60 protein-coding genes, 1 pseudogene and 1 riboswitch (2 of these 62 running past the window's edge) are annotated in these 56526 nt (G+C 54.1%); of the genes and pseudogenes, 42 read left to right on the forward strand and 19 right to left on the reverse strand.

Annotated elements, in window-relative coordinates; all coding sequences use genetic code 11:
• Positions 1-954, reverse strand: partial view of a GGDEF domain-containing protein gene (locus tag KB235_RS05440; protein ID WP_211780666.1) — the 5' portion only. 177 nt of this gene lie to the left of the window's left edge; only the first 954 of its 1131 coding nucleotides appear in the window; it begins with the start codon at positions 952-954; its stop codon lies beyond the left edge, outside the window.
• Between the two features lie 214 nt (positions 955-1168).
• On the opposite strand from KB235_RS05440, the gene pulA reads away from it, so the two are divergent.
• From pulA to KB235_RS05465, 5 genes are all read left to right on the forward strand, one after another.
• On the forward strand, positions 1169-4090 hold the full coding sequence (gene pulA, locus KB235_RS05445; RefSeq protein WP_211780667.1) for a type I pullulanase: 2922 nt from the start codon (positions 1169-1171) through the stop codon (positions 4088-4090).
• 135 nt (positions 4091-4225) lie between these two features.
• Positions 4226-5296 (forward strand): nitric oxide synthase oxygenase, encoded by a 1071-nt coding sequence (locus KB235_RS05450; protein ID WP_246514359.1) that lies wholly within the window; start codon positions 4226-4228, stop codon positions 5294-5296.
• An 18-nt stretch (positions 5297-5314) separates the two neighbouring features.
• A complete protein-coding gene (locus tag KB235_RS05455; RefSeq protein ID WP_245175551.1) occupies positions 5315-5731 on the forward strand; it encodes an RDD family protein in 417 nt (138 codons plus the stop codon).
• A 111-nt stretch (positions 5732-5842) separates the two neighbouring features.
• Positions 5843-6694, forward strand: coding sequence for a DegV family protein (locus KB235_RS05460; protein ID WP_211780669.1), 852 nt, complete (start codon positions 5843-5845; stop codon positions 6692-6694).
• A 17-nt stretch (positions 6695-6711) separates the two neighbouring features.
• Positions 6712-7035, forward strand: a complete 324-nt coding sequence (locus tag KB235_RS05465) for a thioredoxin family protein (protein ID WP_034817881.1) — start codon at positions 6712-6714, stop codon at positions 7033-7035.
• A gap of 199 nt (positions 7036-7234) precedes the next feature.
• Here the strand turns inward: KB235_RS05465 and tnpB are convergent, their stop codons facing one another.
• Entirely contained in the window at positions 7235-8326 is a 1092-nt protein-coding gene (gene tnpB, locus KB235_RS05470) for an IS200/IS605 family element RNA-guided endonuclease TnpB (RefSeq protein WP_211780670.1), read from the reverse strand.
• A 5-nt stretch (positions 8327-8331) separates the two neighbouring features.
• Positions 8332-8730 (reverse strand): IS200/IS605 family transposase, encoded by a 399-nt coding sequence (gene tnpA, locus KB235_RS05475; protein WP_211780671.1) that lies wholly within the window; start codon positions 8728-8730, stop codon positions 8332-8334.
• Between the two features lie 54 nt (positions 8731-8784).
• Here tnpA and KB235_RS05480 point away from each other — a divergent pair, with 54 nt between their 5' ends.
• Positions 8785-9786, forward strand: a complete 1002-nt coding sequence (locus KB235_RS05480) for a DUF5996 family protein (protein ID WP_211780672.1) — start codon at positions 8785-8787, stop codon at positions 9784-9786.
• On the opposite strand, the gene KB235_RS05485 is transcribed toward KB235_RS05480, so the two are convergent.
• From KB235_RS05485 to KB235_RS05500, 4 genes are all read right to left on the reverse strand, one after another.
• Positions 9707-10981 carry an RNA-binding domain-containing protein gene (locus tag KB235_RS05485; protein ID WP_211780673.1) on the reverse strand — a complete coding sequence of 425 codons (1275 nt, stop codon included), beginning with the start codon at positions 10979-10981 and terminating at the stop codon, positions 9707-9709. The genes KB235_RS05480 and KB235_RS05485 overlap by 80 nt on opposite strands.
• Before the next feature lie 105 nt (positions 10982-11086).
• Positions 11087-11815 carry a hypothetical protein gene (locus KB235_RS05490; RefSeq protein WP_235193367.1) on the reverse strand — a complete coding sequence of 243 codons (729 nt, stop codon included), beginning with the start codon at positions 11813-11815 and terminating at the stop codon, positions 11087-11089.
• Between the two features lie 85 nt (positions 11816-11900).
• Complete coding sequence (locus tag KB235_RS05495; protein WP_211780674.1) at positions 11901-14222, reverse strand: ABC transporter permease; 2322 nt, start codon at positions 14220-14222, stop codon at positions 11901-11903.
• 5 nt (positions 14223-14227) lie between these two features.
• Positions 14228-14926: an ABC transporter ATP-binding protein gene (locus KB235_RS05500; protein WP_211780675.1), complete on the reverse strand. Its 699-nt coding sequence runs from the start codon at positions 14924-14926 to the stop codon at positions 14228-14230.
• Positions 14927-15100: 174 nt separating this feature from the next.
• Here KB235_RS05500 and KB235_RS05505 point away from each other — a divergent pair, with 174 nt between their 5' ends.
• A complete protein-coding gene (locus KB235_RS05505; protein ID WP_211780676.1) occupies positions 15101-15922 on the forward strand; it encodes a DegV family protein in 822 nt (273 codons plus the stop codon).
• Between the two features lie 121 nt (positions 15923-16043).
• Complete coding sequence (locus tag KB235_RS05510; protein WP_211780677.1) at positions 16044-17726, forward strand: GGDEF domain-containing protein; 1683 nt, start codon at positions 16044-16046, stop codon at positions 17724-17726.
• Between the two features lie 47 nt (positions 17727-17773).
• On the opposite strand, the gene KB235_RS05515 is transcribed toward KB235_RS05510, so the two are convergent.
• Positions 17774-18415 (reverse strand): homing endonuclease associated repeat-containing protein, encoded by a 642-nt coding sequence (locus KB235_RS05515; RefSeq protein ID WP_235193366.1) that lies wholly within the window; start codon positions 18413-18415, stop codon positions 17774-17776.
• Positions 18416-18868: 453 nt separating this feature from the next.
• Between KB235_RS05515 and KB235_RS05520 the strand changes: the two genes are divergently transcribed.
• The 6 genes and pseudogenes from KB235_RS05520 (at position 18869) to KB235_RS05545 (ending at position 24349) form a co-directional block, all read left to right on the forward strand.
• The gene (locus tag KB235_RS05520; protein WP_211780678.1) at positions 18869-19681 is read left to right on the forward strand and encodes an undecaprenyl-diphosphate phosphatase; all 813 of its coding nucleotides are present in this window, start codon (positions 18869-18871) and stop codon (positions 19679-19681) included.
• A 92-nt stretch (positions 19682-19773) separates the two neighbouring features.
• Positions 19774-19916: riboswitch (FMN riboswitch) on the forward strand.
• Positions 19917-20068: 152 nt separating this feature from the next.
• Positions 20069-21151 carry a bifunctional diaminohydroxyphosphoribosylaminopyrimidine deaminase/5-amino-6-(5-phosphoribosylamino)uracil reductase RibD gene (gene ribD / locus KB235_RS05525; protein ID WP_211780679.1) on the forward strand — a complete coding sequence of 361 codons (1083 nt, stop codon included), beginning with the start codon at positions 20069-20071 and terminating at the stop codon, positions 21149-21151.
• Positions 21132-21773, forward strand: coding sequence for a riboflavin synthase (ribE, locus tag KB235_RS05530; protein ID WP_034817888.1), 642 nt, complete (start codon positions 21132-21134; stop codon positions 21771-21773). Before ribD ends, ribE begins: the two co-directional genes overlap by 20 nt.
• Positions 21773-22954, forward strand: a complete 1182-nt coding sequence (gene ribB, locus KB235_RS05535) for a 3,4-dihydroxy-2-butanone-4-phosphate synthase (protein ID WP_211780680.1) — start codon at positions 21773-21775, stop codon at positions 22952-22954. Before ribE ends, ribB begins: the two co-directional genes overlap by 1 nt.
• Positions 22954-23418 (forward strand): 6,7-dimethyl-8-ribityllumazine synthase, encoded by a 465-nt coding sequence (gene ribH / locus KB235_RS05540; protein WP_276514424.1) that lies wholly within the window; start codon positions 22954-22956, stop codon positions 23416-23418. The genes ribB and ribH overlap by 1 nt, the downstream gene beginning before the upstream one ends.
• A 129-nt stretch (positions 23419-23547) precedes the next feature.
• Positions 23548-24349: pseudogene (locus tag KB235_RS05545) on the forward strand (ZIP family metal transporter).
• Between the two features lie 41 nt (positions 24350-24390).
• Here the strand turns inward: KB235_RS05545 and KB235_RS05550 are convergent.
• Together KB235_RS05550 and pruA are read right to left on the reverse strand one after the other, a co-directional pair.
• Positions 24391-24759: an iron chaperone gene (locus KB235_RS05550; RefSeq protein ID WP_211780681.1), complete on the reverse strand. Its 369-nt coding sequence runs from the start codon at positions 24757-24759 to the stop codon at positions 24391-24393.
• Between the two features lie 53 nt (positions 24760-24812).
• Positions 24813-26357 (reverse strand): L-glutamate gamma-semialdehyde dehydrogenase, encoded by a 1545-nt coding sequence (gene pruA / locus KB235_RS05555; protein ID WP_211780682.1) that lies wholly within the window; start codon positions 26355-26357, stop codon positions 24813-24815.
• A gap of 170 nt (positions 26358-26527) precedes the next feature.
• On the opposite strand from pruA, the gene KB235_RS05560 reads away from it, so the two are divergent.
• The 3 genes from KB235_RS05560 (at position 26528) to KB235_RS05570 (ending at position 29369) form a co-directional block, all read left to right on the forward strand.
• Positions 26528-27331 (forward strand): nuclear transport factor 2 family protein, encoded by an 804-nt coding sequence (locus KB235_RS05560; protein WP_211780683.1) that lies wholly within the window; start codon positions 26528-26530, stop codon positions 27329-27331.
• A 13-nt stretch (positions 27332-27344) separates the two neighbouring features.
• On the forward strand, positions 27345-27782 hold the full coding sequence (gene bcp / locus KB235_RS05565; RefSeq protein ID WP_081825801.1) for a thioredoxin-dependent thiol peroxidase: 438 nt from the start codon (positions 27345-27347) through the stop codon (positions 27780-27782).
• A 225-nt stretch (positions 27783-28007) separates the two neighbouring features.
• Complete coding sequence (locus tag KB235_RS05570; RefSeq protein WP_211780684.1) at positions 28008-29369, forward strand: alanine/glycine:cation symporter family protein; 1362 nt, start codon at positions 28008-28010, stop codon at positions 29367-29369.
• 38 nt (positions 29370-29407) lie between these two features.
• On the opposite strand, the gene KB235_RS05575 is transcribed toward KB235_RS05570, so the two are convergent.
• A complete protein-coding gene (locus KB235_RS05575; RefSeq protein ID WP_211780685.1) occupies positions 29408-31111 on the reverse strand; it encodes a methyl-accepting chemotaxis protein in 1704 nt (567 codons plus the stop codon).
• A 217-nt stretch (positions 31112-31328) separates the two neighbouring features.
• Between KB235_RS05575 and gatC the strand changes: the two genes are divergently transcribed.
• The 5 genes from gatC (at position 31329) to rlmD (ending at position 37029) form a co-directional block, all read left to right on the forward strand.
• A complete protein-coding gene (gene gatC / locus KB235_RS05580) occupies positions 31329-31619 on the forward strand; it encodes an Asp-tRNA(Asn)/Glu-tRNA(Gln) amidotransferase subunit GatC (protein WP_024370560.1) in 291 nt (96 codons plus the stop codon).
• Between the two features lie 10 nt (positions 31620-31629).
• Positions 31630-33072, forward strand: a complete 1443-nt coding sequence (gene gatA / locus KB235_RS05585; protein ID WP_211780686.1) for an Asp-tRNA(Asn)/Glu-tRNA(Gln) amidotransferase subunit GatA — start codon at positions 31630-31632, stop codon at positions 33070-33072.
• Between the two features lie 12 nt (positions 33073-33084).
• Entirely contained in the window at positions 33085-34515 is a 1431-nt protein-coding gene (gene gatB / locus KB235_RS05590; protein ID WP_211780687.1) for an Asp-tRNA(Asn)/Glu-tRNA(Gln) amidotransferase subunit GatB, read from the forward strand.
• Positions 34512-35576 (forward strand): diacylglycerol kinase, encoded by a 1065-nt coding sequence (locus KB235_RS05595; RefSeq protein ID WP_338032660.1) that lies wholly within the window; start codon positions 34512-34514, stop codon positions 35574-35576. The genes gatB and KB235_RS05595 overlap by 4 nt, the downstream gene beginning before the upstream one ends.
• A gap of 94 nt (positions 35577-35670) precedes the next feature.
• Positions 35671-37029, forward strand: a complete 1359-nt coding sequence (gene rlmD, locus KB235_RS05600) for a 23S rRNA (uracil(1939)-C(5))-methyltransferase RlmD (RefSeq protein ID WP_034817896.1) — start codon at positions 35671-35673, stop codon at positions 37027-37029.
• Positions 37030-37125: 96 nt separating this feature from the next.
• On the opposite strand, the gene KB235_RS05605 is transcribed toward rlmD, so the two are convergent.
• Positions 37126-37845 (reverse strand): Fic/DOC family protein, encoded by a 720-nt coding sequence (locus KB235_RS05605; RefSeq protein ID WP_211780688.1) that lies wholly within the window; start codon positions 37843-37845, stop codon positions 37126-37128.
• Positions 37845-38033: an antitoxin VbhA family protein gene (locus tag KB235_RS05610; RefSeq protein WP_024370554.1), complete on the reverse strand. Its 189-nt coding sequence runs from the start codon at positions 38031-38033 to the stop codon at positions 37845-37847. Before KB235_RS05610 ends, KB235_RS05605 begins: the two co-directional genes overlap by 1 nt.
• Before the next feature lie 264 nt (positions 38034-38297).
• Between KB235_RS05610 and KB235_RS05615 the strand changes: the two genes are divergently transcribed.
• Both KB235_RS05615 and KB235_RS05620 read left to right on the forward strand, forming a co-directional pair.
• Complete coding sequence (locus tag KB235_RS05615; RefSeq protein ID WP_211780689.1) at positions 38298-38771, forward strand: DUF7000 family protein; 474 nt, start codon at positions 38298-38300, stop codon at positions 38769-38771.
• A 230-nt stretch (positions 38772-39001) separates the two neighbouring features.
• Complete coding sequence (locus KB235_RS05620) at positions 39002-39376, forward strand: iron chaperone (protein ID WP_211780915.1); 375 nt, start codon at positions 39002-39004, stop codon at positions 39374-39376.
• 107 nt (positions 39377-39483) lie between these two features.
• Here KB235_RS05620 and KB235_RS05625 read toward each other — a convergent pair whose 3' ends face one another.
• On the reverse strand, positions 39484-40443 hold the full coding sequence (locus KB235_RS05625; protein WP_211780690.1) for a DUF5692 family protein: 960 nt from the start codon (positions 40441-40443) through the stop codon (positions 39484-39486).
• A gap of 201 nt (positions 40444-40644) precedes the next feature.
• Here KB235_RS05625 and KB235_RS05630 point away from each other — a divergent pair, with 201 nt between their 5' ends.
• The 4 genes from KB235_RS05630 to KB235_RS05645 all read left to right on the forward strand — a co-directional run bounded on the left by KB235_RS05630 (position 40645) and on the right by KB235_RS05645 (position 43236).
• Positions 40645-41247, forward strand: coding sequence for a TetR/AcrR family transcriptional regulator (locus KB235_RS05630; protein WP_211780691.1), 603 nt, complete (start codon positions 40645-40647; stop codon positions 41245-41247).
• 96 nt (positions 41248-41343) lie between these two features.
• Positions 41344-42351 carry a tRNA dihydrouridine synthase gene (locus KB235_RS05635; protein WP_211780692.1) on the forward strand — a complete coding sequence of 336 codons (1008 nt, stop codon included), beginning with the start codon at positions 41344-41346 and terminating at the stop codon, positions 42349-42351.
• Positions 42352-42421: 70 nt separating this feature from the next.
• On the forward strand, positions 42422-42931 hold the full coding sequence (locus KB235_RS05640; protein WP_211780693.1) for a hypothetical protein: 510 nt from the start codon (positions 42422-42424) through the stop codon (positions 42929-42931).
• A 134-nt stretch (positions 42932-43065) separates the two neighbouring features.
• On the forward strand, positions 43066-43236 hold the full coding sequence (locus KB235_RS05645) for a hypothetical protein (protein ID WP_211780694.1): 171 nt from the start codon (positions 43066-43068) through the stop codon (positions 43234-43236).
• A gap of 43 nt (positions 43237-43279) precedes the next feature.
• Here the strand turns inward: KB235_RS05645 and KB235_RS15815 are convergent, their stop codons facing one another.
• The gene (locus KB235_RS15815; RefSeq protein WP_420842160.1) at positions 43280-43333 is read right to left on the reverse strand and encodes an excalibur calcium-binding domain-containing protein; all 54 of its coding nucleotides are present in this window, start codon (positions 43331-43333) and stop codon (positions 43280-43282) included.
• 146 nt (positions 43334-43479) lie between these two features.
• Here KB235_RS15815 and KB235_RS05655 point away from each other — a divergent pair, with 146 nt between their 5' ends.
• From KB235_RS05655 to KB235_RS05690, 8 genes are all read left to right on the forward strand, one after another.
• Positions 43480-44130 carry an SIMPL domain-containing protein gene (locus KB235_RS05655; RefSeq protein ID WP_211780695.1) on the forward strand — a complete coding sequence of 217 codons (651 nt, stop codon included), beginning with the start codon at positions 43480-43482 and terminating at the stop codon, positions 44128-44130.
• Positions 44127-44549, forward strand: coding sequence for a hypothetical protein (locus KB235_RS05660; protein WP_211780696.1), 423 nt, complete (start codon positions 44127-44129; stop codon positions 44547-44549). The genes KB235_RS05655 and KB235_RS05660 overlap by 4 nt, the downstream gene beginning before the upstream one ends.
• A gap of 89 nt (positions 44550-44638) precedes the next feature.
• Positions 44639-45109, forward strand: a complete 471-nt coding sequence (locus KB235_RS05665; RefSeq protein ID WP_211780697.1) for a flavodoxin family protein — start codon at positions 44639-44641, stop codon at positions 45107-45109.
• A 108-nt stretch (positions 45110-45217) separates the two neighbouring features.
• Positions 45218-45619 (forward strand): hypothetical protein, encoded by a 402-nt coding sequence (locus KB235_RS05670; RefSeq protein WP_034817909.1) that lies wholly within the window; start codon positions 45218-45220, stop codon positions 45617-45619.
• Positions 45620-45696: 77 nt separating this feature from the next.
• Positions 45697-46809: a M14 family metallopeptidase gene (locus tag KB235_RS05675; protein ID WP_211780698.1), complete on the forward strand. Its 1113-nt coding sequence runs from the start codon at positions 45697-45699 to the stop codon at positions 46807-46809.
• A complete protein-coding gene (locus KB235_RS05680) occupies positions 46794-47558 on the forward strand; it encodes an alpha/beta fold hydrolase (protein ID WP_211780699.1) in 765 nt (254 codons plus the stop codon). The genes KB235_RS05675 and KB235_RS05680 overlap by 16 nt, the downstream gene beginning before the upstream one ends.
• A gap of 250 nt (positions 47559-47808) precedes the next feature.
• Positions 47809-48237, forward strand: a complete 429-nt coding sequence (locus KB235_RS05685) for a CBS domain-containing protein (protein WP_021066516.1) — start codon at positions 47809-47811, stop codon at positions 48235-48237.
• Between the two features lie 63 nt (positions 48238-48300).
• Complete coding sequence (locus KB235_RS05690) at positions 48301-48696, forward strand: DUF2251 domain-containing protein (protein WP_211780700.1); 396 nt, start codon at positions 48301-48303, stop codon at positions 48694-48696.
• A 424-nt stretch (positions 48697-49120) separates the two neighbouring features.
• Here the strand turns inward: KB235_RS05690 and KB235_RS05695 are convergent, their stop codons facing one another.
• On the reverse strand, positions 49121-50323 hold the full coding sequence (locus KB235_RS05695; RefSeq protein WP_211780701.1) for an MFS transporter: 1203 nt from the start codon (positions 50321-50323) through the stop codon (positions 49121-49123).
• A gap of 255 nt (positions 50324-50578) precedes the next feature.
• Here KB235_RS05695 and KB235_RS05700 point away from each other — a divergent pair, with 255 nt between their 5' ends.
• The 3 genes from KB235_RS05700 to KB235_RS05710 all read left to right on the forward strand — a co-directional run bounded on the left by KB235_RS05700 (position 50579) and on the right by KB235_RS05710 (position 52379).
• Entirely contained in the window at positions 50579-50908 is a 330-nt protein-coding gene (locus tag KB235_RS05700; protein ID WP_200881502.1) for a winged helix-turn-helix transcriptional regulator, read from the forward strand.
• 80 nt (positions 50909-50988) lie between these two features.
• Positions 50989-51492 (forward strand): cupin domain-containing protein, encoded by a 504-nt coding sequence (locus tag KB235_RS05705; RefSeq protein WP_211780702.1) that lies wholly within the window; start codon positions 50989-50991, stop codon positions 51490-51492.
• Positions 51489-52379, forward strand: a complete 891-nt coding sequence (locus KB235_RS05710; RefSeq protein ID WP_211780703.1) for an aldo/keto reductase — start codon at positions 51489-51491, stop codon at positions 52377-52379. Before KB235_RS05705 ends, KB235_RS05710 begins: the two co-directional genes overlap by 4 nt.
• Positions 52380-52429: 50 nt before the next feature.
• Here KB235_RS05710 and KB235_RS05715 read toward each other — a convergent pair whose 3' ends face one another.
• On the reverse strand, positions 52430-54124 hold the full coding sequence (locus KB235_RS05715; RefSeq protein ID WP_211780704.1) for a M3 family oligoendopeptidase: 1695 nt from the start codon (positions 54122-54124) through the stop codon (positions 52430-52432).
• Positions 54125-54330: 206 nt separating this feature from the next.
• On the opposite strand from KB235_RS05715, the gene KB235_RS05720 reads away from it, so the two are divergent.
• The 3 genes from KB235_RS05720 to KB235_RS05730 all read left to right on the forward strand — a co-directional run bounded on the left by KB235_RS05720 (position 54331) and on the right by KB235_RS05730 (position 55773).
• On the forward strand, positions 54331-54831 hold the full coding sequence (locus tag KB235_RS05720) for a PTS sugar transporter subunit IIA (RefSeq protein ID WP_211780705.1): 501 nt from the start codon (positions 54331-54333) through the stop codon (positions 54829-54831).
• An 85-nt stretch (positions 54832-54916) separates the two neighbouring features.
• Positions 54917-55516 (forward strand): helix-turn-helix domain-containing protein, encoded by a 600-nt coding sequence (locus KB235_RS05725; protein ID WP_034817918.1) that lies wholly within the window; start codon positions 54917-54919, stop codon positions 55514-55516.
• Positions 55517-55569: 53 nt separating this feature from the next.
• Positions 55570-55773: a hypothetical protein gene (locus tag KB235_RS05730; protein ID WP_034817919.1), complete on the forward strand. Its 204-nt coding sequence runs from the start codon at positions 55570-55572 to the stop codon at positions 55771-55773.
• Positions 55774-55819: 46 nt separating this feature from the next.
• Here the strand turns inward: KB235_RS05730 and KB235_RS05735 are convergent, their stop codons facing one another.
• Together KB235_RS05735 and KB235_RS05740 are read right to left on the reverse strand one after the other, a co-directional pair.
• On the reverse strand, positions 55820-56245 hold the full coding sequence (locus KB235_RS05735; protein ID WP_034817920.1) for a hypothetical protein: 426 nt from the start codon (positions 56243-56245) through the stop codon (positions 55820-55822).
• 63 nt (positions 56246-56308) lie between these two features.
• On the reverse strand, positions 56309-56526 hold the 3' end of the coding sequence (locus KB235_RS05740) for an ABC transporter permease (protein ID WP_211780706.1). 976 nt of this gene lie beyond the right edge of the window; only the last 218 of its 1194 coding nucleotides appear in the window; the start codon falls outside the window, past its right edge; it ends in the stop codon at positions 56309-56311.

Here is a 56526-nt window from a genome sequence, read left to right on the forward strand (position 1 = left end):
GAACGGGGTTTCGGCGATTTGACGCAAGTAGCGTTTGCCGATGACGAAGCCTTGGGACAGGTTACAATCAGATAAGAGCACGGTAAATTCTTCCCCGCCGTTCCGGCAGACGACGTCGTCACTGCGCGCCGAGTCGTTCAAGCGTTTAGCAAGTTCGACTAAAATGACGTCCCCCGCGTCATGGCCGTATGTATCGTTGATTGACTTGAAGTGGTCGATGTCGAGTAAGAGCAAGGCAACGTCTTGCGTCCCGGTGAACACTTCTTCGTCGACGCGCTTCATCTCTTCTTCGAAACGACGGCGGTTGCCGATGCCTGTAAGCGCGTCTGTGAACGCCGCTTCCTTGTATTGGGAGATGAGCCGCTCCGACCGTTGCATCTTATGGATGCCGCCGTAAACGATATGAAGGACGAATCCGGCAGCGTACCCGATTGTGAGGAAGGCGAGGAACGTCCAAACGTATGTCTCGGCCTGATCATACGTGTAAAAATTTAGCAGGGAAAAGAGCGTGATGAACCCCAGACTGATGCCGTTGACGATGCGGATATCTCGGGACGGGATGATGCGTTCACGAAAATGCAGGAACGCGACAGAAACAAGGGCCGCGAGCGAATAATTCAAAAATGCGATCAACAAGAGCGTCTCCGATAAGATGAACGGCAAGACGAGAATACTCGCGACATACGTGATCCGCACGCCTGATAGGCCAAAGTAAAGAGCGGCGATCATGATGGGCACGAAGCCGTATTGAAAGTCGGCTTGGGCGTTCCACAACACGCCGTGTAGCGTGATGAGGACGGAAAGGCCGGCTAGTAAAAATGAGATGGTGACTTGACGCCGGAGCGGGAGCTTCGTCGTGAAACCGAGGCGCGTGAGCCGGGAAATGATGTAAAGACCAGCGAGCAATAGGCTCGCATTGGCGACCAAATTATTGATGAGCTGTGTCAGTGACATATGGTGAACCATCCTCCTCTCCTTTCTATATACAGTCCATTCCTCCCAAATTGCAATCGTTTTTCAATTGGTAAATCGAGGTGGTTTGCCAACCGTTGGCGCGAAGTGGCAGAGCTTAGGTGCTTGATTAGAAAAACATTGAATTCAAGGAAGGAAACGTTTACAATTTTTGTGTAAGCGTTTTCTCAAATTTATGCTACAAGGAGGGACCCTCATGGTCTACAAACAATGGAAACCCGTATGGGCAGTTGTGCTAACGTTTGCACTGATTCTGTCAATGTTTCCGATGTCAGCATCGGCCCTTGATAAAGGCAAGTCGACGTTAGTCGTCGTCCACTATCAAGAAGCACCTGGCAACCAGACGGATTGGAACTTATGGCTTTGGGCAAATGGCCCAGATTACTTCCCGAACAAAGGCTTCGCCTTCAACGGTGAAGACGACTTCGGCAAGGTGGCGGCCTACGAATTCCCGGTCGATTCACCGGAACGACTCGGTCTCATCGTCCGCACGGACAATTGGGATAAAGACAAAGGGTCTGAGAACGACCGCTTCATCACGAGCGACATGATTAAAGACGGTGTCGCCGAAGTGTGGATCAAGTCGGGGGACTCGAAGATTTATACGTCGAACCCGGACGGGGACACGGCGAAGACAGAAGTCGACATGAAAGTACACTATTTCCGCTATGACAATACATACACGGACTGGGGCCTTTGGACTTGGCCGGACGGCGGAGACGGCCAGAGCATCGCGTTCGACGAGACGGACGAGTTCGGCGCCGTGGCGAACGTGAAGTTCGCGAATCCGGACGCGAAGAAACTGATCGGCCTCATCACGAAAAAAGGTGAGTGGGCCGAGAAAGACGGCGAAGACCGCTTCGCCCTCAGCACGGCGAAAGAGATTTGGCTCGTCGAAGGCGAGTCAACGATTTACTATTCGGAGCCTGAAATCGATCGCTCCCCGAAAATCGTAGGATTCGAGGCGACGACGTTCCGCACGGCGAAGCTCACGCTCAACCGCGCGATCGATGCATCGTTCGCGAACGAACTGAAGATTAACGGGGCGAACGTGAAATCAGTCGAGGTGACAGGTGACAAATCGGTCACGGTCCACTTCAACGAGGACATCGATTTGACGAAAGTCATCACGGCAACGCACCCGACGTTCGGGGAACGCGTGCTCCAAGCGGGCGACGTGCTCCGTTCACCGGAGTTCGACGCGAAGTATGCGTATGACGGCAAGCTCGGCATCACGTACCAAAAGTCGAAGACGAACTTCGTCTTGTGGGCACCGACGGCCCAAGACGTCAAACTCGAACTTTGGAACATGCCGAAAGACCGACCGGCAAACGATCAAGACATCAAGAAGACGATTCAAATGAAGCGTGGGGAACGCGGCACGTGGATTGCGGAAGTGCGCGGTGACCTCGACGGCATCGGCTACACGTATAACGTCAAGCACGCCTCGGGCAGCATCCGTGCGGTCGACCCGTATGCGACAGCAGTCGGCGTGAACGGCGACCAAGGGGTCATCGTCGACTTGAAAGAGACGAACCCGAAACGCTGGAACAACATGAAACCACAGTTGAAGCAATCGACGGACGCGATCATTTACGAGACGCACGTCCGGGACTTCTCAATCTTCGACGTGACGTCGAACACGTACGACTCAGGCATTCGCCATAAGGGCAAATACCTCGGTGTCGTCCAACCCGGCACTCGCTTGATTGAGAATGGCAAGAAAACGGATACGAAGACAGGGCTCGACCACGTCAAAGATTTAGGCGTGACGCACGTCCAGTTTATCCCGGTGTACGACTATAACACGGCATCGGTCGATGAGACGAACCCGGACGCGAAATACAACTGGGGTTACGATCCGAAAAACTATAACGCGCCGGAAGGGTCGTATTCGACGAACCCGTATGACGCGAAAGTTCGCATCACGCAATTGAAAGAGATGATTCAAGGGCTCCACGACCATAACTTGCGCGCGGTCATGGACGTCGTCTACAACCATATGTTCGATGCCCAGGCGTCGAACCTTCACAAAATCGTTCCTGGCTATTACTATCGTTATACGGCAGGCGGCGATTTCGCGAACGGGACTGGCGTCGGGAACGACACGGCCTCGGAGCGGAAGATGATGCAAAAGCTCATCGTCGACTCGACGGTGTACTGGGCAACCGAGTATAAGTGGGACGGGTTCCGCTTCGACCTCATGGGGATCCATGACGTCGACACGATGAACAAAGTCCGCCAAGCGCTTGACAAGGTCGACAAGTCGATCCTCGTCTTCGGCGAAGGTTGGGACCTCGGCACACCGCTCGACCCGGCATTGAAAGCGAACCAAAAGAACGCCTACAAGATGCCAGGCGTCGCGCACTTTAACGACAACATCCGTGACGGCTTGAAAGGCAGTGTCTTCATCGACACGGACAACGGCTTCATCAACGGCAAAGACGGCCTCGAGAACCGCATCAAGACCGGCATCGTCGGGGAAATCGATTACAACTCGGACATCAAAGGCTTCACGAAGCAACCGACGCAAGCGATCACGTACGTCGAAGCGCACGACAACCACACGCTTTGGGACAAGCTCGAGCTCACGAACCCAGAGACGTCGGAAGCGGACCGGACGAAGATGCACCGTCTCGCCTCGAGCATCCTCTTGACGAGCCAAGGGACGACGTTCATCCACGCCGGCCAAGAGTTCATGCGGACGAAAGAAGGCGACCACAACTCGTACAAGTCGCCGGACCGAATCAACCAGATGGACTGGAAACGCGCCGCCGACCGGAAGGCGGACGTCCAGTACATGAAAGGTTTAATCGAGATGCGTAAAGCCAACCCAGGCCTTCGCATGACGGACGCGAAAGACGTCAAGAAAAACGTCAAGTTCTACCGTTCTGAGCCGAACGTCATCACGTACTTGATTGACGACAAGGCACCAGGCCAGAAGAAAGATTTGTTCATCACACATAACGCCAACGCGAAAACGGTCAAAGTGAAACTCCCGACTGGGCAGTGGAACGTGATCGTCGACGGGAAGCAGGCAGGCACGAAGACGATTAAACGCGTCTCGGGCTATGTCGAGGTGCCGGCATACGCGACGGTCGTTGTGAAACAACCATAACCTCTAGACCACGGTTTTCCGTGGTCTTTAGTCATGGTTCAAAAAATTAACATATCCACCTAAACAATTCAGTTGATGCACATCTCCCAAGTTCTATAAGATGAGAAGGACAGATATGAAGAGGAGATAGACATGATGGAACAGGCAGCACGAGACTTTTTATCACAATTGAAAGGAGATCAGACGGAACGGTTGATGGAAGTGGAAGCGGAAATCGAGCGGACGGGCACGTATACGCTGACGACCGAGGAGTTGACGGAAGGGGCGAAGCTCGCCTGGCGCAACTCGAACCGCTGCATCGGCCGACTGTTCTGGCAGACGCTCCACGTGCGTGACGCCCGGGACGTGACGACGTTTGACGAGGTGTTCGACGCGCTCGTCGCGCATCTCCGTTTCGCCACGAACGGCGGCAAAATCCGCTCGACGATGACCGTTCTCCCAAACGAATTTCGTCTTTTGAACAGCCAGCTCGTCCGCTACGCCGGCTATGAGACGGCGGAAGGGATCATCGGCGACCCGTTGTCGCTCAATATGACGAGACAAGCCGAACGACTCGGATGGCGCGGTGCCGGGACGGCGTTTGACGTGTTGCCACTCCTAATTACGGACGGGCAAGACGTACGGTTGTACGAATTGGCGGACGATGCGGTGCTCGAGGTCGAGATTCGCCATGACGACTACGACTTGTTTGACGGGCGGACCATCAAGTGGCATGCGGTCCCGGCCATCGCCGATATGGAACTAGAAATCGGAGGACTCCGTTTCACGTCGGTGCCGTTCAACGGCTGGTACATGGAAACCGAGATTGGGGCGCGCAACTTGGCCGACGCCGACCGTTATAACTTGTTGCCACTCGTCGGTGCGTCGCTCGGGCTCGACACCACGAAAGAGCGGACGCTTTGGCGCGACCGCGCGCTCGTCGAGCTGAACGTCGCCGTCTTGCAGTCGTTCGAGCGGTCCGGCGTGACGATCGTCGACCATCATACGGCGGCCAAACAGTTCAAGCGGTTTGAGAAGAACGAGACGGACGCGGGACGTGACGTCACGGGGCAGTGGAGCTGGCTCATCCCGCCGCTCTCACCGGCCGCGACGCACGTGTTCCATCAACATTATGAAGACCGGGTCGTGACACCGAACTTGTTCGCCCGTTCCGGCTGCCCGTTTTCCGCGTTTCAAGCGAAGCCAAAAGAGGAATTGAAAGGCTAGAACCGAAACGAAAGGATGATGAACGTGGCAGTCCCAATCTGGAAGCGTGCCGTCGCCAGTCAAATCGACCAACTCATTTTTCAGACACCGGCCAAACTGATTGAAAAATCGATTCGCAAAGCAATTTGGCCTAAAAAAGAAGTGAAGCGTTATTACTTACCGACTCTCGTCACAATCACCGGAGAAGTATACTTCCTCTTGAATCGGAACGGCCAGACGATCGGTGACCAGGTCGTCGGCATCAAAGTCGTCAGCCAAGACGGCCGTCCGCTCTCGCTCGAACAAGTCGTGAAACGGACGCTCTATAAGGACGTCGTCTACCCGGCGACGCTCGGGCTCCCACTCCTCCGGGCGCTCCAACAGATGAAGTCGAACAAGGACGTCGAACTCCCGCACGACGAGTTCGCCCACACGAAACTGATTTCGACAAAATGACTCGGGCAGGGCGATGCGAATCGTCCTGCTTTTTTCATCAGGCAAGTGGCGCCTGAAATCATGTATAATGAGAGAAGACAAATTAGAACGACCACTGGAGGACTTGTACTTATGACAAAAATCGCATGGATCACAGATAGTATGGCCAACTTCTCGAAAGAGGAGGCGGCGACGCTCGGCGTCGAGATCGTCCCGATTCAATTGATCGTCGACGGCAGCGGCTATAGCGAGACGGACTTGTCGCTTGAAGACTTGCACCGCTACATGATTGAACAAAAGAAAGAGGCGAAGACGTCACAACCGATCTTCGGTGACTTCATCGCCCGCTATGAGCGGTTGAAAGAAGACGGCTACGACTGCGCCATCGCCGTCCACTGCTCGAACGGGTTGAGCTCGACGGTGAAAAATTCGAGCGCAGCGGCCGAAGCGGCCGGTTTCAAGGTGTTCACGGTCGACTCGCACGCCGCGCTCGAGGCACAACAAGAGCTCGTCCGTCTCGGACGCGCGGCCGAGGCGGAAGGGAAGTCTCCAGAAGAGATTGTCGCCTTGCTCGAGGCGTGGCGCGACAAGAAGAACTTCTTCATGATTATCGGCAACATGGAGACGATGCGCCGTGGCGGCCGTGTCTCGTCAGGCGAGCTCTTCCTCGCCAACATCTTGAACATCAAGCCGATCATCACGGTCGATGAGACGGGGAAGGTCATCCCGTTCAAAAAGGCACGCTCGCTCAAGAAAGCGTACGCCGAGATGGTGACCGAGCTCGAACGCCGTCACGCCGCGAACGGGGTGAAGGACAACCGTGTCTTCGTCCAGACGGCGCTCGCTCCGTCGATGCAAGACGACCTCGTCGCGCTCATCGAATCGAAACTGCCGATACTTGATGTCGTGCGCACGCGCTTCTGCCCGTCGATCGCGGTCCATGCCGGCTTCGAGACGGTCGGTGTGCTCTGGCTCGACGCGTAACGGAAGGAGGGATGGATATGGAAAGCGTGACGACCCTTGACGCCTTGAACGAACGGATCGCAGAAGCGGACCAGCTCCTCGTCTACGTCTCGCACCCGGGATGTAGCGTCTGCCATGCGCTCAAGCCGCAAGTCGAAGACATGCTGACCGCGTTCCCGCAAATCGCATCCGTCGCGGTCGATTCGGACGAAGTGCCCGACATCGCCGGCGCGTACTCGATTTTCACCGTGCCTGTCGTCTTATACTTCATGAACGGAAAAGAGATGCTCCGCCGGGCCCGGTTCGTGCCAATCGGCGAGTTGACGCACCAACTCGAACGAATTCAAGACATGCGTAAGTAATCCGCAGGCAGACGCCTGTGGATTTTTTTGATTGTCGCACCACCTCATCGGGAATCGGTAAGAGAGTCACGTCGGACGGTGAACTACTCGCCACTTATTTGCTTCGCAAATTGAAGTGGGAGCTTCTTGGGAAGAACGTACTTTTATTAGCTACGTTTATTTACCAAGCTCGTCGGGTGGTTCCCACCCTGAAGAGCCGTTAGTCAGCTAACATCAGAAGATTGATGCTCGCGTTGATGTCACGGTCATGATGCGCGCCACAGGCACACGTCCATTCTCGGATGTCCATGGTCTTCATCTCGCCTTTTTCGCCGCAAGAAGAGCAGATTTGAGTAGAAGCAAACCATTGATCTGCCTTGATGAGCGTCCGTCCGTAGAACTTACACTTGTATTCTAGCTGTCGAACAAACTCGTACCAACTGACGTCGGCGATCGATTTGGCGACCTTGTGGTTCTTCATCATGTTCTTCGATTTTAATGTCTCCACGACGATGACTTGGTTCTCGTCAACGATACGTTTTGACAACTTATGAAGAAAATCTTTGCGTTGATTTGCGATCTTCTCGTGTTTCTTGGCGAGGATTAGCTTGGCCTTCTCTCGATTTTTACTCCCAACCTTCTTGCGAGACAAAGCGCGCTGCGCCTTCTTGACCTTTTCTTCTGACTTGCGAAGAAAGCGAGGGTTGTCGATCTTCTTAGACACCATCTCGTCATTTGTCATGATGACGAAGTGTTCCAACCCGAGATCGATACCCACTTTGTTTTTAGCAGGAATCCATTCTTCTTCCTTTTGGTCTACAAGAATAGAGACGAAGAACTTGCCTGTCTTCGTCATCGAGATTGTCGCGGACTTGATGATTCCCTCGAAAGAACGATGTTGTTTGAACTTCACGAATCCGATCTTAGGAAGTTTCACCTTCCCGTCCTCGATCCGGACGCTCCCGTTCTGATTGTTGGTCGTATAGGAGGCGCGGTCGCCGTGCTTCGATTTGAACTTCGGGAACCCGACAGACTTGTCGCGGAAGAAGTTGGCATACGCCTTGTTCAAGTCCATCTGGGCATTCGCCAGAGACAAGCTATCGACCTCTTTCAAGAAAGGGAATTCGGGCTTATACTTCGCCGGGGTCGGGAGCTTCTGCTTCGCGTCGGGATTCAACTTCGACTCTTCGTACAGTCGGATACGTTCTTCGAGCATCTTATTGTAGACGAAACGTACACACCCGAATGTTTTCATGAAATATTCTTGTTGTGGCTTTGTCGGGGACAATCGAAACTTATATGCCTTCAGCAAAGTGATCACTCCTCTCCTTGTTTTTCGATGTATTGCCTGATGACGTCGATCGTCGCACCGACGGTCGTCACGAGGCAGTAGCTCCGGGACCAGAACATTTCTTTCCACAGTTGCTTCTTGACGTGCGGAAAGTCTCGTTTGATCAGTCGGCTGCTCGCGCTCTTGTAGGCGTTCAGAAACTTCGACATCTCTGTGTTCGGATGGGCTTTGAACAACACATGGATAAGGTCGCCGTCATGATTCCACTCGGTCAGTGTGATATGGTACGACGCGCCGATCCGTTCGAACGTCTGTCTCGCGAACCCCGAGATGGCGTCATCGATCACCTTGCGTCTATATTTGACCACCAGGACGAGGTGGTAGTTCAGGAGGAAGACTGAATGTTTGTTTGTATCCATTTTCATTGATAGTTCAGTCCTTTTGATTGGTTACATCCATTATACCAAGCGCATACAATCTTGCTAACACAGGCGATTCATCTCCCACCTACGCTGGGCTTCGCCCCGAGACGCTTAGAGGAGGGAGAATTCTCGCATAATTTAGTTAAACTCGGACTAGCCCCGCAACAGCCGCAATGGGCCCACGTCACGTTACCGCTCACCGTGAGCGGCTTCTCGACCGGACCGCTCTATGGCGGGGGCAGGTGGTTCGAGATTGAAGTCAATGTCCTGATCTCAGAAATCACCGTGCACGTCGAGGGTAGTCGAGCGGTCATCCTGCTTGCCGACGGGACGTCCATCAAATCGTATTACGACGCCATCGTCTGGGCGCTCGAGTCGTCTGGCGTCACGGTCAGGATCAATCCGAAATCGCAAGAGATGGCCGAGACGTGGTGGCTCGACCGAAACGAGACGCCGCTCGCCTATGACGCCGATGCGGCGCAAAAAGGACTCCAGTTGTTCCGTGATGCGGCAAGGGAACAAGCAATGTTCCTCGCCCCGCTCCGGTGCCGGAAAGTGATGCCGGCCTTGTTCTGGGGCACGTTCGACGTCTCGTCACTCATCGTCTATAACGCACACGAACCGTTCCCGAAAGATTTGGTCATCGAGCAGGCGGCGTTTGACGAGCCGATGATTGAGTTCGGCTTTTGGCTCGGGGATGCGTCCGTCGACGTGCCGACATTTTTCATTTTGCCGTATCCGTTCCAATATAAGGAACTCCCGTCGGAGCGGCTACAACCGGCGGACGCCTACTATGACGCCGCGATGAGCGAATGTTTCTTGTCACTCGAACATACAGCAGACGGGGACGTCCAAGATTTCTTCCGTACGTCGTTCGATTTGTTGAGCGAGCGGAAGGATGCGACCATTATTTTTTACCGCTCAAGATGCCCGCGCAGTCGCAACAAGAGCCCACGGACGAAAGTCCGTGAGCTCTTGTTTAGTTTAATGTGCGATAGCGCGTCGTTCGACCGTTTCCGACGCGGGTCACTTTTCGTTCGGCAATCAACTGTTCGATGAGTTTTCGGACAGTCCCTTTACTTTTATTTAAATAAGCTTCGAGTTCTTTTGTCGTGAATTCAGACCGTTGACTGAGCCAGTGTTCGAGTTCGTTTTCGTCAGCGTCTGGTGTCGTTCGTTTTTGTTTAGGCAACGTCATGACAAAAGCGTTCGGACTCGTAGTCCAGTATGGTCGTTCGAGACTTTCTTTGTAACTTTCTTTGATTCGTTGTAACCCGGTGCCGTAACTTTCAATCCATTTCAGTCGATACAATACATTGGCCAACATTGGATTTCGGCTTTGGGAAATACCTAAATCAATATCTTCGAGCGTTAAGCCTTTTACGAGTCCGCCTACCGAGACGATTTCGATTCGGTTTTGGAATAAATGAATCAACGTACTGCCACTAAAACTATAATCGCGATGTGTGACGGCGTTTACAAGAGCTTCTCGCAAAGCAGGGCTCGGATAACTCTCGGTCTCGATTCGATTTAACCCGACAAAGCGTGCTGACGTTGCATTGTTTAGGCTGAGGTACTCATAGACGGATTCGACTTGTGCAAGAATGGAGCCGCTAAATTCTTTGCGATCTTGAAATTCTAGTTTGTCATTTCCTAGGTAGCGAGCACACTTGATTGAGTGTTCACATTGGTCAGAAAGAAGAAGTCCTAAATTTGTGTAATAATCATCATCGGTCAAGAGACCGAGTGTACGCTGTTGCTCCGCGCCAAACTTGACTTTGGCTTGATTGAAAACGTGAGAAGCTTCCTCAAAAGTCAAATCTTGTTTTAGGCTACGCATCGTTTCAAAGTTCGTTCCATCCGACTCGATAATCATTTGACGAATGTTTTCTTCCGATGCATTAGTCACAGATGTACCGTACCGGATGAAGACACCCGACGATTTCATGCCTTTCTTTTTCAAATGATATGGGCGTCTTGTCCCTCGGGACACAGCTATTTTTATGACCTCTTTTTCGTCTAGTTCTATAACTTCTAGATATAAGTGGACAAGAATATCTGGTTGAATGTTGTCATGCAGTTTGTTTGAAACTGCTTCGAGTGTTTTATGCGCGTCAGGGACACCGGTTACTGTCCCATCATCTTCAATCCCGATATAAAGGACGCCGCCCTGCGTATTGGCAAACGCAATTACTTCATGAACGACAGCGTCAGTAAGTTCTCGTTTGAACTCAACCGTAGGCGATTCTTTCATAGGATTCACCTCTAATCTATTATTTGTATAGATAAATTATAATCGATTATAATCGATTAATCAAAAAAGATTGATTTGGATGGAAGTCCAAATCAATCATCTAAATTAGCCTTCTGTTGTCTGCGGTACGAGGTAAATCAAGCCGAACGGGTTGTGGAGCAAGTTGTCAATCGACGTGCGCTCGTCTTCACCCATCTCGACCGTGAACGTTCTGCCATCATCGAAGGCGAAGCTGTCGCCGTCGCCGAACATCGAGCCACCTGAAATCAAGTGGAAGTTGAACGAATGGATGACGTGAATCGCATCTTCGACGTCAAGCGTCGACGGGACGGCGACGTCGGCTTGACCGAACGCTTTCATGCCCCACGACATGTAGGCTGTCTCTTCTTCGGTGATAGCTGTAAGGAGCGAGTAGTCGAGGGCGAGGTCTTCTTCTTTCGACTCTTGCCACTCCTCTTTCGAGTAGGCGACGCCTGCCGTCTCGACCATGACACCGAGGCCGCCCGCGTTCAAGAGCGCGTTCGCCGCACGACGGGCCGCCGCGATGTCCGACACGTCGTTCACATCGACGATCAAGTAGACGATGTGCGTGTGACGAGCGAGCCCTTTCGCGATTTTTGGCGTGAAGCCGCTCGTGCTCGCGTGAATCATCGCCTCGGCGAGCGCCGGGTCGCGTTCGATGACCTCGACCGTGAACGCTTTACCGGTCTCGTCTTCAAGTAGCAATAGACCTGCCATCGTGTAGCCTTCGCTATGTAAACTGATTTGTTCGTTGACTGCCTCCGCCGATGACCAGTTTCCTGGGATGGCGAGCAACACTTGTGTACGGTTCATATGAATCATCCTTTTCTGCAAATAGTCAGGCCCCTCATGCGAGAGGCCCGGTCTCTTCTCTTATTATGCCCTATTTCGGGACAAATTATTCTTGATACGTCTTCAATACTTCTTGGAGCGGGATATTGTCGATTTTGCGGCGGCTGATGAACGTGCTCGCGAAGAAGAGGAGCGTCACCGCGCCGAGCGTATACACCAGGTACATCCATTCGAACTCGAGCGGCAGGACGAGTCCGTAATCTTGTGCGAACAAGACGATGATGAGCCGAAGGACGAGGAGCGCGATCGGGATACTGAGGAGCGCCGAGACGAGCGCATAGACGAAATAGCTGTTGAGAATCATCGATCGGACCTCACGTCGGTCGTAACCCATCACTTTCAAGAGCGAGATGACGTAATAGTTTTTTTCGACCGTGAGCGCGGTCAGGACGAACAGGATGCTGAACGCGATTAACGCGGAGCCGCCGATCATGACGTTCATCATGAAGTTCATGTATTCGTTAATCGATTTGGACTGGTCGATCAAGCTGTCACGCGACAAAATCGTCGGATAGTCGGTCTCGTCCGGTCGTTCGGTCGCATAAATACCGTTGAACAAGTCGCGTGACGTCCCGTCCGACAACTGTTCGCTGAGCGCTGTGCGGGCCAAGTAGACGATGTCACCCGCGTACTCGTCGGCGATGCCGCGAACCGGATACGACAACGTCTCGTTGTCAAGGGCGACCTCGAGCGTGTCCCCGGCCTCGAGACCGAGCTTCAAGGCGAGCGAAGCGCTCACGATGACCTCGTCTGAGGCGGGCGTCAAGTCGTTCCCGTCTCGGTCCGTCAGTCGATAGAGCGTGGCCGTGTCGTCGAGTCCTTTCAGCGTGACGAGCTTGTCTTCGACGAACGCGAACGGATAGGTGAGGAACGGCTCTTCCCCGTCGCGAAGCGTAGGTTGCGTCGTCGTGTACGCCTCGTACGCGTAGTCGGCCTCGTTCAACTCGCCGACCGTCATCCGATCGACCGCCCCGTTCATCATGAGGGCGAAGACGATGAGGAGCGTCGAGAAGAGAATGCCGAAAAAGAAGATGATGAAGCTGCCCGTGCTCTTGACGGCGTATAAATATTTGAACTTCGTCTTACCACGTGCGTTTCGAAGCAGACGGCTGACGATGCGGCTGAGACGGTTGAGCGACACGTTGTCGCGAGGTGAGAGGAGCGCGAGCGCGCTCTCACCCATCAATTTATAAATGACGGCCCCGGCGACGAGCGTGAAGAAGAGGAGCGGGGCGAAGACGGCCGTGAGAAAGACGAGCGGGCTTTGGGCGATGGTGATGGACGGCAATAGATAAAAATCGAGATATAGGTCTTTGAGCGGGTCGGCGAAATAGAGGCCGAGGAAATAGCCGACGACGAGCATGACGGTCGCGAACAGCAAGATGAGCACCAAATACGGTAGGGCGATTTGGCGTCGACTGTAACCGATCGCTTTCAACAGGCCGATTTGACCGCGCTCGGCCTCGAGCATGTTCGAGATCAAGATGGCGACGATGATGACGGCGATGGAGACGATGAAGAGGCTCAAGCCGAGCGCCATCGCTTTACCGGACGAGATCTCACTATAGATGGCGCCACTACGCATAATGTTTTCCGTCTCCATGACCGAGATGACGAACGGGAGGTCGACGTCCGTTTGGACCGTCTCGTCCGTGACGCCCGCGAGACGGAACGATTCCGTCCCGCTCAGCGTTTCGTAAGCCGAATCCGTCATGAGCAGGAGCGTCTGCGTGCCCGGGTCCAGGTTGAAGAAGTTGTCGTCAAAGAGCGGCAACGTATAGTCCGGGAACAAGACGAACCCGGTCACCGTGAACGGTGACCCGAGGTCGATCGTGTCGCCGATGTCGATCCCGTTCTTTTCGGCTGACTTCGTATTGATGGCGACCTCGTCGTCCGCGCTCGGAGGTCGACCGGCCTCGAGGTAGGACAGGTTGATCGTGTCCGCGTCTTTTAAGACGAGCCCACGATGCTCCTTGTCGTCGAACGTGTAGTTGAACAACTTCGAGGAACGGAGTTCGAGCGTCACGTCGCCCATCTCACGCGCGACGGCATCGATGCGGGAATCGATTAGCGCTTCGAAGGCCGCCTCGTCGTCACGTTTCAAGTCGGCGAGCGTGTACCGGCCAGCGGCGATGAAATCAGCGAGCGCCAGTGTGGCCGCCTCCTCCTCGGTGACGCGGTTGAGCATCTCGACGGCGAAGTCTTCCTGATTCGACGAGGTGAGATATTCCTCGGTCGGAACTTCGATGCCGCTGATGCCATAGAACATCATCGTGTACGTGAGCGAGCTCATGACGATGATGACGGCGATGGCGAGGAGTTGCATCCATTTGCCGGCGAGCGTCTTCCATACGTTTTTATACAGCATCTGTCTCACCCCCAGTGGATGTCACGAGCGGCTTGTTTGACCGGGTTGTGCGTCAGTTCGACGATGCGGCCCGAGTTCATCTTGATGACGTCGTCGGCCATCGCCCCGATGCCGGTGTTGTGCGTGATGACGACGACCGTCTTGCGGTATTTCTCGTTCAAGCGTTCGAGCAGCTCGAGCACTTTCTTCGAATTGTCCTCGTCGAGCGAGCCCGTCGGTTCGTCGCAAAAGACGATGGACGGGTTTTTCGCAAGGCTCCGGGCGACGGAGACGCGCTGTTGCTCCCCGCCGGACAGTTGATACGGATATTTATCGCGAGCGCCTTTCAGTCCCACTTGGTCGAGTAACTCGTCAATCGGGAGCGGGTCGTCCGTCAAGTCGGCGCCGATTTGAATGTTCTCATAGACGGTCAAGTTTTGGAGCAGATTATACTGTTGGAAGATGAAGCCGAGATGGTTACGTCGGAACGCCGTCATCTGTTCCGGGGTGAGGTCGGTCAGGACGATGTCGTCGAACGTGATCGTACCGAATGTGACCGTGTCGAGACCACTGATGACGTTTAAGAGCGTGCTCTTGCCGCTCCCGCTCGGTCCTAAAATGACGACGAACGCCCCGTCCTGAATCGTCACATCGACGTCTTTCAACGCAGTCGTCTCGACGTCGCCTGTCTTATAGATTTTCGATACGTGCTCGAGTCGAATCATCAGAAACCCCCCTTTGTCCGTTACAGGTTATGTACCCGCTTTCAAAGAAGTGGCGTCGAATCCGTTTGAACATTTCACGAAAACGGGTACATTTTTCAAAAAATAGTGAAACCGCTTCAACTGTGATAAAATAATATTACCAGGTACTAATTTTTGTTTGGAGGAGAAACTACTATGAAGATTGCTTACATCACGGACAGCACGGTCGTCTTACCGGATTCGATTAAACACCACCCGGACATCCACATCGTCCCGCTTTATGTCGTCAAAGGGGACACGCCATATAAAGACGGCATCGAGGTCGACGCGGAGACGGTCTATGAATGGATCGACGCGGGCGAGCGCGTCTCGACGAGCCAGCCGGCGATCGGGGATTTCGTCACGATTTATGAAGAGTTGAAACAGACGTACGACATGGGCATTGCCATCCACTTGTCATCCGATTTGAGCGGGACGTACTCGGCATCGGTCCAAGGGGCGGAAATCGCCGAGTTCAAACTGCTCGCGATTGACTCACGCGCCGGCATCTATACGATGGGACTTTTGCTTGCGGAGCTGATCGAGCGCGGCGATGCGCTCGAAGACGTCGAGGCGTATATGAACGAGCGTGTCAAGGACGTGCGCATCGAGTTGACGATTCAAAACTTGACGCAGATGCAAAAGGGCGGACGTATCTCGAAATCGAAAGCGCTCATCGGCAACATGCTCCAATTGAAGCCGGTGCTCCGTTTCGAGGACGGGTTGATCGTGCCGTATCAGACGGTGCGGACGTACAAGAAGGCGCAGGCCCATCTGTTCGAGGTCATCCGCGCCGCCATCGAGTCTGGCGAGTGCACGGACGTCTCCATCTTCCACGGAAACGTGCCAGAGTTGGCCGAATCATGGAAGCAACAACTCGGGGACGACGTGCCGATTCGAATCGATACGCTCGCACCGCTCCTCGGCGCCCATACCGGGTCGGGCTCGATTGGCATCTCGTACTTGAAAGCGAAATAACGAGCGAACCGTGGCCGAGGCCACGGTTTTTTATTGTCACAACTTTCAAACTTCGGTTGGAATCTTCCACCAAAACCCTTCATACTGTAAACGAATGCTAAGTTGAAAGGGAGGAAAGACGATGCGATTTCGCAAATATCTCGTTCGCAGTTGGTTGTCGTGGTCGCTCGTCTTTGCCGGGATCGCTTACGCCACGTGGCAGAACATGGGGGCGTTTGACTGGACGCTCTTCGGTTTCATATACACGCTCGGTGCCTTATTCGTCATGAACCCGCTCAAACGGCGCCATCTTCACTTCACGTTCCACGAGATGTTCGTCTTTATGACGTTTTTCTTGTATGGGCTCGTGCCGGCGCTCGTCATGGGTCAATTGTTGTTACTTACGTTCCAGGCACGCTCGTTCACGAAGAAGGTCGGCCGGCGTCGCTTCCTGCATTTTTATCCGCTCAATACGCTGATTGAGGCGATGATTTTGCTCGTGCCGGGGCTCGTCTACTTGCGACTCGGCGGCGAGATTGGCGCATCGGTCCATCTGCTCGAGCAAGGGGTGGCGCTCCTCGCGTTCTTCGCGACGCTCTATCTCGTCCTCGGTTTCAGTTTCGTCTTGTCCCGTTTCTTGATTGGGGAGCGAATCCCGCTGCCGATCATGTGGCGGCTGCTCCGCTTCGACTGGCTCGTCGTCTCGCTCGAACTACTGTTCACGATGGTCGCCATCGAGGCGTATCAGCTGTTCGGCTATGTCGGCTTGATGGGGACGTTCTTCGTCTTGTCGCTCTTGAAGATGAGTCTTTCGAAGGCGACGGAGACGGAAGAGACGCAGACGAAGATCGATCAAATCGAACGGTTGAAGGAACAGTTGTACCGCGTCGACAGCGAACCGCTCCTCATCGAGAAGTTTTGGAACGGGATTCGCGAGATCATCGAGGTCGAGCGTGGCTGGATTCAAGTGAACCGGGAAGGGGTGCGCACGTTCTACGATATGACCGGGCGCGTCGACCACGGCATCCCGGACGCCTATACGCTCGAACGGCATCGGGACGCCTCCGAACCGTACTTCCTCTACGACTCGCTCCATGAATGGCACCCCGAGCTGTTGGCCCATCAGAGCGAGCTCCATCACTCGGCGCTTGGCATCCAGCCGGTGTATAGCCCGACGAACGCCGTCAGCTTCATGGTCTCGACGACGGCGAACGGGGCGTATGAAGAAGCGCTCGCCGTCGAGCTGCATCGTCTGTTGAAGACGCTGTCGTGGTCGCTCGAACGCATTGACGAGCGCGACCGGCTGCAACATGAGAGCCTGACCGACCCGCTCACCGGTCTTCCGAACCAACGGGCACTAAGGCGCTGGACGAAAGAACGGATGAACGATGTCGCCTCGTATCCGTTGTCGGTCTTCTTGATCGACCTCGACCATTTCAAATCGGTCAACGACACGTATGGACACGCGTTCGGCGACGAGGTGTTAATCGAAGCGGGGGCGCTGTTCACACGACTCGTCCGTGGCGGCGACCTCGTCACACGATATGGCGGGGAAGAGTTTGTCTTCGTGTTTCCGCGGATGAACGAGATGTCGGCCTTGTTGACGGCAGAAAAGATCCGTCAAGCGCTCAAGGCTCATCCGTTCGGCACGGATGGGGTCCGGCTTCAAGTGACGGCGAGTATCGGCATCGAGACGATTCACGAGTTCGACGAGCTCGACACCGTCCTCCGAAACGCCGACCGGGCGATGTATGTTGGGGCGAAGTTCAACGGACGCGACCGGGTCGCCCATTATCGGGACACGTCGACGGAACGAATTCAATAAGAAAAGGAGAATCCGCGATGGATTCTCCTTTTTGCATGAATGATGGATTATAATTTCGAACTAAATATTTCAGATTCGACCGCGTGGATGGCAGCCGACCAAGAACCGTAACGGTGTAAAATGGCTTTCGTCGAAGGTTTGTTGTTTCGTTTCGCCCATTCGCGATACGCCTCGAAGGAGAGGGAGAAACCCATCTCGTGAATCGCTTCCCGGAGCGCGCCGGACAGTTCCGACTTCGAATAGGTGACACTCGCCTCAAGACCGGCTTCGGCGCAGGCATCGTGCCATGACCCGAACGTCTTGACGATGTGGTAATGGCTCGGAGCCTTCGGATGAAGTTTCCGCCATTCCTGATACTTTTTCAATGTGATGATCGAGCCCATGTCACGCGAATAGAGCGCGAGCGTCTCGATGATGTCATCACGCGTATACTTCGGCATCTTATCCGGAAGATCGACGGTCGTCTCCCCGTGCCATTCGTAACCGGCGATGGCGAGCGCCTCGGCCCATGAGCCGAACTGACGGATAATCGACTCGGGGGACGGCCAGTTTTGTTCCATCGCGAAGCGGCGATAGACGGAGCGGCGCGGACGTTCCTTCAGCAAGTCCCCGAGGAGGCGAATGCAGTGGATCATCCTCTGCTGTTCGGTGGACAGGTGATGGGATTTAGTGGATAGCGATTGACTCAATGATGGTTCCTCCTTCCATGGACTCATATCTGAACCGACAATGATGACGAAAAATGCTTCTACAATCATACTATCGGACAGTTTTTCGAAATCATAAGTGGATTTCGTAATTTCTTTGTAACGTTTTAACAGAAGACTAGGTCTAAAGTCAGGTTCAGAATTCGAAAAAAGGGTAACAGTTCTATTACAAATTTAATAACAAATGGTTTCAATTGTAAACAAAAAGTTTTATATATGGGTAAAATGTAATAATTTGTACAAAAAAGTACCCAACTGGTCAATGGGGTCATCGCCTTTGCACCAGTTGAGTACCTTTCTATAATAAATTTAATTTTCAGACTAATCAATAAAAGTTTTTAAAATATATGATTTTTTTTCAAAGAGTGGTCAGTGTAAGATAGAGTCTGCTAAAATAGCCGCATTGAGTGAAAAAAGAAAAGAGGAACATTTAATATGACAATCTGGTTATTTTACTTATTGCTCGGTGTGATTCAAGGTTTCACCGAACCGATTCCCATCTCGTCGAGTGGGCACTTGGTCATCTTCCAAGAGCTGCTCAACATTCAGTTGCCGGGGCTGTCGTTCGAGATTTTCGTTAACTTCGCCTCGCTCCTCGCCGTGTTGACGATTTATCGGAAAGACGTCGTCCGCCTCGTCGTCAGTCTTTGGACGTTCTTGTTTAAAAAAGATCGTAGCGACGACACGATGGTTGACGTCAAGTTCATCGGGCTGTTGCTCGTGGCGACGGTGCCGGCCGGCGTGCTCGGTGTCGTTTTCGGCGATTGGATTGGCGAGACGCTAAGCGGTGTCGCGACGGTCGGGTATACGTTGATTCTCACAGGTCTCGCGCTCTGGTTCATCCGCAACATGCGTGGGAGCAAAGGCGACGGCGGCATCACGCTCCGTGACGCCATCTTGATCGGGCTCGCCCAGGCGGCCGCGCTCATCCCAGGGATTAGCCGGTCGGGCGCGACGATCGTCATGGCGCTCCTCCTCGGTATCAAACAAGAGACGGCGCTCCGTTTCTCGTTCTTCATGTTCATCCCGGTCAGTCTCGGCACAATCGTGTTGGACGGACCGGAACTGTTCACGAACCCGGAGACGCGCGAGCTGTTCGGGCCGCTCATCGTGGCGTTCATCGCCTCATACATCTTGACGGCCGTGTCGCTGAAATGGTTCCAACACATCATGGCCAAGGGCGAGCTCAAGTACTTCTCGTTCTATTGCTGGGCGGTCGGGATTCTCGTCGTCCTCTTCTTGGCTTGATTTGAAGCGCTGCTCCTCGGAGTGGCGCTTTTTTTGCACTTTCCTCTTTGCTTTCCGTTCTTTTTTGCGCTAAAGTAAGGGCGTACAAACAAATATTCCTTCGGGGTCGGGTGAAAGTCCCAACCGGCGGTGATAGGCGAACGCCTTAAGTCCGTGACCCGGGCGCACGTGTGCGAACGGTGGATCTAGTGAGACTCTAGAGCCGACAGTATAGTCTGGATGGGAGAAGGAAAATCGACAGGTCCGCGCGACCTGTAGTTCGTCGTACGCTTTTCTGTAAAGAAAACGTTTATTTGGCTTGCCCAAATACGGCTGACACCTCCCACCGAGACCTTGAGGACATGTCCTTCAGGTCTTTTTTGTTTGTACGAAACAAGGAGGGAGATTATGAAACAGTACATGCAACATGCCATCCAATTGGCCAAGTGCGCCGACGGACAGACCGGGGTCAACCCGCTCGTCGGCGCCGTCGTCGTCAAAGACGACCGGGTCGTCGGATTCGGCGCCCATTTGAAGGCGGGCGAACCGCATGCCGAGGTGCACGCCATCCGGATGGCCGGCGCGTCCGCGTTCGGTTCGACCGTGTACGTCACGCTCGAGCCGTGCTCGCATCACGGGAAGACACCGCCATGCGCCGATCTCTTGATCGAATCCGGCGTCCGCCGGGTCGTCATCGCGATGGAAGATCCGAATCCGCTCGTCGCGGGACGCGGCATCAAGCGTTTGAAAGCGGCCGGAATCGAGGTCGAGGTCGGTCTACTCGAAAGTGAGGCCCGAGCGCTCAATCCTGCGTTCCTACGCTCGCTCGAGACGAAGCGTCCGTACGTCATCTTGAAGACGGCGACGAGCCTCGACGGGAAAGTCGCACTCGATACCGGCGAGAGTAAATGGGTGACCGGGACGGAAGCCCGGCTCGACGTCCATGCGTTACGGGCGAACGTCGACGCGGTGTTGACCGGAATCGGGACCGTCATCGCGGACGACCCGGCGCTCACGGCGCGACTCGAGCGGCCGACCGAACAACCGCTGCGTGTCGTGTTAGACCGAGAGTTGAACGTGCCGCACGCGAGCCAGCTCGTCCGCACGGCGAACGAACTACCAGTGCTCGTCTATACGACGTCCGATGATGTGTCGAGACGTGAGGCACTCGAGTCGCGTGGTGTCGAACTGGCGGACTATACGACGCTCGAACGGGTGCTCGAGGAACTGTACGCCCGCGGCATCGGCCGTCTCCTCGTCGAGGCCGGTCCGACGCTCGTGACGTCGCTCTTAGACGGGGGATACATCGACGAGTGGGTCATGTATCAGTCCCCACGCGTCTTCGGTGGCAAGGCCGGGTTCTATCGCTCGAATCATGACGGACCGCTCGAGGCAATCGAACAATTTGACGTTCGTTCTGTCGAGACGATCGGCAACGATATCAAACTCGTCATGCGAAAGGGGGAGTCCGATGTTCACAGGAATCGTTGAAGAAATCGGTAGCGTCAAAGCGGTGAAACGGAACGGGCCATCGCTTAGGCTCACGCTCACGGGTGACATCGTCTTGCAGGACGTGAAACTTGGGGACAGCATCTCGGTCAACGGGATCTGTCTCACGGTGACGACGTTCGACGAGCGGACGTTCGCAGTCGACGTCATGCCCGAGACGCTCAAAGCGTCGAGCCTTGACGGCGTCCGCCCGGGGACACGTGTGAACTTAGAGCGGGCGATGCCGGCGAACGGACGATTCGGCGGACACTTCGTCTCCGGTCACGTCGACGGGGTCGGGCGCATCGTCAAGAAACGTCCGCTCGCGAACGCGGTGTACGTCGACATCAGCTGCGAGCCGTCGCTTCTCCGGTATATCGTCCCGAAAGGTTCGATCTCGGTCGATGGGACGAGTTTGACGGTGTTCGATGTGACGGAACGCGGCTTCACGCTCTCGCTCATCCCGCACACGTACAGTGAGACGGTGCTCGGGATGAAACAAGCCGGGGACACGGTCAATTTGGAATGTGACATGTTGGCAAAATATATGGAGAAGTTAGTGAATCAAAAACCGATGACGCTCGAATCGTTGGCGTCACAAGGATACGGAAAGGCGGGATGGTGATGTTTGACACGATTGAAGCAGCGATTGAAGACTTGAAGCAAGGTCGCCCAATTATCGTCGTCGATGATGAGGACCGAGAGAACGAGGGGGACTTCGTCGTCCTTGCCGACAAGATGACGGCCGAGACGATGAACTTCCTCATCACGGAAGGGAAAGGGCTCGTCTGCGCCGCGCTCGCTGAAGAAGTCGCCGTCCGGCTCGACTTAAAGCCGATGGTCGAAAACAGCACCGACCCGCATGGGACCGCCTTCACCGTCAGCGTCGACCACGTCGACTCGACGACGGGCATCTCGGCGAGTGAACGGGCCCATACGGTGCGCGAGCTCGCTAACGTCAACGCCCGGCCCGTTGATTTCCAACGACCGGGACACATCTTCCCGCTCATCGCGAAAAAAGGCGGCGTCTCGGTACGGCGCGGACATACGGAGGCGTCGGTCGACTTGGCCCGCCTCGCCGGTAGTGAACCGGTCGCCGTCATCTGCGAAATCATCCGTGAAGACGGGGAGATGGCCCGGGTGCCGGACCTTGAACTTGTGGCAAAAGCCCATGACTTGAAGTTCATCACGATTGAGGCGCTCGTCCGCTATATGGAGACCGATCTCGTCACGCGCGAGGCGGACGTCACCCTCCCGACGGCCAAGGGCGGGTTTCGCTTGCTCGGGTATCGGAACGTCCTCGACCGAGAAGAACACGTCGCGCTCGTGAAAGACGGACTGAGCGACGTTCCGCTCGTGCGTATCCATTCGGAATGTCTGACCGGTGACGTGTTCGGGTCATACCGCTGCGACTGCGGACCGCAACTCGACACGGCACTCGCGCGAATCGAGGCCGAAGGCGGTGTCGTCTTATACATGCGCCAAGAAGGGCGCGGGATTGGGCTGTTGAATAAGCTAAAGGCGTATGAACTGCAAGAGCAAGGGCTTGATACAGTCGATGCGAACGTCGCGCTCGGCTTACACGCCGATTTACGCGATTACCGGGTGAGCGCGGCGATGCTCCGCGACCTCGGCGTCACGACCGTCCGGCTCATGACGAACAACCCGGAGAAAGTCGACGCGCTCGAAGCGTGTGGCATCACCGTCATGGAACGGGTGCCAATCATCGTTGGGGAACATGCGGCGAACGAGAAGTATCGGCTGACGAAACAACAAAAAATGAACCACTTTGGAGGAGAACAATGATGATGCATACATTTGAAGGAAACTTGGTTGGAAAAGGCTTGAAAGTCGGAATCGTCGTCGGACGGTTCAACGATCTGATCACGATGCGTCTCTTAGACGGGGCGAAAGATGCGCTCAAGCGCCACGGCGTCGAACAAGAGGACGTCGAGCTCGCCTTCGTACCGGGGGCGTTCGAGCTCCCGCTCGTCGCCAAGAAGATGGCGATGAGTAAGAAGTATGACGCGGTCATCACGCTCGGTGCCGTCATCCGTGGGGCGACGCCACACTTCGATTACGTCTGTAACGAGGCGGCGAAAGGAATCGCCCAGGCGAGCTATCAGTCGGAAGTGCCGGTCATCTTCGGCGTCTTGACGACCGAGACGATCGAGCAGGCGATTGAGCGGGCCGGAACGAAAGCCGGAAACAAAGGTTGGGAAGCGGCGACGTCGGCCATCGAGATGGCCAACTTGATGCGCGCCTTCTGAGGAAGGTTTAGGGAGGAAGAAAAAGGGGGGCGTCTCGCTCTCCTTTTTTGGTGGTGACGGGTTACGTTCGATCGAAGCGGTGGAAAAGGACAAGGAGCACACATGACGGAGGATACGGAGGCGGCAGCGATGGTCGAACGGTTCGTGTCTTTGAGCCCGGCGATGCAGGCATTAATCGGCACGTTATTCACATGGGGAATGACCGCGCTCGGGGCGGCGGTTGTCTTCACGACGAAGTCGATCAACCAGCGGCTGATGGACGGCATGCTCGGTTTTGCCGGTGGGGTGATGATTGCGGCTAGTTTCTGGTCGCTCCTGTCGCCTGCGATCGAGATGGCGGGCGAGGGTGCCTGGCCGTCCTGGTTCCCGGCCACAGTCGGTTTCTTGTTAGGAGGACTCTTTTTGTGGGGTGTCGACAAGTTGCTGCCGCACCTACATCCGACGTCCTCGATGGATGAGGCGGAAGGGATCGAGCCAGAAAAACGGAAGCGCAGCACATTGCTCGTCTTGGCGATCACCCTTCACAACATCCCGGAAGGATTAGCGATTGGGGTCGCGTTCGGCGCGGTCGCGGCTGACTTTCCTTCCGCTTCGTTGACCGGGGCCATCGCGCTCGCCATCGGGATTGGTATTCAAAACTTTCCAGAAGGGACAGCCGTCTCGTTGCCGTTACGGCGGGAAGGAATGTCACGGCGGAAAAGCTTCTTTTACGGACAGTTGTCGGGTCGCCGCCTTGATTGGGGTATGGGCCGTCTACATGATGGAGCCGCTCTTGCCGTTCGCCTTGAGTTTTGCCGCTGGGGCGATGATTTTCGTCGTCGTCGAAGAAGTCGTCCCGGGGTCGCAAGAGAACGGGCATAAGGATTTGGCGGCGATGGCGTTGATGCTCGGGTTCGCCATCATGATGATACTAGACGTGGCGTTAGGATGAAAAAAGGCACGACGGTCGACGCCGTCGTGCCTGATCTTCGTTCACCGCCAAAATGAGGTGTGATCCGCCTTATCTTTTATGTTGAAGGCGATGATGTCGTGCAACAGCTCCTGATCGACGGCTTGGTCCCACTTGATGCGGAACAGCTGTTTCGTCTGCGTGTAGCCAGATTCCTTGATCCGGTCGGCGAACTGTTCGAGTGCGACCGCTTCCGGGGCGACCGCGAAATGGGCTTTGGCGACGCTGAACGCGATGATGAACGTCCCGTGGTCGGTGAACATCGGTTGGTTCCAGGCGATGCGCTCCTCGAGATGGGGGAACGTCTGGCGTATCCAGTCGAACACGTCGTCTAGCTTGGCGCGTCGCTCCGGGTCGTCAATCGTTGTTAAAAAGTCATCGAACGTTTCCATGAATAATCCTCCTTATAAAACAAGCCCGGCTCACGTTGAGCCGGACTTGAAGATTAAAACGTCTCAGACGTCGTTTTCGCTTGCATGTGGAGCTGGATGTAATCCGGTCCGCCTGCTTTCGAGTCTGTCCCTGACATGTTGAACCCGCCGAACGGCTGGTAGCCGACGATGGCGCCTGTGCAGCCACGGTTGAAGTACAAGTTCCCGACGTGGAAGTTTTGACGCGCATACTCTTGGTTCGAGCGGTCACGTGTGAGGACGGCACCTGTCAAGCCGTACTCTGTGTTGTTGGCGATGTCGATCGCTTCTTTGAAGTCGCTCGCTTTCGTGAACGCAACGATCGGTCCGAAGATCTCTTCTTGCATGAGACGCGCTTTCGGCGCGACGTCCGCGACGACTGTCGGCTCGATGAAGTAGCCTGTCGAGTCATCGGCTTTCCCACCGGCGACGATGCGTCCTTCTTCTTTCGCGACGTCGAAGTACGACGTGATCTTCTTGAACGCGGCCGCATCGATGACCGGCCCCATGAAGTGTTCGTTCTTCTCTGTGTTTCCGACCGAGAGTTCGTTCGTCAACTCGACGACGCGGTCGAGAACCGTGTCATACACGCTGTCGACGATGACGGCACGTGAACAAGCCGAACATTTTTGTCCTGAGAAGCCGAACGCCGATTTGACGATTGACTGTGCTGCGAGCTCAAGGTCCGCTGACTCGTCGACGACGATCGTGTCTTTCCCGCCCATCTCGGCGATGACACGCTTGAGCCAGATTTGCCCGTCGTTCAATTTCGAGGCGCGCTCGTTGATGCGGAGGCCGACGTCGCGTGAACCTGTGAAGCTGATGAAGCGCGTCTTCGGATGGTCGACGAGATAGTCACCGACTTCAGCGCCCGGCCCTGGGATGAAGTTGAGGACACCTTTCGGCAGACCTGCCTCTTCCATGACCTCGACGAATTTCGCTGCGACGATCGGTGTCGTCGAAGCTGGCTTCAAGAGGATCGTGTTCCCGGCAACGATGGCCGCGACGGCCGTCCCTGCCATGATTGCGAACGGGAAGTTCCAAGGGCTGATGACGATCCCGACCCCGAGTGGGATGTAGTCATAGCGGTTGTATTCGCCCGGACGGCTCTCGACTTTTTTACCTGGTTTGAGTTCGAGCATTTGGCGCGCATAGTACTCCATGAAGTCAATCGCTTCCGCTGTGTCCGCGTCCGCCTCGTTCCATGGCTTGCCCGCTTCTTTCACGAGGTATGCCGAGAATTCATGTTTCCGTTTACGGACGATGTTCGCCGCTTTGAACAAGATGTCGGCACGGACAGCCGGGTCGACGTGGCGCCATGAGTCGAACGCTGTGAGCGCTTCTTGCATCGCACGCTCCGCGAGCTCTTGGTTCGCTTTCGAGACGTGTCCGATGACTTCCTCTTTGTTCGCCGGGTTGTAAGACGTGATTTTGCCTTCTGTCGTCACTTTCTCCCCACCGATGACGAGCGGATAGTCTTTCCCGAGTTCACCGTTCACTTTCTCGATTGCCGCTTGGATGGCCGCGGCGTTCTCTTTGTTTGTAAAGTCTGTGAATGGTTCATGTTTGTATGGAATCATTCTCGTTCCCCCTTAAAAGTGATTGTGCATTTAAGCGCTTACGTCTGTATTGTATCGAAAAATCAAGGGAAATCCTAGTGAAACAATTTTCCAGAAAAGCGTGTCGTTTTCGCTCAAAATCAAGTCATGATAGGATAAGGACAAGAGAGGTAACGGGAAAGGATGATTGGATGAAGAAGTGGATCCTTCCGCTTGTGCTCGTCGTGATGCTCGGCGCGTGCGGCAACGGGGAAGAGCAACCGGCCGAAGAAGTGAAACGACCGCTCCCGGAAGCGGTCGAGACCGTCTATGCGGACTATCAGGAAGCGCTTCGACAAGGTGACGCCGAGGCGCTCGCCGCCCTCGATTATGCGGGCGAACGGACCGATATCCCGGCGACCGGTGCCGTGACGCGTGAGCTTTCCCCTGGGGACATCTATGAGAGTTGGGTGAACGAGGCCGGAGACGTGGCGTATCTCGTTCACGAGATGGAAGACGCGGACGGGAATGAACTGCCGAACCGGTTGGCGAAAGTCGCCATCAAAGACGGAGAGGACTGGAAGCTCGTCGTGACACCGGCCGTGCTCCCGATTGACGTCATCGGCGAGGTCGGCGAGTTGTTGACCGGCATCGAAGCGAACGAGTACGGGGTCAACCCGGAAGCGAACGCCCGTCTCGCTGACGTACCGGAAGACGAGGCCGGCCCGATTTACGACCGTGTCAACGCGCAGACGGACTATGTCGCGCTCGAAGCGGACAACAACGTCTTCCTCCTGTTGTCGGAGACGCTTACCGTCCCGGAGAACCAGCAAGTGATGGTCGACTATTTCGAGGCGTACGTGAACTGGTATGATGAACAGGAAGACGGGTTACGCGCGGCGGCCGCGACGGAAGACCCGGTCGAGTATTTGGAAGTGCTCGAGCCGCTCAAACAAAAACTAGAACAAGCCATCGACGGCTATGACGAACGACTCGTCGATCCGTCGTTCGGTTAAGGAGGAAACGATGATGTTAGCACCGACATTCACATTACCGAACCAAAACGGGGACATGATCTCGCTTGAACAGTATCGCGGCCAAAAGGTCGTCCTCTATTTCTACCCGAAAGATTCGACGCCGGGCTGCACGACCGAGGCGTGTGACTTCCGCGACGCGATGCCGAAACTGTCAGGCGCCGTCGTCATCGGCATCTCGGCCGACAGCCAGAAGAAGCATCAAAACTTCATCAACAAGCACGAGCTCCCGTTCGACCTGCTCGTCGACGCCGACCATGAAGTGTCGGAGCTTTACGGCGTCTGGCAATTGAAGAAGAACTACGGGAAAGAGTACTACGGCATCGTCCGTTCGACGTTCCTCATCAATGAGGACGGCTATATCGAACAGGAGTGGCGGAGCGTCAAAGTGAACGGGCACGTCGACGAAGTCGTAGCGGCCGTCACGTCATAAGTTTGAATCGGTCTCCTAAAAAGGAGGCCGTTTTTTTGTAGATATCGTTTACAATTTGATGTCAATCTCCTGTGATGGATGTCCACGTATACGAACGTCTCAGCCCGTTTGTGACAAGTTGTTTACACGAGAAGGAGGGGATTTTGCGGTGGGATGAACTTGACGGGTATGTGAATCTTCTGAAAAATGGGAAGGGCAACGGTACGACATAGGGGGAACGGACAGATGACACAATTTGAGAACTGGTTAACGGCGTTATCGGACCTTGTCTGGGGTCCACACTTACTTATTTTATTGATTGGGACGGGAATCTTTTTGACCGTCCGACTCGGCTTCATCCAAGTGACGCGACTTGGGTTCGGCTTGAGAGAGGCGTTCATCCCGAAAGCGAAAGCTGAACAGAAGAAGCAACGCGGAGACATCACCCATTTTCAGGCACTCATGACCGCGCTCGCCGCGACGGTCGGGACCGGGAACATGGTCGGGGTCGCGACGGCGGTCGTCCTCGGTGGGCCGGGCGCCATCGTCTGGATGTGGCTATCGGGCTTTATCGGCATGGCGACGAAATACGCGGAGGCCATCCTTGCCGTCAAATATCGTGTCGTCGATGAGCGGGGCGAGATTGCCGGCGGACCAATGTATTACTTGGAGCACGGGTTGAAGAAGCGTTGGCTCGGCATGACGTTCGCCTTGTTCGCGGCCATCGCCGCGTTCGGGATCGGCAACGGCGTCCAGACGAACTCGATTAGCCTCGCGCTCAACACGTCGTTCGGCGTCCCGATGATTGTGACCGGGCTCACGCTCATGGTGTTGACGGCGTTCGTCATCCTCGGTGGCGTGAAGTCGATCGGGAAAGTCGTCGGCGTGTTCGTGCCGGTCATGATTTTCGCCTACGTCGGCGGTGGTCTCACCATTCTCGTCATGAACTTCGAGTTGATTCCGTCGGCGTTCGCGACTATTTTCGCGAGCACGTTCAGTGCCGAAGCAATCGGCGGTGGGGCGCTCGGGGCCGCGATTCGATACGGTGTCGCGCGCGGCGTGTTCTCGAACGAGGCCGGACTCGGTTCGGCACCGATTGCTGCCGCGGCCGCAAAGACTGATTTCCCGGGACGACAGGCGCTCGTCTCGATGACGCAAGTGTTGATCGATACGCTCATCGTCTGTTCGATCACGGGCTTGACGATTGTCATGAGCGGGCAATACGCGAGCGGTCTGCAAGGCATCGAGTTGACGCAAGCGTCGTTCGCGTATTTCCTCGGACCGGTCGGCGAGCTGATCGTCACCATCTCGCTCGTCTTCTTCGCCTTCTCGACAGTGATCGGCTGGTGCTACTACGGGGAACGATCGATTTATTACTTGTTCGGCGAGCGGTCGATCGTGCCGTATCGTGTCCTATACATCGTTGTCGCCGGACTCGGCGCCATGACGACGAATTTGAACCTCATCTGGGCCATCTCGGACGTGTTCAACGGGTTGATGGCAATCCCGAACTTGATCGGGTTATTGTTCTTGTCCGGCGTCGTCGTCGCAGAGACGAAAAGGTTCGAGTTGGAACGACAGAAAGAGTTGCGGAAGTCCATCGCTTAATCAAAATGGAAGCCTCCTTCACAGGAAGCTTCCATTTTTTATACTTTGAATTGGCTAATCAGTTCGTTCAACTCGTCCATCTTTTGTTGCGACATCTCGGTGGCACGGTTCAACTCCCCGAACCGGTCGACCGAGAGCGTCACTTTCTCGGCAATCTCTTGCGTGCCGAGCGCGCCGTTGTTCACTGTGACGGCGACATCTTGGATGACAGAAATCATGTTCGACGTCAACTGTTCGAGCTCGGTCGCGGCATCGGCGAACTCGGAAGCGGTCGTCTCGAACCGTCCCGCGTCCGCGCTGTACTGTTCGGCCGCCTCTTCGAGTTGGTCGTAGTCTTTGACGACGTTCGTGTCGAGGAAGGAGAGCATCTCGCTCGACGTCTCGTTCAGATGGTCTACCGACTGGAGCACGGTCGCCGAGATGGCTTGGATCCGTTCGACGGTCGAGCGGCTCGTCTCGGCGAGCTTTCGAATCTCGTCGGCGACGACGGCGAATCCGCGGCCCGCTTCACCGGCACGCGCGGCTTCGATTGAGGCGTTCAAAGACAACAGGTTCGTCTGGGCGGCGATGTCTAGAATGTCGTTCGTGAGCGTCGCAATCTCGCGGACCGCCTTCGCGTCTTGCATCGCCCGCTCTAATCGTTGTCGGGTCGAATCGAGGACGTGGAGAGCGGACGATTTCGCTTCGACGGCATGGCCACGAAGGGCGACGGCCCGGGCATCGACCCGTTTCGCCTCGTCTTTTCGTTCGGCGGCCATCGAGACGATGTGTTGGAGCGTCCGTTCCATGTCGGAAGCCGAAGCGTTCATTTCCTGGGCGCTCGCGGCCGTCTGTTGCATGCCGGCCGTCAAGTCCTCGGTCGTCGCGGCCGTCGTCGTCATATACGTGTCGAGCGCTTTTAGCTCTTCATACGTGTTGGCCGACTGTGCGGCGACACCGCGAGACACGTCGTTCACTTGCAGGATGAGTTGACGCAAGTTGGCGATGAATTGGTTGAAGTCGCGTGCGAGCCCCGAAAACTCGTCTCGGCGCTTCACCGGAATTGCCGTCGTCAAATCGCCTTCGCTCGTCGCGAGTTCCCGTATCTTTACTTTGAACTCGTTGAGCGGTTCGAAGATGGAGCGGAAGATGAACAGCATCATGAGCACGGTGAAAATGGCAGCGGCGGCTAGGATGACGATGAGCGTGAGCTGTACTTGTTCAAACAGCGCCTCGCCTTGTTCCGTGTCGGAGATGATGGCGTCACGGTTCAAGTTGACGAGAAGGCCGAGCGTGTTCGACAGCGCATCCGCACTCGGCGTCGCCGTGTCGCGGATATAAGCCTCGGCCTCAGCTTGGCCTTCCTCGTTTGAGATGCGCAATAGTTCCGTGATGTTCGTTTGAAACGTCGTCCACTGCGTCTCGGCCTGATCGAACAGTTCTTGGTCAGCTTGTGTGATGATCGTCGATTCATAGCCGCTCATCCGTTGCTTTAAAATCGTGACGCCCGTCTCGACGTCGCGCTCGACGTTCTGTTTCGTCACTTCGTCCTCGACGAGAGCGTGTCGAATCAGATGGCGCCGTATCTCGAGCAACTGTTTGTCGACTTGATGAATCTGGTCCATGCCTGGCACCCACGACACGGTCATATCTTCTTGTGCGGCCTTCGAGGCGTTCAAGGCGTATAACGCATAACCGCTCACGCCGAGCAACAAGACGAGCAAGACGGTGAACGCGGCAATCAGTTTATTCCGGATTGACATAGTGATCCTCCCCATATGTACAGTCTTCTCTTTAAGCATAAGGAGATTGGGCGGTTCATCGAATAGCCGTTTTTGGAAACGAGTCAATGTTCGGGTCAGATTTCCCATGTTTGTAAAAAATGAAGCTGATTTTTACCGGATTGGATTTTCTTTTTTGTCTTATGAAATAGTGGTATGATAAGGAACGATGTATGAAACCATGTTGGAGGTGTGAAGATTGACTCGAATCACAGAAGATGAAGTACGGCACGTCGCCGGACTCGCCCGCCTTGCGATCACAGATGACGAGGTGACGCACTTCACGGAGCAATTGACAAAAATCCTCGAGTTCGCGGAGCAACTCGATGAACTCGATACAACGGGCGTCATCCCGACGACCCATGCCCTAGATTTGAAAAACGTACTACGCAAAGACGAGGTCCGCCCGTCGCTTCCACGCGAGGAAGTCGAACGGATGGCACCTGATTGGGAGAACGGCCAAGTCCGCGTCCCAGCCGTCTTTGAATAAGGAGGCCCCTATGAGTTTATTCGACCACGGTGTAGCGAAGCTACATACCTTATTAAAAGAAGGCGAGGTCACGGTGACGGACCTCGTCAAAGAATCGTTCGACCAAATCGAGCGCACGGATGAGAAAATCGGTGCGTTCTTGACGCTCAACGAGGATGCGTTCGAGCAAGCAAAACGGATGGACGACCTCGCGAAGACAGCGGACAACCCGCTCTTCGGATTGCCGATCGGCGTCAAAGACAACATCGTCACGAAAGGGATGCGGACGACGTGTGCCTCGAAATTCCTCGAGAACTTCGTCCCGGCCCATGACGCGACGGTCGTCGAGCGTCTCCATGACGCCGGTGCCGTCACAATCGGGAAGCTCAACATGGACGAGTTCGCGATGGGCTCGTCAAACGAGAACTCGGCGTTCAAAGTCGTCCGCAACCCATGGGACCCGACCCGCGTACCAGGTGGTTCGTCAGGCGGTTCGGCCGCGACGGTCGCGGCCGGACAAGTCCTCTTTAGCCTTGGCTCGGATACGGGCGGTTCGATTCGTCAACCGGCGGCCTATTGTGGCGTCGTCGGGATGAAACCGACGTATGGTCTCGTCTCACGTTACGGCCTCGTCGCCTTCGCCTCGTCGCTCGACCAAATCGGTCCGCTCACACGTACGGTCGAAGACAACGCCTACTTGTTGAACGCGATTGCCGGGCATTGCGAGATGGACTCGACGTCATCGACGGTCGAGCTTCCGGACTACACGAAGTCGCTTCACGGCGACATCAAAGGCTTGAAACTCGCACTCCCGGAAGAGTTCATGGGGGAAGGCGTATCGGACGGTGTCCGTAAACAAATCGAGGAAGCGATCGAGACGCTCAAGTCGCTCGGTGCGACGGTCGAGACGGTATCGCTCCCGACGGTGAAATACGCGCTCCCGACATATTACTTGCTCGCTTCGTCTGAAGCATCTTCGAACCTCGCCCGCTTCGACGGCATCCGTTACGGACGCCGCGCCGAGGCCGACGCGCTCGAAGAAGTGTTCACGTACTCGCGTGAGCAAGGGTTCGGCGAAGAAGTGAAACGTCGCATCATGCTCGGAACGTACGCCTTGAGCTCTGGTTATTACGATGCCTTCTACAAGAAGTCGCAACAGGTCCGAACGCTCATGAAGCAAGACTTTGAAAAAGTGTTCGCGAAGTACGACGCCATCATCGGGCCGACTGCTCCGACGATTGCGTTCAAACTCGGCGACCAGCTCGAAGACCCGCTCACGATGTACGCTAACGATATTATGACGATCCCCGTCAACTTGGCGGGCGTCCCGGCCATCTCGGTCCCAGCCGGTCTGTCAGAAGGACTCCCGGTCGGTCTTCAAATCATCGGGAACCATTACAGTGAACCAACACTCTACCGCGTGGCCCATGCTTTCGAACAAGCAAACGGCGGTTTCAAAATGCCACAGCTTTAAGGAGGACGTACGATGAACTTTGAAACGATCATCGGGATCGAGGTGCACGCCGAGCTGAGCACGAAGTCGAAGATTTGGTGTGGCTGCTCGCGCACGTACGGTGCCGAAACGAATACACAGACGTGTCCGATTTGTCTCGGACACCCGGGCGTCTTGCCTAAATTGAACGAAGAGGCGGTCAACCTTGCCATCAAGGCCGCGATGGCACTCAACTGTGAAGTCGCGACCGATACGAAATTCGACCGGAAGAACTACTTCTATCCGGACACGCCGAAAGCGTACCAAATCTCGCAATTCGACCAGCCGATTGGCTTCAACGGTCACGTCGACGTCGAAGTCGACGGCGAGATGAAACGGTTCCGCATCGAGCGGGTCCACCTCGAAGAAGATGCCGGGAAGATGAACCACACGGGTGAGAAGCATTCGGTCGTCGACTTCAACCGGACCGGCTCACCGCTCATCGAGATCGTCAGTGAGGCCGACATGCGCTCACCGAAAGACGCCGTCGCGTACCTCGAGCGCTTGAAAGAAGTGCTCTCGTTCGCGGGCGTCTCGGACGTCAAGATGGAAGAAGGGTCGCTTCGTTGCGACTGTAACATCTCGGTCCGTCCGTTCGGTCAAGAACCGTTCGGGACGAAGACGGAACTCAAAAACTTGAACTCGTTCTCGAACGTGTTGAAGGCGCTCGAGTATGAAGAAGACCGTCATCGCAAACTCCTCATCACGGGTGGCGTCATGCGTCAAGAGACGCTCCGTTTCGACGAGGCGGGGAAGAAGACGATTCTCATGCGTGTCAAAGAAGGCGCGGCCGACTATCGCTACTTCCCAGAGCCGGACCTCGTCCGTCTCGAGATTGACGAGGCGTGGAAAGATCGCATCCGGGCGACACTTCCGGAACTGCCGGCGGCCCGTCGCGAACGCTACATGAGCAATTACGGCTTGTCGGCGTATGACGCGAAGGCGCTCACGTCGACGCGTGAGTTCTCGGACTTCTTCGAAGCGACGACGGCGGCCGGTGCCGAGCCAAAAGCCGCGGCGAACTGGCTCATGGGTGAAGTGCTCGGCCACTTGAACAAGTCGGACGAGACGATCGAGACGATGAAACTCACACCGGGCGCGCTCGCAGAGTTGATTCGTTTGATTGGAGACGGTACAATTTCTTCGAAGATCGCCAAGCGTGTGTTCACGGCCATGATGGAAGAAGGCGCCGAACCGAAAGCGTATGTGGAAGCGAACGGCCTCGCTCAAATCTCGGACGAGAACTTGCTTCGCGGCTACATCCTTGAGTTGTTCGAGGCGCATCCGCAAATGATTGAAGACTTTAAGAACGGGAAAGACCGGGCGAAAGGCTTCATCATCGGGCAAATCATGAAACAGACGAAAGGGATGGCGAACCCGGCACTCCTCGATGGCTTGTTCCACGAAGAGATTGCCAAACGCTGACGAAGCGGCGAGGCACTTGTGTCTCGCTTTTCGCTCGATATGAGCAAAGGGAGAGAAAGAGTATGCAACGGAAACGTGCGCGGGTCATCTATAACCCGACATCAGGAAAAGAAGTGATCAAACGGGAGCTCCCGTACATCTTGAACCGCTTAGAGGATGCGGGTTATGAGACGTCGACGTACGCGACGAAAGCGATTGGTGACGCGACGCAGGAAGCCGTCCGGGCCGCTGCGGCCGAGTTCGATTTGATTATCGCGGCCGGCGGGGACGGGACGCTGAACGAAGTCATCTCGGGCCTTGCACCGCTTGAGACACGTCCAACGATCGGGCTCATTCCGGTCGGCACGACGAACGACTTCGCCCGTGCGATGCGTATTCCTTTGAGTGTCGTCGGGGCGCTCGACGTCATCTGCGACGGCTTCGAGATGCCGGTCGACCTCGGTGAGATTGAAGGCGAGAAGGGTGACATCCACTACTTCATCAATATCGCCGGCGGCGGCATCATGACCGAGCTGTCATACGAAGTGCCGTCGAAGTTGAAGACGGCGCTCGGCCAGCTCGCGTATTACGTCAAAGGGATGGAGAAGCTACCGCTCATCAAACCGACGTATATCGAACTCGAGCACGACGAAGGCACGTTCAGCGGCGAGGTGATGATTTTCCTCACGTCGAACTCGAACTCGGTCGGTGGTTTCGAGAAGATTTCACCACACGCGTCGCTGAACGACGGCTTGTTCGACTTGTTCATCTTACGTAAATGTAACTTGTTCGAGTTCATCCATGTCGTCCGTCTGTTGCTCCGTGGCGAGCACTTGACGAGTCCGCTCGTCGAGCACTTCAAGACGAGCCACGTCCGGATGAAGACGACGGAGCCGATGAGTCTCAACATCGACGGCGAGTATGGCGGGGAGTGTACCGGTGAGATGCGGAACTTGTTCCGTCACTTGACGGTGCTCGCGCCGAACGCGCGCATTCGCGAGATGGAAGAGCTGAACGCCCAATATGAGCGCGAACAGATGATTAAACAGCTGTTCAACGTGTCAATCGAGAAAGCAGAATGAGTCGGCTCGGCGTGGCGCACACGTCGAGCTTTTCGTTCGCCTCGAACGGGTAACGGTATATACAGGAATTTTTGAATCGAGAAAGGAGAGGCACATGCTACCAGTTAAAAAGAATGACCGTCTTGACGTCGCCATCCACGACCTGACCCATGAAGGGGCTGGCGTGGCGCGCGTCGACGGCTACACGTTATTCGTCCCGAACGCGCTCCCAGGCGAGACGGTCGAGATCGTCGTGACGAAGACGAACAAACAGTACGGGTTCGCCCGCTTGATCGATGTGAAACAAGCGAGCGCGGATCGCGTCGAGCCGCCGTGCCCAATCTTTTATCAATGCGGGGGCTGTCAGCTCCAACATTTCAGCTATGACGGCCAGCTCCGTCAGAAACGGGACCGCGTCGTCGATGCGCTGAAGCGACTCGGCCAGTTCGACGTGCCGGTCCACGAGACGATTGGCATGCCGGAACCGTGGCGTTACCGCAACAAGGCGCAAGTGCCGTTCAAGCAAGAAGGGGGCCGTTTAGTCGCCGGCTTCTATCGCCCACGTTCGCACGACATCGTCGAGATGAAGGAGTGCCTCATCCAAGACGAGCGCAATGACGAAGCGGTCCAAGTCGTTCGTGACGTATTGGAAGCACACGGCGTCCCGGCCTATGACGAGAAGACCGGACGCGGTGTCATCCGTCACGTCATGGCCCGGTACGGATACCATTCAGGCGAGTTGATGATCGTCCTCATCACGAAGACGTCGAAAATCAAAGGTGTCAACGAGATCGTCGCCGACATCGTGAAGCGTCTCCCGGACGTGACGTCGATCATGCAAAACGTCAACCCGGACAAGACGAACGTCATCTTAGGGTCGACGAATAAGTTGCTCTATGGCCATGAGACGATTGAGGACAAGATCGGTGGCCTGACGTTCACGATTTCTCCGCACTCGTTCTTCCAAGTCAACCCGGTCCAGACGGAGAAGCTGTATGGCAAGGCGCTCGAATACGCGCAACTGACCGGGACGGAACAAGTCGTCGACGCCTATTGCGGCATCGGGACGATCAGTCTGTTCCTCGCCCGGAAAGCGGCGCACGTGTACGGTGTCGAAGTCGTGCCGGAAGCGATCGAGGACGCGAAACAGAACGCGCTCGTCAATGAGATTGATAACGTGACGTACGCGTGCGGCGCGGCAGAAGACGTGTTGCCGAAATGGAAGAAAGACGGGATTAATCCGGACGTCATCGTCGTCGACCCGCCGCGTAAAGGCTGTGCTGAGTCATTCCTCGAGACGATGGTCGAGATGGCACCGAAGCGAATCGTCTACGTGTCGTGTAACGTCGCGACGCAAGCGCGCGATATGCGTTATCTCGCGGATCGCGGTTACAAATTAGTCGAAGTCACACCGGTCGACATGTTCCCGCATACGGCGCATGTGGAGACCGTGGCGTGGATGGAAAAAGTATAATAAAAACCCTTAGCTTTTCCGTTTTCATACGGTTCAGCTAAGGGCTATTTTATTGCCTTAATAATTAAAGCGCCTTTATAATCTTTGGGCTAGAACTCACGATTCATCGTAGTCTGTAGAGAACGGCTTCTCTTCATAGTTAGAAACGTTGTACGATCCAATTGTGCGATATTTTTCGGGAGAGGAATCGTTCTTTGCCAACTTGTTAGAGACATCAGTGGCCAAAGCGTCATTTATAATTCTGTGTAAATAGCTCGGGTCTGGAGCTTCGTTGATGGCAGCCATGACAAGTGCATTTCTAAGGTAACCGGCATTATTGGAAAGCAGTTCTGCATTAAAAGGCAAATTATGATGTTGAGCAAAAAGTTTCATAAAAACAGAAACAGTGCGGGTGTTCCCTTCATGGAAAGGATGGACCCGCCACAAGTCTGTCATTAGCTTAGCGAAATAGACAGGGAGGCGTATATTTTTATGCTCCCATTTGATTTCTTGTTGCCAATCAAAAATAGACTCTAAATTTGTTCGAATATGATTAGAATCACTATAGATCACAGACAAACCGTCCAAAATTCGCTCATGTTTATAAATATTGATTGAACGAAATTCACCGGCCCACTCATACAGTTCATTAAATAGATGTCGATGGAGTTGTTGCAAAGAATGATAACTATCGAAATCCACTTCCGAAATGAATGACTCTACTTCTAATATGTTTGCAATGATGAGCTGTGCTTCAACAGTAATCAGTTGTTGTTCGTCAGTAATCCCAAGCTTATTTATAAGCACACTCGTGTTGGGGTATACGTAAGGATCCATTAGGATTGACGTGCTTTCGTGTACTTCTCCATAATGGCTTGCTTAAACTGGGCTGAAGTGATTTCGCCATCTTCATATCGCTCCAGCAATTTTTGTGTAAAAGGACTTGGTTTTCCCCCATCGATTGCGGCCATACCAACTGCAAATTTTACTTGTTTTTGACGTTCGATATATGAGTTCTGATCCATTTTTTTCACCCTTTTCACTTCGATTAACTTATTAGTAATTATATCATACACGACGAACTATAAAATCGTGTGCAACTTCTCGCGATTAGTATGAACTCGAAGGCAGCGGACGAGGCTTTGTGAAGAAAGTGCTGTGTTTCAATTGACGAATGTCTGAAAAGAATAACAATCATTCAGCGTGAACAAGGGAATAAGATAACGATTGAACGTCATATGGAGAAGGGGGCGGGTTATAAAATTGATCAGCGAAGGAGGGCACTCGGTTTGAAACCATTGACTGAGTTGATTCAAGCATATACGTCGACCGTCAAACAAGGAGACATGCCGCTCGCGTATCGAGGTATCCTTGAATTTCTAGGGCACCTGCGATCTCGTTTCATGAAGAGTGGATACGAGGTGAGCGGTCTGTACCCAGGCTATATGGATATGTCTTACGTATCGGTAAACACATCGTCTTTGAAAGAGAGAGGGCTTAAAACCGCAGTTGTCTATCTCCATGGTACAGAGTGCTTTGAGGTGTGGTTGTCCGCTCGCAATAGGACACTGTCGGAACAGTACGCGACCACGTTTCAAACAGTACAAGGCTTCCATAACGATGAAAATCTAGATGCCATTCTTGAGCGCGCATTGACATCTTCTCCCGATTTTGATGAGCCGGAGCAGTTGGCTGAATTGATTGAGCGGGAAGTCGAACGGTTCATTCAAGATGTGGAAACAATACTCGAGGGAGGGCGCTGATGGATTGGATGGCCGAAGTAGAAATGAGACTGAAGCGAGGCAATCAACTTCTGTGTGCGAAAGACAATACGTTTTTGGAAACATCCGGCAGACGGGTATTTGATTCCTATAGGAGCGACAAATCTCTATAACCTGGTTTTGTCGCACGCTGTCAGTCAACGTAAGGCGCACCAGTAGAAGCAGCAAGGAAGGGTTGGTCAAAAACAGGATATGAGGAGATCGTGTAAATGATGAAACAGACTAAAATGACAACTGTAGATGAATACATTTTACAATTTCCTGTTGAGGTTCAAGCAATCCTCCAGACGCTGAGGAAGTCAGTAAAAGACATCTCCCCTGAGGCAGAAGAAAAGATGAGTTACCAAATGCCCACGTATTATTTAAAAGGTAATTTGGTGCACTTTGCAGCATATAAAAATCATATTGGATTTTATCCAACTCCAGCAGGCATCGACGCTTTCAAAGATGAGTTATCCGACTACAAAAGTGCAAAAGGTTCTGTTCAGTTTCCGATTGATAAACCGATTCCTTTCAAATTAATAAAGAGGATAGTTGAGTTTAGAGTGAGTGAGATGAACGGTGACGCCGTAAAAAATATAGAGTGACCGAGATATCAGCTTTATTTCCTGCCCACGAGATCGAAGTCGGTTGAAGTTACTAGAGAACTACGCGAAAACATGCAAAAAGACGGGCATTGAGGCCCGTCTTTTGTTTACAACACTTTACCGATCGCGGTTTCCCGTTCAGGAACTGCATCTTCACGCATCGCGTTGATTTCTTTATACTCGTTCGTATCTTTCCACAACTCGTCTTTCAACGGATTGAGTTTGTATTTGACGATCCGTGTCACTTGCCAGACGGCGAGGACGACGTTCAGTGCTAGACTAACAAGGGCAAGGGTCCAGTTCGCTGCCGGATTATACGACACGCTGACGTTAAACGTGCTGCCGACGGCGAAGAAGTAAGGGAACGTCATGACCCACATCATCCAAAACGATAGCGTTTGGGCACGGTTTTGCATCCATGTCCCTTTCGCCCAAAGAAGGGCAGGGACCGTCGCGGCGATGTTCAAAGCAAAGCCTGAGTAGAACGCGTTGCCCGGTGCGCTTGAATAGACGTAAGCGATATTCCAAATGCCGTACGCGACAATCCATAGCTTCGTTTGGTCCGGCCAAAGCATGTCTTTCTTCTTACCTGATGTGGCGAAGATGCCGACCCAGCCACAGATGAGGAGCAAGTTCAAGATCCCGGCGACGGCGTTCACATAGTTCCAGCCGCCCGAGATGTATTCCATCCCGTCGACCATTCCTTCAAACCCCATGATGCCGACTTGGAACTCCCGGACGACGGCCTCGGCGATGTTGAGCGCTAAAATTCCAGGCACGAGGATCAGGTACCACGGATGTTTCTTATGATAATCCGTGAAGCGGATGACCATATAAATCAAACTACCGGCTAATGCCGAATACACTTTCACCCAATGGAACCATGAGGTGATCTCAGGGTCGGCGGTGAAGACCCAAATCGGGGTCAAGGCAATCGGTACGACCATAAACATGAAGATACTGGCTTTTTTACTAGACCGGACGATTTCATTCAACCCGATCAACAAGCCGAACACGACGAACCACATCGCGACGTTGTACCAAGGAATCGATTCAAAGAAGAACATACGTAACGCCCCTTTCATTTTAAAGTGTAGTGGAAAAAATGATTTCTAAAACATACCGAACGTTCGTTATGTTTATGTGAAAAGTATAACAAACTTAAGAAAGCGTTGTCAATCGAGTTTGGGACGTCACAGTGACATGTCATAAATCCGTCAAATCATTATGATATAATTAGCCATTATTGTGTGAGGAGCGTCGAGCAGATGATGAACGAAGGAAAGCAAAAAATATTAGAGGCGGCGCGAGCGACGATCGTCGAACACGGGATTCAAGGAACGACGCTTCGGGGGATTGCCAAGCGAGCGGGTCTGAGTACGGGTGCCATCTATCATTATTACAGTTCGAAAGAAGCAATTCTGTACGATGTGATGGATGAAGGGCTAGGAGAGATTCGCCGGATCGCGACCGTGTCTCTTGAAGATCAAAAAGAAGTGAAAGAAATCATTCAAGAAATTTTTGCTGGGATGCAGGACCGATTAAAAAAAGATGCGGAGAATCGATTACAGTTTTACTTGGCCCATGAGGCGATGCTCGGGAACGAGGAACTACAACTCAAGTTCAAGCAAAAGTACGAGGATTGGATCAGTCGGGTGGAAGCCATCTTCGTGCGGGCATACGGCGTCGAGCAAGGTCCCTCAACACGAGCGGTCGCCGCGTGGACGATGGCGGCAATCGATGGGATGGTGTTGCAGACGTTGCTGCAAACGAACGTCGTCGCGGTCGAGCATACGGATCGCGTATTGGAGTACTTGTTGCAAGACGGGTTTGCCCATTTCTTCAAAATCATTGAGACTGGACGGGGCTAAAGGAATTTGGAAGTATTGTCAGTTGATACATTCTCCCGTCCATAATAAGATAGATAAAGTGATTTTGTTGGATTGACTACGAAAGGGAATGATTCTATGAAAGAAAACTTCTGGCGCGATTTGCCGCGTCCATTCTTTATACTTGCCCCGATGGAAGACGTGACCGATGTCGTCTTCCGCCACGTCGTCGCCCATGCGGGACGTCCTGACGTGTTCTTCACCGAGTTCGCGAACTCGGACAGCTACTGCCATCCGGAAGGGAAAGGCAGTCTGCGCGGACGCTTGACGTTCACCGAAGACGAGCAGCCGATGGTCGCCCACATTTGGGGTGATAACCCGGACTACTTCCGCGAGATGAGCATCGGCATGGCCGAGATGGGCTATAAAGGCCTTGACATCAACATGGGTTGCCCGGTCCCGAACGTCGCTAAGCGCGGTAAAGGGAGCGGACTCATCCTTCGTCCCGACGTCGCGGCGGAACTCATCCAAGCGGCGAAAGCCGGCGGCATCCCGGTCAGCGTCAAGACGCGTCTCGGCTTCGCGAAGCTTGACGAGTGGCGCGACTGGTTGACGCATCTCTTAAAGCAAGACATCGCCAACTTGTCGATTCACTTGCGCACGCGCAACGAGATGAGTAAAGTCGATGCGCACTGGGAGATGATTCCGGATATCGTCAAATTGCGTGACGAGATTGCACCGGATACGCTCATCACGATCAACGGTGACATCCTCGACCGTCAGATGGGGTTAGAACTCGTCGAGAAGTATGGCGTCGACGGCGTTATGATTGGTCGCGGGATTTTCAAGAACCCGTTCGCGTTCGAGAAAGAGCCGCGTGAGCATTCGATGGAAGAACATCTTGACTTGCTTCGCCTCCAACTCGACTTGCAGGACAAGTTCCAAGAAGAAGTGCCGCGTTCGATTTCAAACTTGCACCGCTTCTTCAAGATTTACGTGAAAGGGTTCCGCGGGGCGAGTGACCTCCGCGTGAAACTCATGGACACGAAATCAACGAACGAAGTGCGGGCGCACCTCGATGCGTTCGTCGAGAACTATCATAAAGAAGAAGCCGCGCTTGCCGAGGCGGCGTCGACAGTCGAATAAGTTTTACCGGGATTCAGTGTCTACTGAGTCCCTTTTTTTGTAAAATGAGAATAAGGAAAGAGGTGGAGCAATGGACATCCGAGAATTATTGAATGGTGGAGATTTGCGCTCGATTGGCCACGTCGACGCGGTTGTCGCTTTCGTCGGCAACGACCCCGGCCGATTCAACGAATTGATGACCGGCTTGACCGATGACCGTCCCGTCGTCCGGATGCGGAGTGCGGACGCGATTGAGAAACTGACGCGCCGTCATCCGGAGCTGCTTCAAGCGCATCAGGCGTCTTTGTTCGAGCAACTGCATCGCGCCACCCAACAAGAAGTGAGGTGGCACTTGGCGCAACTCATGCCGCGGATGACATGGACAGAAGAAGAGGCGGCCGAGATCGTTTATGTGCTCACCGGTTGGATTGGCACCGAGACGAGCGCCATCGTCATCGTGAACTCCCTGCAAGCACTGTTCGACTTGAGTATGTTCCATCCACGCTTCCGGGACGAAGTCGTTGCCTTGCTCGAAGCAAATCTGGAGTCGGGAAGTCCGGCCGTGAAGAGCCGCTGTAAAAAATGTTTACGTGATATGTGACTGATGTTTCTGTACTCTGGTTTATGAAGGGGTAGAACTCGTTAAAGGAGCGATTGCATTGGACGATTTAGCATATGGTGGCGTTCATGATGGAGCGGACGCGTTGAGACAGAAGCAAGAAAGGGGTAAATATTATGGCAACTAATCAATGGCGTGAATCTGCCGTCGGATTAGGGCTTGCGTTCGGGTCTTCGTTCGGAGTCATCCTCCCGCTCATCTTCGGGTTCGAACTCGTATATGGAATCGTCATTGGTGCAGCTGTGGGCTGGATTGTCGGAACAGTAATTTCGTTTCAAGCCAAATAATAAAACGACCGCTTCTCATAAAAACGGTCGTTCCAGAACATAATTATTTACATGCCCAACCGTCTTTGTTACGGTCCATGCTCGGCCGATAAGCCAGGTGCTACATCTAAAACAGGCCGAGTGGGAATAATAAAATCAGTGTAATGATGATGACGCTCGTTCGTTCAAAAAAATTGCTTGTTCAACGTAGTAGGACGGAAGACATAACGATGTAGCTTCGCCAACAACGAAGGGGGAAATCAGATGGAACGCACAATCACTGTCAAAGGTACGGGGAAAGTATCGGCCAAGCCCGATTTGATTGTCGTAAGGATGGATGTCACCACGCGGGCTACGCGGTACGAAGAGACGATGAATGAGGCGGCGACCGCAATCGCACGACTACAAAAAGCGATCGAGAAGGCAAACTTTGAGAAGGCGGCTTTAAAGACGACCGACTTCTCGATCGACACAGATTACGAGAGCTATCGTGACGAGGACGGCAATTATAAATCACGTTTTCGTGGGTACGTCTGCGTGCAAAAGACGAAGCTCGAGTTTCCGCTCGACACGAAACAGTTGTCCGCGGTCATCGAACACGTCAGCAACTCGATGGCGGAACCGAAGCTGTCCATCAACTTCACAATCAAAGATGTGGATGCGGTTCAAGACGAATTGCTCGCGAATGCGGCGGCGAACGCGCGGCACCGGGCCGAACTGTTGGCGAAAGGGGCCGGGGCGACGCTCGGTGAGCTGCTTCAAATCGATTACACGTGGGGTGAACTGCACGTCTTCTCTCCGACACGCCTGACGTTCAGTGAAGACATCCTCTACTCGCAAGAACGGATGCCAGAACTCGAGCCGGACGACATCGACTTGAGCGACAACGCGACGTTCGTCTGGGCACTCACATGAGGCGCGTCACGTGGCTCGTCGTCATGTTGCTGTCGATCACCGTGTCGGTCCATGCGCTGTCGTGGGCGTATGCGTTCGTCGTCTTGGACGGACGGGTGTACGAAGTGATGGACGTCGCCGTGTTGGAGTCGGACTTAGGTGACGTCGTCGGTGAGGTGAAGACGATGGCGGACGATATGGACGGCAGTTATTACGGGGACGCCTCGAACATGTATCCACTTGGAACGAAATATCGTGCTGTGGACGGGGAGTCGATTGAGGATGTGATTGCGGTCGAGGACGAATCGGGGTGGAAGCGGGCCGAGTATCGCCATGACGCACCGTTCAGCTTGCGTGATTATCTCGATACGGTCGCGTATGTTGCGCTCGGGATTGGATTGTTTGTATTCGGGATGAACCGAGTGAGGAGAAAGAGATGAACTTGCCTGAATTAGGATAGTCGTGCGGCCAAATCGGGAACAGATTGATGTAGCGGGAAATACGTCTTAAGAAGAGAGAAGGGACAGCCATGAAGATTCTCATCATCTATGATTCGATGTACGGTCACACGGAAAAAATCGCCCATGCCATCAAAGACGGATTCGGGGAACTGCATCAAGTCAGGGCCGAACAAGTCGGTCACATCGGGTACGGGGACTTGGCGAACTTGGACTTACTCGTCGTCGGTTCGCCGACGCACGGCGGAAGGGAGACCGAGGACGTCAAGACGTTCTTAGACGGCATGTCTGACCATGCGTTACGCGGGATGCGAGCCGCTGCGTTCGATACGAGCATGGCCGAGGAAGACCAGGGCTTTTTCGTCGGGAAGATTGTGAAGTGGTTCGGGCACGCCTCGACACGAATCGAACGGTCTCTGCTTGAAAAAGGCGCGGAACCGGTGTTGAAAGAATCGTTCCTCGTCCTCGGGAAAGAAGGTCCGCTCAAAGACGGAGAACTTGAACGGGCTCGTAACTGGGCCAATCATTTGTTTGAGAATTGAGTGAACGCATTCCAAACGGAGTGCGTTTTTTCTGTGGAGGGAGAGTCGATTCCTTTTGAAAACGGGTAAATAGAAGTATGGCTTTTTCTCTAGATAGGAGGGAGAACGATGAAAAAATGGGAACGTGATGTCCTCGTCGGTTGGATTGTCGTCTTGCTCATTTTAGTCGCTCACTATGTAATCACCATCTCACTCGGGAATAGCTACTTCGCCGAAGCGACGTTGAACCGGATGCTTTGGTTCTCGAGCTTCCCCGCCTTCTTGATCGCATTCGGTGCGGCGTTCTTCTTGAAGACCGGAACGCTCACGCTCGCCGTTCGCCGAGGCGTCATTTGGACGGCCGAACTGCTCGTCGCCTTCGCCGTCGTCGCCTGGCTCTTCCGCTCGTTCAATGCGTTGTTTGAGAGCCCGGGTGCGTATTGGTTGTTCGGTGCCGTCTTGCTCGCCCCGCTCGTCTACTTGTTCGAGTTCCGACGGCAACACCATAATCGAAAGGCTCGGACACATTAAGCGCCCCCGAAAGGAGGCGTTTTTAGCATGCGACGGAATGGGAATTGGATAACAGAAGACACGAGGAGGGATGCAACATGAGTCATTATTTTTCAAGTTCCTATGAAGAGTCGCGCGAGAAGTTTCTCGGCTTGCTCGACACGGTGAAACACTATTATCCGAGCGCGCGGTCGATGTCGCACACGATTGAAGAAGGCACGATCGACGTCATCATCGGGGAACCGCCGGGCTCGCGCGAGGTGGTGCTCCTCATGACGATTGGGGAGCACGGCATCGAAGGGTATGCGGGAGCGGCCGTGACGCATCAGTTCGTCGAGACACAGCTTCAACACGTCCGGCACGAGTCGACCGGGATCTGTCTCATCCACGCCGTCAATCCGTGGGGGATGAAGCATTTTCGCCGCGTCAACGAGCATAACGTCGATTTGAACCGGAACTACGTCATTGACCGGGAGTCACTCCCGCGAAACGTCAACAAAGAGTATGAAGTGATGCGCCACCTGTTCGTCCCGGACGGTGTGATTGACGACTATCACGAGGCACGGGAACACATCTACTCGTTCCTCGGCTCCGGTATCAAGCTCGAAGGGTTCGAGGCGATGAAGGAAGCGAAAGGCATGGGTCAGTATCAGTTCCCGAAAGGTGTCTATTACGGCGGTGAGGCCGATGAACCGTCGGCCATCTTTATAAAAGAAGTGCAACACGACCTGCTCGAGCGCTACGACCGCGTCGTCCATATGGACTGGCACACCGCACTCGGCCCGACGAACGAAGTGACGATGGTCGTCAGTGAACGGGACGGCCGTGACGTCGACACGTTGAAACAGACATACGGGCTAGCGAACGTTCAAACGTATGACCCGCAGGACGTGCTCGGGGATTCGACGAACCACTTCTATTACGTCCGCGATACCCATTATCCGGACAAACGGCTCGTCTCGGCATTGTTCGAGTTCGGTACGTTCGGGACGTCGACGAAAGCGACGATTCGCGAATTTTTGACGATCATTCTGGAGAATCGCCTCTATTTCGAAGGGACGAAAGACCCGACGGCGCGTAACGAGATTCGTAAAGAATTTATGGCCATGTTTTATCCGGAAGATGCGGCGTGGCGCGAGGCCGTGCTTGTGGAAGGTGCAAAAACGGTCGAGTACGTCTTGCGGGCCGAGGAGCTGTGGCGCGCGCGTTGACAGGTTTTCACTTCAACAAAACGGGAAAAGTCGCTTGTGGGCAACAACGGCTCAACACGAATCATCGGAGGTCATACAATGGGGAACTATATTACCGCTACGTCGGGATTGACTATCGCGGCTACGGCAAATCGGATGCCCCGGCAACGGGCTACGATTACGCGACGATGGCATCTGACGTGCACATGGTCGTCAACGGGCTCGGGGTCAAGGACTTCACGCTCGTCGGCTTCTCGATGGGTGGCGCGATCGCCATCCGCTACGCGGTCGACTACCCGGACGACGGCTTGAAGAAATTAGTGCTCGCCGGAGCCGCCGCGCCGGTGTTCACACAGCGTCCGGACTATCCGTACGGGATGACGAAAGAAGAAGTCGACGCCTTGATTCAAGACACGTTGCAGGATCGTCCGAAGATGCTCGAAGGGTTCGGAGAGATTTTCTTTGCGAAAGAACACTCGAAACCGATGCAAAACTGGTTCCATCATCTCTCGCTCGTCGCATCAAGCCAAGGGACGATCGCTTCGGCGAAGGCGTTGCGCGATGAGGACTTACGCGACGATTTGCAACATGTCGCGGTCGAGACGCTCATTATTCACGGTGTCCATGACAAGATTTGCCCGTTCGAGTTTGCCGAGGAGATGGAAAAAGGTATCCCGAACGCACGCATCGAACGGTTCGAAGAGAGCGGGCATGGGACGGTGCTCGATGAGATGGAGAAGTTCAACGAGACGTTGTTGCGATTCATTTGATGGGACAAGGCGCCTGATTTTGGGCGCTTTTTTTTACGTAACGAGGCGGATAGCACAGTTTTGTTTCGGGTATACATAATGTGGGAGACACGTCGTCGGATTTGGTCATCCGGCAAGCGTTTTCAATCAAAATGAATAAATCGATGAAAGGATGGTGAAACAATTGTGGGGAGCGACCATTTATTGCGGTCGTCCGCACGATTCATGGTACAATGATGGGGTGGATTAACAGATTGAGGAGAGATTTGAGATGAATATCGCTTTCTTTTTATATCCGAAAGAAGACGTCAAATATTTAGACCCGGAGTCGACGGTACGCCAAGCGCTCGAGAAGATGAAACATCACCGTTTCACCTCGGTGCCGCTCGTGTCCGAGAACGGCTTTTACGCCGGAACGATGACAGAAGGGGATTTACTCTGGGCACTCGCCGAACAGCTTCGCGGGGAAGAAGATTACGAAAAAGTGCTCCGGACACGTCTGAAAGACATCAAGCAACGCGTACGCTATAAACCGGTGGCGATCACGGCGCAAATCGAGGAGCTCGTCGATGCGATCACCGATCAAAACTTCGTGCCGGTCGTCGATGATGGCAAGTATTTCATCGGTATTATCCGGCGCCGTGACATCATCGAGTATTACTCGACGAAGTTACAACAGCTCGAGAATAAAGTGAATTGAACTGGAAAGCCAAGTCGTCTCATGACTTGGCTTTTCTATTGTTCGCAATAAGGGGGATTCAAGATGAATGAAAAAGAAACGTTTGTGATTGAGTCGGTCTCACCAAATGAGCGCTACGTCTGTGTGTTTGAGGACGACGGGGAGACAGGGTATGTTTATTTTTGCCTATTGAACGATGCGTTAGAGATGGAAGGGGTTGCGGATGCGCTCTGGATTTACGATCAAATTTCACCACCAATTGAAGCGTGTGAAGAAGTCGGGTTCGCCTGGGACGATCGTTCGTCGAAAGTCGCGTTCATCGTGGACGGAGAATGTTGGGGGATGTTGGATTTGAATACGAAGCGGAAACTCACCGCACCGCGAGAACATAACGTTATCGTCTCGCTCCCGATTGAACTATGGGAGGCAGGCATCCCGGTGTCAGAGGGAGAGCCCCTCCAAATGAAGGTCGAACGCTGACATTCATGAAAAGCTTTTTGATATACGCAGTCACCATCGCTTTGTCCATTTTACTTCTATATGGCTACAATCTGTTTGTTCCGAAGAACCTCCTGACATTCATGATCGGCCTCCCGATTTATGTAAGTATCATTCTTTGGGTCGTACGTCTGTTTGAGCAAAAGCAGGGCACGTTTTAATGCTTTCGGGGATGCAAGTTTGTCCGGAGAATGTTTACAAACATTGGAGACAGGCGGCGAAGTACGCGATAAAACAAAGAGACGACTTTCTCATATAGGAAAGTCGTCTCTTTTTGGCATGTTTCTTTTACGAAAGTGGCACGAAATGTGGAAGCATTCATTTTTTGAGCTCATCGATGACTGCGTCGGTCAATCGTTCTTCATCAAATCAAACAACAAATGGATGATTGATTATGATGTCCCGTTTATTTTGCCTCCAAACGACGTGAGACAGCGGTCAAGATAGCAGCGAGTATGACCATGAGACCACCAATCCATGGCGTATGGACAAGACCAATCGAGTCCGCAACAATTCCCCCGATCGTCGCACCGAGTGCGATGCCGATGTTGAAGGCGGCGATGTTGAGCGCCGACGCGACATCGACCGCGGCCGGTACATATTTTTCAGCGAGTGGTACAATATATAGCTGAAGTCCAGGTACGTTCATGAAGGCGAGCAGTCCCATGAACATGATGGCGATGAGGCCCGCGACTTTGAACGGAATCATGAACGACATGACGATCATGACGGCCGCGTGGACGATGAACATATAGAACAACGCCTTGGCCGGGTCTTCATTGGCGAATTTACCGCCCGCCCAGTTGCCGATGGCGACAGCGATTCCGTAGACGAGCAGGACGATACTGATCAAGCTCGGACTGATGTTCGTCACGTCCTGTAAAATCGGTGTCAAATACGTGAAGGCGACGAACGTGCCGCCGTAACCGAGCGCGGTGATCAAGAAGCCGAGTAGGATACGGCCGTTCGTGAGCAATTTCAACATATCCGAGAACTTCGCCGGCAGTGACTGTTTCAAGTCGTTCGGGATCAAGAAGAAGCTGGCGATGATTGAGACGACCCCGAGTGCGGCGACGGCGAAGAACGTGGCGCGCCATCCGACCGCCTGCCCGATGAATGTGCCGAGCGGGACGCCGGTGACGGTCGCGACCGTCAAGCCGGTGAACATGAGGGCGATGGCACTCGCCTTCTTTTGTGGCGGGACGAGTTGGACGGCGATGGTCGCCCCAATCGAGAAGAAGACCCCGTGAGAAAAGGCGGTGATGAACCGGGCGGCGATCAGCAGTTCAAAACTCGTCGACAGGGCGGAAACCAAGTTTCCGATAATAAAGACGACCATGAGTGTCATGAGTAGCGTCTTGCGATTCATCCGGTTCGTGAGCGCGGTTAAAATTGGTGCACCGAGGGCGACGCCAATCGCGTAACCGGAGATGATGAGACCGGCGAGCGTGATGCCGATATTCAAGTCACTGGCGATGGAGGCGAGCAGTCCGACTGGAACGAACTCGGTCGTCCCGATGCCGAAGGCGCTGATGGCGAGGGCGAGCAAGGCCAGCCCCCCGTTTTTGGGTGCCTGTTCGTCGACAGGCTGTGTGTATGGTTGATTCATGAGTCATTCCTCCTAAAAATGGTTGATGAGACGAGGGCCCTTCGTCTCGAGGCAGCTCGAGCATCTCAATCTCCTCTATTGTCCAGTACGGTCGAAAAAGAACCTTACTGTCTCAAGAAGCAGTTACGGATGAGATGGACTTGTATAACTGAGCTACAGTTGCTATCATAAGTCCAGCGAATTCAGTTGGGAAGTACGCACTTTCAAGTACGATAGGCACCGAAAAGTACCTACCCCGGCCCATAAGGAGGAACCATCATGCCATACAACATCCCGGTCGAGGCGACGCTCGACGTCATCGGCGGCAAATGGAAAGTCGTCATCATGTGTCATCTCATCAAAGGCGAACGCCGGACGAGCGAATTGAAAAAGCTCATGCCGAACATCACGCAAAAAATGCTCACGCAACAATTGCGCGAGCTCGAGGCAGATGGGGTCATCATCCGCACCGTCTATGAACAAGTTCCACCGAAAGTCGTTTACTCGCTTTCGGACTACGGATGGTCGCTCCAACCGATTTTGGATGCGATGTGTGCGTGGGGAGAGGGACATATCGAACAGACAGGCGAAGACGTCATCTCCTAATCAATCGGTCGCACAATAGGGTGCGGCCGTTTTTTGTTGGCTCAACTCGGGTACAGTCACAGAGACAAGGAGGGGACAACATGGAAGTGAAAGCGTATCGATTTGAAGATGACGGTTCAATCCCGAACAACCCGTATTTTCCGGTGTTGTTATATAAAGAAGCGTTCGCCGAGACCGATGCCATCCAATCGACGTTCGAGAACAACGGTTGGGGCAACAGCTGGGTGAACGGGGTGTTCGACTATCACCATTATCACAGCAACACGCATGAAGTGCTCGGCGTGAAGTCAGGACGGGCGACGGTGCAGCTCGGCGGGGCGACGGGGGATCTCGTCTCGCTCCAGGCGGGAGATGTCTTGATTTTGCCGGCAGGGACCGGTCACCGCCGATTGGAGGCGAGTGAAGACTTCGCCATCGTCGGGGCGTATCCGGACGGACGCGACTACGACACGTTGACGGGGAACCCGGAAGAACGGCCGGACAGCGTGAATCGAATCGAAACGATTGCCAAACCGGAGACCGACCCCGTGTTCGGGACGGCCGGTCCGTTGCATACCGAATGGAACAAGGAGGAGACGACATGAACCGCATTCCACATTCATTGATTTTAGCGACCTTGAAGCAACAGGTCGTCACGTTACCGGACGGGCGCGAGGTACGTACGCTCGGACAAGGCACGTGGCGGATGGGTGACGACGACTCAAAACGAAAAGCTGAGATTGAGGCGCTCCAAACGGGGCTCGATTGCGGGTTGCACGTCATCGACACGGCCGAGATGTACGGGGAAGGGAAGGCCGAGTCGCTCGTCGGCGAAGCGATTCGAGACCGGCGCGACGACGTCTTCCTCGTCTCGAAAGTGTATCCACATAACGCCGGCGGCGACAAACTCGTGCAGGCGTGTGACGCCACGCTCGAGCGGCTCGGGACGGACTATCTCGACCTGTACTTGCTCCACTGGCGCGGCGACATCCCGCTCGAGGAGACGGTCGACGGGCTCGAGCGGTTGAAGGCGGACGGGAAGATTCGGGCGTGGGGCGTCTCGAACTTTGACGTCGACGATATGAAGGAGCTGCTCGCCTTGCTGAACGGGAAGCATTGCGCGGTCAACCAAGTGCTGTATCACCTCGGCAGCCGCGGCATCGAGCACGACTTGCTGCCGTTCCACGAAGAACAAGGCATCCCGGTCATGGCGTATTCACCGCTCGCCGAAGGAAGCGATGTGAAGGAGAAAATCTTTAACGACGAGACAGTGAACCGGATCGCCGAGGCGTATAGTGCGACACCAGCTCAAATTCTGCTCGCCTGGACGACGCGGAGCGGCAACGTCATCGCCATCCCGAAAGCAGGGCAGGCGGCGCACGTCGAAGAGAACGGCGCGGCGATGCTCCTCAACTTGAGCGAGGACGATTTAGATGCACTCGACGAAGCGTTCCCACCGCCGAGCGGGAAAGAACCGCTCGATGTGATTTGACGAAAAAGCAGGTGAGACCACAGTCGCGTGGTCTCACCTGCTTTATGTGTTTAGTTCGCGAGCGGATGCTTCAACAAATAGTCTTCAATCTGCTCGAGCGTTTCTTTCAACACGCCGTCCTCAAACGGTGACTTGAGCCCGGCCAATTCGACGAGCTCGAGGAACGAGCGGCTGCCGCCGGCTTGGCAGAGCGTGAGGTAATCGTTCCACGCCGCCTCGCGGTCCTCATGCATGCGTACCCAGAACTGGAACGCACACACTTGGGCGAGCGTGTAGTCGATATAGTAGAACGGGCTTTGGAAGATGTGGCCTTGTTGGTGCCACCATGCCCCTGACTCGAGATACGCGTTCTCCTCATAGTCACGGTGCGGGAGGTACACCTTCTCGAGGTCACGCCATGCCTGGCGACGCTCCGCCGCCGTCATGTCCGGATTCCGGTAGATGACGTGTTGGAACTCGTCGACGAGGACACCGTATGGGAGGAACGTGACGCTACCGGCGAGGTGATTGAACTTATACTTGTCGACTTGGTCGCCGAAGAACAGCTCCATCCATGGCCAACAGAAGAACTCCATCGACATCGAATGGATCTCACACGCCTCGTACGTCGGGAACGCGTATTCCGGCGTCTTCAAATGACGGCTCTCGTACACTTGGAAGGCGTGGCCGACCTCGTGCGTCAAGACGTCGATGTCCCCGGCCGTGCCGTTGAAGTTCGAGAAGATGAACGGGAGTCCTTCAGACGGTAAATATGTGCAGTAGCCGCCGCCTGACTTGCCCGGTTTTGCCGTCAAATCGAGGGCGCCGCGCTCTTGCATGTACTGGAAGAACGCATCTGTCTCATTCGACAGCTCCTTATACATCGTGTTGCCGCCTTCGATGATGAACGCTTCGTCGCCTTGCGGCGTGGCGTTGCCGTCCGGGAAGACGAACGACTCGTCGTAGTACGTGAGCGTGTCGATACCGATCCGTTTCGCTTGTTTCTCCTTTAAACTCGAGGCGAGCGGGACGATGACGTCACGGACTTGTTTCCGGAAGTTTGCGACGTTCGACTCGTCGTAGCCGACGCGTTGCATCCGGGCATAGCCGAGCTCGACGAACGACGGGAAGCCGAGGGTGTGGGCGATGTCGGTACGGACCCGGACGAGTTCGCCGTAGATGCGGTCGAGCTCTTCCCCGTTGTCGCTTAAATATGTATAGCGTGCCTCTGATGCCGCTTTTCGTACTGAACGGTCAGGGGACTGGAGGTATGGGCCGAACTGGGACAAGTTGAGCGTCTTGCCGTCGAACTCGATCTGGGCGGCCGACATGACTTTCTGATAGCTCGTCGAGAGTCGGTTCTCTTCCTGCAGTTTCGGGATGAGCGACTCGTCGAACGTTTTGAGCGCGCGTTCGGCGAGCTCGAACAGTTGGCTGCCCCATTCTTCTTCAAGTTGGCTACGCAGCTCGTGCTCAGTCAAGACGCGGTAATACGCCTGCACTTCTTTCTCGTACACCGGCAACGCATCGTCAAAGAACGTCTGCTCGGCCTCGTAAAATGCGTCGCGCGTGTCGACCGAGTGGCGAATCGCGACGAGTTGACTTTGCGTCTCAAAATCGTTCCGCTCCTTGTTGATTTGGCGAATGAGCTCGTTCGCTTCTTCGAGTGTGCTCGCTTGTTGCAATTCGACTGAATAGTCCGACAATCGGCTGTTTAGAGCGTCCAAGTCGGGCCGTGCATATGACAATTTTGTGAAAGTCGTCATTGTAAGCGCCTCCATGATGTGAAATTTTTATAAAGTGTAAAAAGGGCTTGCAAAAGCGATTGCACACTCGTATCCTTACGATGTGTAAACGAATTCGCACTACCTTAAGACTACTATACCGTTTCTAAGGTAGGGATTGAAGTGCGAGCTTTTCGGGTATAAAAGCTAAGACTTTGATTAACAGAACATGTTGGAGGGATTAAGCTATGGGATTCTTTAAAAAACTTTTTGGTGGTAAAGAAGAACAACTTAACGCGGTTTCACCGCTTACAGGAAAGGTCATCGACATCACGAACGTTCCTGACCAAGTGTTCTCACAAAAAATGATGGGCGACGGCATCGCAGTCGAGCCGACAGACGGCAAAGTCGTCTCACCAGTCAACGGGACAATCGCGACAGTGTTCCCAACGAAACACGCGATCGGTATCAACGCGGATAACGGTGCGGAGTACTTGATCCACATCGGCCTCGACACGGTCAACCTTAAAGGGGAAGGCTTCGAGACGCACGTGACAGAAGGCCAAGCGGTCAAAGCGGGCGACACGCTCGTCACGTTCGACCTTGATTTCATCAAAGCGAACGCGCCATCGACGATCACACCGGTGATCATCACGAACCACGACAGCTTCGCAGTGAACAAGCTCGTCGTAGAAGGCGACAACGTGACGGCCGGCTCGTCTGAAGTCGTCGAATTGACGAAGAAATAAGATGATTTTCTTGCTCGGAGGCAGTCGCTTCCGAGTATTTTTTTGTCGTTTCGGGAACTATAATGAGAGAGAGGGGGAGAGACACATGGATGGAAAGAACGCACCGTACCGGGGTTACGGGGATCGGATTCGGATTTTACGTGAGCGGGCCGGCATCTCGATTGAGGCGCTCGCCGACAAGCTCGGGGTCGCGCCGTACTTTATTCGCCGGACCGAACTGAGCGAAGTATACCCGACGATGCCTTACATAGAGGCGCTCGCCGAGGCGCTCCAGATTGACGCGAACTACTTGGCCCGCCACATTTGGACGGGAGAGTCGCTGAAAGTGCTCATGAAAGGGAAAGTCCCTGAAATCGAACAGATGCGACTCGCCTATGACGAGGCGATGCACGGCAAGTCGACCGAGGACATGCAGCTCGAGCTCGAGGCGAGGATGCGCATCTTTGATTTGATGCACGAGGAGGAGTTGCGTCGCATCTTCGCCGAAGACGAAGAACCGACGAACCATCACGCGCTCGAGGCACTCGTCGACGCCGTGCTCGACCTCGGCCGGGCCCAGGACACGTCGCACCGGCTCGTCCCGTTCGCCCGTTACGTCGACCGGCTCGTCCCGGAGCAGTTCACCGAGAACTCGTTCCAGTACACGGAGTTCGGGGTCGTCACCAAATCGTATCGATTGCAATGAAAACACGGACTACAAGTTCGTGTTTTTTTATTTAGGAAGGAGGTGTAAATTTCATGAAACAGAATAGTACGGATAATGGTGAAGGACGAGCAATTGAATCGTATCGAGCGGCCGAACGCGAATTTAGAGAATTAATGTTTTACGGTCAAAAGCTAAGTAAACGAGAGAAGACAATGCTGTCATTGAAACTTGACGAGTTACTTGATGCATCGATGATTTATCATCAGCAGATTGGACGAGAGCAAAGTAAAAAATAAATAGAAGAGGAGTCAAGACCACACGTCTTGACTCCTCTTCTTCATTTTAGCGCGACATGCGCGCTTCATAACGGACTTTCGGTTTTGTCCCGGCGAGTAAGAAGCCGAGCACGATGTTCAGAATCGTGAGCACCCATCCGACGTAACCGAACGTGTAGGCGAGGCTCGCGACCATCGTCTGCCAGTCGAGTAAGGAAGCGGCGTCACCTCGTACGGTGAAGCGGATGATCGTGAACCCGACGAGCGTCGTCGCCGTGATCAAAATCCCGATCCAGGCCCCACCGAACCGCGACGTCTGGGCACGCCGGCTGACCGGGTACCAGAACGCAAGCGTTCCGAGGAACGTACTTCCCGCATATGCGAGCAAGATTTGCCACAACGCATCGGCTTCCAAGAAGACGGTGTAACAGATAAACGTCGTGAGCGTCGTCATGAATGTAAAAATCAAAGCTGCGAGTAATCGTGATCGCATAGTTCGTTTCCTCCTCATTTTGCACATTCTTTAGAGTATACGAAAACGAAAATGCTGTAAACGTTATTGGCGATTCTGTAATATTTGTCTCCATTGTTTCAATGCGTTGTTTCCATAGAACAAGACGCCACCGCGATAGAATTTTGAGCCAATCCAAAGGATGACGCCAATCGAGCCGAGCATGATTCCAATCGACAGGGCGACTTCCCATACCGGCACGTCGACGAGCATGACCCGGAGGAACATGAGCATCGGTGTGAAGAACGGGACGAACGACAGAA

This window comes from Exiguobacterium alkaliphilum (genome assembly GCF_018138125.1).
In the GTDB taxonomy this organism is placed as follows: Bacteria; Bacillota; Bacilli; order Exiguobacteriales; family Exiguobacteriaceae; genus Exiguobacterium; species Exiguobacterium alkaliphilum.

Excerpts from the sequence above, each read along its gene's own strand:
- ribH (WP_276514424.1), top strand. The coding sequence starts at position 22,954 with ATGATGCATACATTTGAAGGAAACTTGGTTGGAAAAGGCTTGAAAGTC.
- KB235_RS05665 (WP_211780697.1), top strand. The coding sequence starts at position 44,639 with ATGAAGATTCTCATCATCTATGATTCGATGTACGGTCACACGGAAAAA.
- ribE (WP_034817888.1), top strand. The coding sequence starts at position 21,132 with ATGTTCACAGGAATCGTTGAAGAAATCGGTAGCGTCAAAGCGGTGAAA.
- KB235_RS05455 (WP_245175551.1), top strand. The coding sequence starts at position 5,315 with ATGAACGTGGCAGTCCCAATCTGGAAGCGTGCCGTCGCCAGTCAAATC.
- KB235_RS05645 (WP_211780694.1), top strand. The coding sequence starts at position 43,066 with ATGGCAACTAATCAATGGCGTGAATCTGCCGTCGGATTAGGGCTTGCG.
- ribD (WP_211780679.1), top strand. The coding sequence starts at position 20,069 with ATGAAACAGTACATGCAACATGCCATCCAATTGGCCAAGTGCGCCGAC.
- KB235_RS05710 (WP_211780703.1), top strand. The coding sequence starts at position 51,489 with ATGAACCGCATTCCACATTCATTGATTTTAGCGACCTTGAAGCAACAG.
- KB235_RS05630 (WP_211780691.1), top strand. The coding sequence starts at position 40,645 with ATGATGAACGAAGGAAAGCAAAAAATATTAGAGGCGGCGCGAGCGACG.
- KB235_RS05670 (WP_034817909.1), top strand. The coding sequence starts at position 45,218 with ATGAAAAAATGGGAACGTGATGTCCTCGTCGGTTGGATTGTCGTCTTG.
- KB235_RS05690 (WP_211780700.1), top strand. The coding sequence starts at position 48,301 with ATGAATGAAAAAGAAACGTTTGTGATTGAGTCGGTCTCACCAAATGAG.
- KB235_RS05500 (WP_211780675.1), bottom strand. The coding sequence starts at position 14,926 with ATGATTCGACTCGAGCACGTATCGAAAATCTATAAGACAGGCGACGTC.
- KB235_RS05510 (WP_211780677.1), top strand. The coding sequence starts at position 16,044 with ATGCGATTTCGCAAATATCTCGTTCGCAGTTGGTTGTCGTGGTCGCTC.
- KB235_RS05655 (WP_211780695.1), top strand. The coding sequence starts at position 43,480 with ATGGAACGCACAATCACTGTCAAAGGTACGGGGAAAGTATCGGCCAAG.
- KB235_RS05640 (WP_211780693.1), top strand. The coding sequence starts at position 42,422 with ATGGACATCCGAGAATTATTGAATGGTGGAGATTTGCGCTCGATTGGC.
- KB235_RS05735 (WP_034817920.1), bottom strand. The coding sequence starts at position 56,245 with ATGCGATCACGATTACTCGCAGCTTTGATTTTTACATTCATGACGACG.
- KB235_RS05685 (WP_021066516.1), top strand. The coding sequence starts at position 47,809 with ATGAATATCGCTTTCTTTTTATATCCGAAAGAAGACGTCAAATATTTA.
- gatA (WP_211780686.1), top strand. The coding sequence starts at position 31,630 with ATGAGTTTATTCGACCACGGTGTAGCGAAGCTACATACCTTATTAAAA.
- KB235_RS05550 (WP_211780681.1), bottom strand. The coding sequence starts at position 24,759 with ATGGAAACGTTCGATGACTTTTTAACAACGATTGACGACCCGGAGCGA.
- KB235_RS05560 (WP_211780683.1), top strand. The coding sequence starts at position 26,528 with ATGAAGAAGTGGATCCTTCCGCTTGTGCTCGTCGTGATGCTCGGCGCG.
- KB235_RS05520 (WP_211780678.1), top strand. The coding sequence starts at position 18,869 with ATGACAATCTGGTTATTTTACTTATTGCTCGGTGTGATTCAAGGTTTC.
- KB235_RS05460 (WP_211780669.1), top strand. The coding sequence starts at position 5,843 with ATGACAAAAATCGCATGGATCACAGATAGTATGGCCAACTTCTCGAAA.
- KB235_RS05705 (WP_211780702.1), top strand. The coding sequence starts at position 50,989 with ATGGAAGTGAAAGCGTATCGATTTGAAGATGACGGTTCAATCCCGAAC.
- KB235_RS05485 (WP_211780673.1), bottom strand. The coding sequence starts at position 10,981 with ATGAAAGAATCGCCTACGGTTGAGTTCAAACGAGAACTTACTGACGCT.
- KB235_RS05720 (WP_211780705.1), top strand. The coding sequence starts at position 54,331 with ATGGGATTCTTTAAAAAACTTTTTGGTGGTAAAGAAGAACAACTTAAC.
- KB235_RS05465 (WP_034817881.1), top strand. The coding sequence starts at position 6,712 with ATGGAAAGCGTGACGACCCTTGACGCCTTGAACGAACGGATCGCAGAA.
- KB235_RS05725 (WP_034817918.1), top strand. The coding sequence starts at position 54,917 with ATGGATGGAAAGAACGCACCGTACCGGGGTTACGGGGATCGGATTCGG.
- KB235_RS05715 (WP_211780704.1), bottom strand. The coding sequence starts at position 54,124 with ATGACGACTTTCACAAAATTGTCATATGCACGGCCCGACTTGGACGCT.
- KB235_RS05625 (WP_211780690.1), bottom strand. The coding sequence starts at position 40,443 with ATGTTCTTCTTTGAATCGATTCCTTGGTACAACGTCGCGATGTGGTTC.
- KB235_RS05495 (WP_211780674.1), bottom strand. The coding sequence starts at position 14,222 with ATGCTGTATAAAAACGTATGGAAGACGCTCGCCGGCAAATGGATGCAA.
- KB235_RS05610 (WP_024370554.1), bottom strand. The coding sequence starts at position 38,033 with ATGGATCAGAACTCATATATCGAACGTCAAAAACAAGTAAAATTTGCA.
- gatB (WP_211780687.1), top strand. The coding sequence starts at position 33,085 with ATGAACTTTGAAACGATCATCGGGATCGAGGTGCACGCCGAGCTGAGC.
- ribB (WP_211780680.1), top strand. The coding sequence starts at position 21,773 with ATGTTTGACACGATTGAAGCAGCGATTGAAGACTTGAAGCAAGGTCGC.
- KB235_RS05450 (WP_246514359.1), top strand. The coding sequence starts at position 4,226 with ATGGAACAGGCAGCACGAGACTTTTTATCACAATTGAAAGGAGATCAG.
- KB235_RS05730 (WP_034817919.1), top strand. The coding sequence starts at position 55,570 with ATGAAACAGAATAGTACGGATAATGGTGAAGGACGAGCAATTGAATCG.
- bcp (WP_081825801.1), top strand. The coding sequence starts at position 27,345 with ATGTTAGCACCGACATTCACATTACCGAACCAAAACGGGGACATGATC.
- KB235_RS05635 (WP_211780692.1), top strand. The coding sequence starts at position 41,344 with ATGAAAGAAAACTTCTGGCGCGATTTGCCGCGTCCATTCTTTATACTT.
- KB235_RS05695 (WP_211780701.1), bottom strand. The coding sequence starts at position 50,323 with ATGAATCAACCATACACACAGCCTGTCGACGAACAGGCACCCAAAAAC.
- KB235_RS05660 (WP_211780696.1), top strand. The coding sequence starts at position 44,127 with ATGAGGCGCGTCACGTGGCTCGTCGTCATGTTGCTGTCGATCACCGTG.
- KB235_RS05605 (WP_211780688.1), bottom strand. The coding sequence starts at position 37,845 with ATGGATCCTTACGTATACCCCAACACGAGTGTGCTTATAAATAAGCTT.
- KB235_RS05505 (WP_211780676.1), top strand. The coding sequence starts at position 15,101 with ATGAAGATTGCTTACATCACGGACAGCACGGTCGTCTTACCGGATTCG.
- KB235_RS05490 (WP_235193367.1), bottom strand. The coding sequence starts at position 11,815 with ATGAACCGTACACAAGTGTTGCTCGCCATCCCAGGAAACTGGTCATCG.
- rlmD (WP_034817896.1), top strand. The coding sequence starts at position 35,671 with ATGCTACCAGTTAAAAAGAATGACCGTCTTGACGTCGCCATCCACGAC.
- KB235_RS05570 (WP_211780684.1), top strand. The coding sequence starts at position 28,008 with ATGACACAATTTGAGAACTGGTTAACGGCGTTATCGGACCTTGTCTGG.
- pruA (WP_211780682.1), bottom strand. The coding sequence starts at position 26,357 with ATGATTCCATACAAACATGAACCATTCACAGACTTTACAAACAAAGAG.
- KB235_RS05575 (WP_211780685.1), bottom strand. The coding sequence starts at position 31,111 with ATGTCAATCCGGAATAAACTGATTGCCGCGTTCACCGTCTTGCTCGTC.
- pulA (WP_211780667.1), top strand. The coding sequence starts at position 1,169 with ATGGTCTACAAACAATGGAAACCCGTATGGGCAGTTGTGCTAACGTTT.
- tnpA (WP_211780671.1), bottom strand. The coding sequence starts at position 8,730 with ATGAAAATGGATACAAACAAACATTCAGTCTTCCTCCTGAACTACCAC.
- KB235_RS05675 (WP_211780698.1), top strand. The coding sequence starts at position 45,697 with ATGAGTCATTATTTTTCAAGTTCCTATGAAGAGTCGCGCGAGAAGTTT.
- KB235_RS05620 (WP_211780915.1), top strand. The coding sequence starts at position 39,002 with ATGAAACAGACTAAAATGACAACTGTAGATGAATACATTTTACAATTT.